Source organism: Bacteroides nordii (assembly GCF_019930665.1).
In the GTDB taxonomy this organism is placed as follows: domain Bacteria; phylum Bacteroidota; class Bacteroidia; order Bacteroidales; family Bacteroidaceae; genus Bacteroides; species Bacteroides nordii.
Genome location: NZ_CP082886.1, coordinates 3690975 through 3748645, shown reverse-complemented (window position 1 = coordinate 3748645; position 57671 = coordinate 3690975). Strand labels below are relative to the sequence as shown.

Genomic DNA, 57671 nt, shown 5'->3' with positions numbered 1-57671 from the left:
TTCGTGCAGAAGCGTGTGGGCCGTGGGGGTAAACTGTTCTCTTGTCATAAGTTCCGTACGATGACCATTAATCATAATGGTTCGACAGTATCGGTTGCTGGTGATTCGCGCATTACTTCGTTTGGTGCTACTCTTCGCCACTATAAGCTGGACGAGTTACCTGAGTTGTGGGATGTACTGATTGGCAATATGTCGTTTGTCGGTCCCCGTCCCGATGTTCCAGGATATGCCGACAAACTTCAAGGAGATGATCGTGATGTATTAAAACTGCGTCCAGGCATTACGGGACCAGCTACATTGAAGTATCGTTTGGAAGATGAAATGATTTTGGAATATGTAGTAAAGAAACAGACAAATGGAGATACACGTTCCATACAAGAAATAGCGATAGAATACAATGACAAGGTAATCTATCCAGATAAGGTACGTTTGAATTGCTATTACTATCGTCACTACTCGTTTTGGAAAGATATTGAAATAATATTTGCGACGATATTAGGATTCAAGGTGAAGTTTGTAGGGGAGGAAGTATAGTTATATCATACACTTTGGGAAATGTTCATAGATATTCAAATATGTGGAAAATACCAAAACAGGTTGTTACTCCGGATTTAGAAAATGATATAGAACGGCTTTTGTCTTCTGAAATATTACGGCTTTACAAGCAAAGCGATGATGGAGAGAAAAAGGCACGAATCCAAAGAATTACGGAAATGTTGGATTTCTTAGATCATTTGTTGAACTTCAAAGAATTTTTGGTTAGTATAAACAAACCGAGAAAGAGGGTCAAAGACGATAAGATATTTATTGATGATGATATTCGATTTAAAGGACATGATTATTCAGGTTGTGAATTTGACATTGAAGCATTGATATATTATATGTATGTATCAATCATAGATACAAGTATGGCTAAGAAAAATGCTTGTAAGACGCCAAAGGATTTTATGAATGCCAACATAAGCACAGAAAATACTACAAAGTCAGAGGTTCTTGCTTTATGTGACAAACATATTGAACAATATGGGCTTTCAAAGAATTTTAAGGAAGTCTTTGAGTCCAGAATATCTCTTGCATTAAAGCAGAAATTCGTGGATGCAATACTTATTTTGTCAGAAAACCGTAAGACGGATTATAAAAAAACTGATATTGATGTCAGATGGGAAAAATGGCAGAAGGAAGATTTGAATGTAAAGATGAAGAAAATTGCTTTATTCCTATATAACATTCGTTCCTCATATACCCATTCTAATATTAGGAGTTTCATTCCGTCGAAAGAATGGAGTGGAGATATTTTAAAATCGAATGTAAAATATCTGCTTAGAGAAGATGTAGATTTGTTAGAACTGTTGAAGTCTGTTATATTGGAGTTGTGTGAAGATATGCTCTCTGTTGGACAAGAAACATGAAATAGAATACGTCTCTTAATAGAAAAGCAAACAGACTGTTTTTATAAAAGGTGTAAAATGTATATAGAAAGCTTCCGAGATATTCGGCATTAGAAAGTACCATTGTCCATACCAAGATGAAATACGATTTGGTTGGATATTAAAGAATATTTAAACACATAATAAACTATGCCAGAAGAAAGAAAAACAATTTATCTATGTCTTGCCCACATGAGTGAGGCTGGTTTGGAACAGAAATACGTGAAGGAGGCATTTGATACCAACTGGGTAGTGCCGATGGGGCCTAATGTAAACGCATTTGAGATGGACTTGGAGTCATATGTCAACAGTAAAAGTGACGGAACAGAACCTCTTGACAGAAAGGTGGTTTGTCTCTCGGCAGGTACGGCAGCCGTACACTTGGCATTGATAGGGTGTGATGTGAAGGCTGGTGATGAGGTGCTGGTACAGAGTTTCACATTCTGCGCTTCAAGCCACCCTACCACCTATTTGGATGCAAAGCCTGTGTTTATTGGTTCGGAGAGTGAGACATGGAACATCGATCCGGCTTTGTTGGAGAAGGCCATCCTCGACCGCAAGGAAAAAACTGGAAAATATCCGAAGGCAATTGTACCAGTAGCTCTTTATGGTATGCCTTATCGTATCGATGAGATTATGGTGATTGCCGACAAATATGGTATTCCTGTGGTAGAGGATGCTGCTGAAGGAATGGGCTCACGCTTCGACGGGCAGGTACTCGGCACATTCGGCAAGTATGGCGTGTTCTCGTTTAACGGCAATAAGATGATTACCACTTCTGGTGGTGGTGCACTTATCTGTCGCAATGCAGAGGATGCCAACGAAGTGATGTGGTATGCTACTCAGGCGCGTGATGCTTATCCTTATTATCAGCATACGGCAATCGGCTACAATTATCGTATGAGTAATGTGTGTGCAGGTATTGGTCGCGGTCAGATGACTGTTCTTGATGATCATATTGTTCACCACAAGCATGTACAGGCGTTGTACGAGAAACTGCTTGCGGATGTGCCGGGCGTACACATCCACAAGCAGCCAACAGATCTTCGCTATGATGCCAACTTTTGGCTTTGTGCTGCCACCTTGGATGCTGATGTGAAGATACAAGGTCAAGAAAATGCTTACAAGGAAGTTATTAAGGCAGCAGTAGGTGGTGCTGCTGGTGTTATCCATGCTGTGGATTCCGCCATAACGGATTGCCAACCGAATGAGAACGTGGAGGCGTTGCGTGTATTTATGCTCAGCAGGAAAATTGAATGTCGTCCTGTATGGAAACCAATGCACAAGCAGCCAGTATATGCAGATGCTCCTGTATATACCAATGGTATAGAGGAAGAACTCTTTAAGGTAGGTTTCTGTCTGCCAGCAGGTCCGTATGTGACAGACGATGATGTGAGGTACATCGTGGAGAGTATCAAGGAGGCGATTGTACGATAATAAAGATAGTGATGGGTGATTGATGATGATTAATGTAAAACATCCACCATCATTAAAAGATACACTTCGAAGAAATGGAACTGTTGTTTCTCGCCAAAAAGACAAATGTCATTAAATTATCAAATGGTAACAATATATACAAATTTTCAAAGATGATCTTTTTAAGGTTTTAATCCTGCCGATGGGTATAAAAATAAGCTTTTAATGAGGACTTTTTTTGAATTTGTTAAAGCGACTTGTATGAGCAATGGCGTTCACATCCAGCAACGCAATTTGAGCCACGCAGGTTTGATACAGCTCGTGGAGAAGTTGGAGGACAGATTACCTGAGGATGCTACGATAATAAAAGTGCTGCACAGATGTTCCTATAAACAGATCAGCAGCATCGTGGAGCACGAATACGAGTTTATCCGTTACAAGATACTTGCTTTCAACAAGTATGTGCTTGACACTCCTCTTTATTGTGAACTGGTAGGTATGATGGATGAACGGATGCGGGGCAGCCGTATGACGCTGACCAACTGGCTTGAGAAAGGCTCCAGGTTGATAAAGATACTGAAAGATAACTTTCTTGAGAAAGATTCAATAGTAAACTGTGATGAAATCTGGTACCGGGTAAAGGTGGAAGACAACTATAAAAAGTATATCTGGTGTCTGGTGAACAAGGTTGCCAAGGTGGTCATCTACTGTTATGAGGAGGGCTCAAGAGATAGGGATGTTTTACGTCATATCTTTGGAGAAAGCCAACTCAAGGCACTGTAGTTTGATGGGTACAATGTCTATATGTATTTGGATGACAAACTGATAGATACCGAACATTTTACTGTCTGACTCATGCTTGGGCAAAATTCAAGTATACTTCAGAGCAGGGGGGGGATAAAGGTGCTGATTTCTTTCTGGATGCTTTTGGAGAACCTTACCGGTTGGGAGCCGAATATGAAAAAGGCAAGTTAAGCTCCGAACAGATTAAGGCTTGCCATCAGAATTTTCTTCCAATGACTATCGGATTGAGTAATAATAAACTTTACAAACCAACTCCTTTTTTGAATTTATTTAATGGACAGCTGACTTCTGGCAGCTTTCCTTATGGGATACGTCAAAATTGGACGCTAACATAAAAAAAATATTGTGAAAAGTATTATTTCTAAGATTTTTGATAATCTGTCTGTAAAGAAGAGATTTGTAAATTATCGGGCTGTTTTGTTTACCGATACCGTGTTATCTGTTGCAGGTACATGTATCACTCTGCTTTTTGTTAATAGTTTTATCACTAATATTGAAAAAGACGTTATCATAACCATCTCGGTTTGTTCGGGTATCATCAGTTTTCTTATTTTTCATTTTCTGAGAGTCAGCAGAAACATTATACGTCATGCATCGATAAAGAGTGTTGGTAAAATTGAGACAGCCATCCTGCTGAAAGAATTATCGTTGTTGATTGTTGCCATTCTGACCGGTTCATGGTTACCGGAGAAGTATCTGTATGTATGCTGTTTTATCGATTTGTTGACAACTACAGGGATCTTAGTGGGTGCCCGCGTAGTGCTTATCTTGATCTATGATATTGCTGTGTTGCAGTTTACTTCCAGAAAAGCAAGAGTGTTGGTATATGGTACCGGTGATAAAAGCGTTGCGCTCAAGAAACGGATGTACACGAGTAAGCATTTTCATGTAGTCGGTTTTGTGAATCCGGATAAAAATCTCAAATCCTACTCTTTGTCAGAGTCACCGGTCTATTATTTTGCAGATGAATCCAACTTTGTATGCTTTGTAGAAAAGTACAATATTAATGGCATTATTTTTCCCTCGTATGAAGAGGCTCAGAAGGAACAGGGGCATTTGGTGAAATTCTGTCAGGATAATAATGTGAAAAACTACGTTTCTCCGCCTATCGATGTTTTGGGGGATGGTTTGAAGAAAACTGTCATCAGAGAAATTCGGATAGAGGATTTATTGGGGCGTGATGAGATCGAGATCAACATGCTGGAAATTATTAAGAATTTTACGGGTAAAACCATTCTGGTGACAGGAGCTGCCGGTAGTATCGGTAGTGAATTATGCCGCCAGTTGGCTACCTTCGGAATTAAGCAATTGGTTCTTTTTGATAATGCAGAGACTCCCATGCACGAACTCCGTCTGGAATTAGAACGCTTTTTCCCCGAATTGACATTTGTTCCTTTCATTGGTGATGTCCGTCAGAAAGAACGTCTTCAGATGGCTTTTGAGAGGTTCCGTCCACAAGTCGTATTTCATGCGGCTGCCTACAAACATGTCCCTTTGATGGAAGAGAATCCTTGTGAAGCGGTCCGGGTCAATGTGGTTGGTTCCCGCCTGGTTGCCGACTTCTGTGTACAATATTGCGTTGAGAAGATGGTGATGATTTCCACCGATAAGGCCGTCAATCCAACCAATGTGATGGGAGCTTCCAAACGTCTGGCTGAGATTTATGTACAAAGTTTAGGGCTTGCTATGGAACATGGCCAGGTGAAAGGAAAAACGAAGTTTGTAACTACCCGTTTTGGGAATGTACTTGGCAGTAATGGCAGTGTGATTCCATATTTTAGAAAACAGATACAGGAAGGCGGACCTGTGACCGTCACCGATCCCGGGATTACCCGTTTCTTTATGACTATTCCCGAGGCTTGCCGTTTGGTAATGGAGGCAGCCACAATGAGTACCGGCAATCAGATATTTGTTTTCGATATGGGCGAGCCGGTGAAGATTGTAGACTTGGCAGAGAAAATGATCCGTCTTGCAGGATACATTCCGGGTGAAGATATTAAAATAAAGTTTACCGGTTTGCGTCCCGGTGAGAAGCTTTATGAAGAGGTTTTGAGTAATGAGGAGAATACGGTTCCGACGGATCATTACAAAATACGTATAGCCAAAGTGAGGGAATACAAATGGGATGAGGTACTTGCCTCTTATGATAAACTGGCTGAGTTGGCACTTGCGGTGAAGATTGAAGATACGGTAAGATTGATGAAACAGGTGGTGCCTGAGTTTAAGTCGAATAATTCTGTGTATGAGAAATTGGATAGAGAGAATGCGGAGGTTTATCTGAATTGATTTGTAGGTGTTCAATTAATATGTGTCGTATGGCTCATATGAGGGGTCGCTTTCAAAAAGTCTTATTGCAGGGCAAGGATGAAAGGCTCGGTCTTTTATGGAATGGGTCATTCAGTTGTATGCTTTAGTAATGATCATCTTCCCCCTGATGAAATCAAACAACGAAGGCGCAGAAGACTGATAGAACATGAAATTCTTAATCGTTATTTTTCGAATTAAGAGTATGGGACAGATAAATATTTGTTAGATATCCTTATAAAAAAAATAAGCTTTTGATGAGGACTTTTTTGAACTTGTTAAAGGGACTTTTCTTGTTCTTTTGTATTCCCTATTTTGTCTGGAAACAGAAGACGATTGTATAACCCCAAACATTGGATTCGTCCAATGCTTTCTTCCTTACTCTAAAGATTAAGATAGAGTAAGGAGTGCCGGATTATTCTGATGTGAATCATGATAATCCTGCTTAATATTATTGTTTGTTTGTGTAGCCCTCCTTTTAAATCAGGCGTGGTTTATTTATAAGGAGGGCTTTTATTTAGAATTCAATGCGTCCTTTTTGAATATGATGCTACATTCTTTTCATCTCAAATGTAGCTATCAATAGCCAGATTTCTCTGTTTTACGGAGGAGTTTGGCTATCTTTATTTTGTGATATTGAAACTTACACTAAATATAAAAAAGGCCGGAGTTGTAAATGTGCGATTCTGACTTTTTGGGGGATTCTGGTTTTTAATGTAGTTTTAGGTTATGCTTACTTGCCGGGAAATAGAAATAACTCTTTTATTACCTTCCCTTTCTCTCTTTCTTGTCCTGTAATTGTCTCTTTTTATATATTAAATCGTATTAAGAGGATGCTGTAACCTGTCTTTTTGTCTCTGATGTGAATGTCGCATCTTTGCAATGTTAACGTTAGCGAAGTAATAACATTAGTATTTATTTAAAAAAAAGATTATGGCAATTAGATTTAAAAGAATTTTACGGTTTAGTGATCCGACAGATAAAAGTTCAGTTAAAAGAACGTATCCTATTATTTCTTATAAGTATGACACCTCGGCAACACTAAAGGAGGTGGCGCAGGAAATCAGTGGAAACTCGGGTGTGAGTGAAGGTGAGACGATCAGTGTACTGAAAGATTTTCGGACACTACTGCGTAAGACTCTTCTGACTGGACGTTCAGTTAATATCGACGGGATAGGTTATTTTTACCTGTCGGCGCAAAGTAAAGGAACCGATAAGCCGGAGGATTTTTCGGCAAGTGACATTACAGGATTGCGTATCTGTTTTCGTGCGAATAGGGATATACGTATTAATGCAGGAGCATCCTCTACCCGCACCGATGGATTGGCGTTTAAAGATTTGGATAGAATCAATGATGACGGCTCCGGTACTCCTTCCGGAGGAGAAGGGGAAGGAGAGGACCCTTCTGTATAACTAAGTTAGGTGTCATTGACAACAATTATGGCCTTCATCACTGCCATTGGCGGGCTGGAGGCCATTAAATGGCTCGTGCGATTGGTTACTTACCGAAAAATGGATGCCCGGAAGGAGGAGGCATCAGTGAGTTGTATAGAGGAGGAGAATCGCAGAAAGAAGGTGGATTGGCTTGAAGAGCGCCTGGAACAGCGCGATGGGAAGATTGACGGACTTTATGCTGAACTACGGAAGGAGCAGGAAGATAAAATGGGGTGGATGATCCGTTGCCATGAAGTAGAATTGGCACAGAAGGAGTCGGAAATAAAGAAATGTGAGATAAGAGGGTGTGGAAAACGTATTCCTCCGTCGGATTATTAATCTTAAAAAATAAGTATTATGAGGAAAATCGATTCGATTATAATTCATTGTTCGGCTACGCAGGCGGGAATGGATTTCAGCGCTAAAGATATAGATTGTTGGCATCGTGCCCGGGGGATGAACGAAATAGGATATCACTATGTGGTACGGTTGGATGGAAGTGTGGAACCCGGGAGAGAGGTTGCACGGATGGGGGCTCATTGTATCGGATGGAATGAGCGAAGTATTGGTATCTGCTATATTGGTGGGTTGGACGCCGGGAGACATCCGGCTGATACACGAACCAGGGCGCAGAAAGAAACGTTGAAACGGCTTATCGAAGAACTGAAACAACGTTATGGGATAGTGACGGTGATGGGGCATCGGGATACTTCGCCGGACCTGAATGGAGATGGGAGGATAGAACCGGATGAGTTTATAAAGGCATGCCCCTGCTTTGATGTTAAGAAATGGTTGTTGATAGGGGTGATTTTGCTTTTCTTGTCGGCATGTGGCAGTTCTCATTTCCGGATGGAACGGAATGTGGAAATAGACTCTGTTACTGCAAAAGGGCATTATGAAAAAGTGGATAACGTACGAAAAACGGAATGGGAAAATAACAGGCAGGCCGATGAGCATATAGAAGAAACTGTCTTCATCTGGAAAGCAGATACTATAGGAGTAGGCCATGAGAATGGAAGAGCAGTGCAAAGAAAGTCTTTTTCTGTTACTAAAAAGGTGGTTGATAGAGGAAGGATGCAACTGCAGAAAGGATGTGCGGAACATTCTTTTGTGAAAGCCGATTCTTCTTTTGCGGTTGGTAAATCGTTGATAAAAGTGGATGAACGGGAGAAAAAACAGAGGAGGCAGATAGGAGGGGTATGGGCGTTTGTAGTGATAGCCGGATTTCTGGTGATATGTATCTTATTTTTTAGAAAGTTTTTTGTTGTTGATAATCAGTGACTTCGTTTCTTTTGAAATAAAAAAGTGAAAAAATAATTATCGAAAGTTTTGGTATTCTCAAAATAAACTGTACCTTTGCATCGCTTTTGAAACGGAAGTGTACGGGCGCTTAGCTCAGCTGGTTCAGAGCATCTGGTTTACACCCAGAGGGTCGGGGGTTCGAATCCCTCAGCGCCCACATTTAAAAACGAAACACTTCCGCTTGATAAAAGGGCGCTTAGCTCAGCTGGTTCAGAGCATCTGGTTTACACCCAGAGGGTCGGGGGTTCGAATCCCTCAGCGCCCACAGAATTAGGAAATTAAAAATGCTTCGTGAAGTTCGCGAAGCATTTTTTGTTTTCTTACCTCTTTTATATAAACTTTCTACCCCCTTTATGCATTATAAATCAGGAAAAAGAGTTAATTTTGCAACCTGATAATTATCCGAACGACATATGAAACTTGATTTATTAACGGCCATTTCTCCTATTGACGGCCGATACAGAGGTAAAGCTGAAGCTTTAGCTACCTATTTTTCTGAATTTGCACTGATAAAATACCGCGTGCAGGTAGAGGTGGAATACTTCATTACTCTATGCGAACTACCATTACCGCAACTTAAAGGAATCGACAAAAGTGTATTTGAAGCCTTACGTGCTATCTATCGTAACTTCTCTGAAGCAGATGCTCAGCGTATCAAAGATATAGAGAGTGTTACTAATCACGATGTGAAAGCAGTAGAATATTTTTTGAAAGAAGAATTTGATAAATTGGGCGGATTGGATGACTACAAGGAGTTTATTCATTTCGGCCTGACTTCACAAGATATTAATAACACCTCTATCCCTCTTTCGATAAAAGAGGCATTGGAGCAGGTGTATTACCCGCAGATCGAAGAACTGATAGCTCAGTTGAAAACGTATGCTACAGAATGGGACGCTATTCCGATGCTTGCCAAGACACATGGACAACCTGCATCTCCAACCCGTTTGGGTAAAGAGGTGATGGTATTTGTGTATCGTTTGGAACGTCAGTTGGCGGCGTTGAAAGCAGCTCCCGTAACTGCAAAGTTTGGTGGAGCAACCGGTAACTATAATGCGCACCGCGTAGCTTATCCGGAGTATGACTGGAAGGCGTTTGGTAATCGTTTTGTTGCAGAAAAATTAGGCCTGGAGCGTGAAGAGTATACTACCCAGATATCAAATTATGATAATTTGTCGGCTATCTTTGACGCAATGAAGCGTATTAATACGGTAATGATTGATATGAACCGCGACTTCTGGCAGTATATCTCTATGGAGTACTTTAAGCAGAAGATAAAAGCTGGTGAAGTAGGTTCAAGTGCGATGCCGCATAAAGTGAATCCAATAGATTTTGAAAATGCTGAAGGTAATCTTGGAATAGCAAATGCCATTCTTGAGCACTTGGCAGTGAAATTGCCGGTATCCCGTTTGCAGCGTGACCTGACAGATTCTACTGTGTTGCGTAATGTGGGTGTGCCGTTCGGGCATATTATTATCGCTATTCAAAGTTCTCTGAAGGGATTGCGTAAATTGTTGCTGAACGAGCCGGCTATTTACCGCGATCTGGATAATTGCTGGAGTGTGGTTGCTGAGGCTATTCAGACAATATTGCGCCGTGAAGCTTATCCGCACCCGTATGAGGCACTGAAAGCGCTGACAAGAACTAATCAGGCAATAACGGAAAGCTCTATTAAAGAGTTTATCGAAGGGCTGAATGTTAGTGAAGATATAAAGAAAGAATTAAGAGTGATAACTCCGCATACATATACGGGACTCTAAAAAAAACTCTGAAATACCGGCCGTGAGGCCTATGTTTAATTTTTATTCGAATAAAGTAATGAGTACAGAAAACGAAGAATGGCGTGACAACTCTAATGAAGAGAACACAGGCGCCGGCCGTGATGGTAACAGATCTTACAACAGAGAAGGTGGATATAATCGCCCTTCTTACAACAATCGTGAAGGTGGCGATCGTCCGTATCGTCCAAGATTCAATTCTAATGGTGAAGGCAGCGACCGCCCGCAACGTTCTTATGGTGACCGTCCGCAACGTCCTTCTTATAATCGTGAAGGCGGTGATCGCCCGTATCGTCCGCGTTTTAACAATAACAACGAGGGTGGTGACCGTCCGCAGCGCTCCTATGGTGATCGTCCTGCTTATGGTGACCGTCCGCAACGCCCTTCATATAATAACAATCGCGATGGCGGTGACCGTCCGTATCGTCCGCGTTTTAACAATAACAACGAAGGTGGCGACCGTCCACAGCGTTCTTATGGCGACCGTCCGCAGCGTCCTTCTTATAATCGTGAAGGTGGTGACCGTCCGTATCGTCCGCGTTTTAACAATAACAACGAGGGTGGCGACCGTCCACAGCGTTCTTATGGCGACCGTCCGCAACGTCCTTCTTATAATCGCGAAGGTGGTGACCGTCCGTATCGTCCGCGCTTTAATAATGGAGGCGAAGGCCGTCCGCAAGGATTTGCCCGTCCGCAGCGTCGTACAGGTGACTATGATCCCAATGCGAAATATAGTAAGAAGAAACAGATAGAGTATAAGGAACAGTTTGTTGATCCGAATGAACCGATTCGTTTGAATAAATTCCTGGCTAATGCAGGTGTTTGTTCACGTCGTGAAGCCGATGAATTTATCACAGCCGGCGTTGTTTCGGTGAATGGTGAAGTGGTAACGGAATTGGGTACTAAGATCAAACGTGCTGATGTCGTGAAGTTCCATGATGAAACGGTAAGCATTGAACGTAAGGTGTATGTGCTGCTGAATAAGCCGAAAGATTGTGTGACTACTTCTGATGATCCTCAGGCGCGTCTTACTGTAATGGATCTTGTGAAAGGAGCTTGTAGCGAACGTATCTATCCGGTAGGACGTCTGGACCGTAATACCACTGGTGTGTTGTTGCTGACGAATGATGGCGATCTGGCTTCTAAGCTGACGCATCCTAAGTTCTTGAAGAAGAAAATCTACCATGTTTATCTGGATAAGAATCTGACAAAAGCGGATATGGATCAAATTGCTGCCGGTGTTGAACTGGAAGATGGTGAAATCCATGCAGACGCAATCAGTTATGCCGACGATATTAAACGTGATCAGGTGGGTATTGAAATCCATTCCGGAAAGAACCGTATTGTTCGTCGTATTTTTGAATCACTGGGCTATAAAGTGGTAAAACTGGATCGCGTATTCTTTGCCGGTCTTACTAAAAAAGGGTTGCGTCGTGGTGAATGGCGTTATCTGACAGAACAGGAAGTAAATTTCCTGCGCATGGGATCTTTTGAATAATATAATAATGTATATACAATAGTTATGGAAAAGATTAGTAGAACAAAAATTGTCGACCTGATGAAGCGCGAAGACTTTGGCGCTATGGTCAATGTGAAAGGATGGGTTCGTACCCGTAGAGGTAGCAAACAAGTAAACTTTATCGCACTGAATGACGGTTCTACAATAAATAACGTACAGGTAGTAGTTGACCTGGCTAACTTTGATGAGGAAATGCTGAAACTGATCACTACAGGCGCTTGTGTAAGTGTAAATGGGGTGATGGTTGAGTCGGTAGGCTCGGGGCAGAAAGTTGAGGTGCAAGCTCGTGAAATAGAGGTGCTGGGTACTTGTGATAATACATATCCGTTGCAGAAGAAGGGACATTCAATGGAGTTCCTTCGTGAAATAGCACATTTGCGCCCCCGCACTAACACGTTTGGTGCAGTGTTCCGCATTCGTCATAACATGGCGATAGCTATTCATCAGTTTTTCCATGAGAGAGGATTTTTCTATTTCCATACGCCGATTATTACGGCTTCGGATTGTGAAGGAGCAGGCCAAATGTTTCAGGTTACTACCAAGAACTTATATGATCTGAAGAAGGATGAAACCGGTTCTATCATTTATGATGACGATTTCTTTGGAAAACAAGCGAGCCTGACTGTCTCGGGACAGTTGGAAGGTGAGTTAGCTGCAACTGCTTTGGGGGCTATTTATACATTTGGACCGACATTTCGCGCAGAAAACTCGAATACGCCTCGTCATCTTGCTGAGTTCTGGATGATTGAACCGGAAGTGGCGTTCAATGATATCACAGATAACATGAATCTGGCCGAAGAGTTTATAAAATACTGCGTGCAATGGGCTTTGGACAATTGCGCCGATGATGTGAAGTTCTTGAACGACATGTTTGATAAGGGCTTGATAGAGCGTTTGCAAGGCGTGTTGAAAGAAGATTTTGTACGTTTGCCTTATACAGACGGTATTAAGATTCTGGAAGATGCCGTAGCTAAAGGGCATAAGTTTGAATTCCCTGTTTATTGGGGAGTTGATTTGGCCTCTGAGCACGAACGTTATTTGGTGGAAGAACATTTCAAACGTCCCGTAATTCTGACTGATTATCCGAAGGAAATCAAAGCTTTCTATATGAAGCAGAATGAAGATGGAAAGACAGTACGTGCTATGGATGTGTTGTTCCCGAAGATTGGTGAAATTATCGGAGGGTCAGAGCGTGAGTCTGATTATGATAAGTTAGTTACCCGTATCGAGGAACTTCATATCCCGATGAAAGATATGTGGTGGTATCTGGATACGCGTAAATTTGGTACTTGTCCTCATTCAGGTTTCGGACTTGGCTTTGAGCGCCTGTTGCTCTTTGTGACAGGTATGGCTAATATACGTGATGTTATTCCGTTCCCGCGTACACCGCGTAACGCTGAATTCTAATAAAACAGTTTCTCAATAGAGGGGCTTGTATCTTTTTAAGGTACAAGCCTTTTTTATTGCTTTACATTTGTTTGATTCTCAAAAGATTTTTTTATATTTGTAAGCGACAGGCCTTGAAAGTATTAACTAAAAATAATACGGCGATGAAAAAACTCTATTTCTTTACCATATTGATGGCGATGCTGTTGATGGTAACAGGTGTTATGGCTCAGAAAAAAGCGAAGTTTCAACCTGCTAATCTGAAAGGAATCTGGCAACTGTGTCATTATGTGTCAGAGCTTCCGGATGTTCCGGGAGTGTTAAAGCCCAGTAATACATTCAAGGTTTTAAGCGATGACGGACGGATTGTGAATTTTACCATAATTCCCGGACAGGATGCCATCATTACCGGATATGGTACTTATAAGCAAGTGACGGAGCATTCTTATAAGGAAAGTATAGAGAAAAACATTCATCTTCCTATGCTTGATAATAAGGATAATATTCTCGAATTTGAGATAGAAGACAATGATCTGCTCCATTTAAAGTATTTTATAGCAAAAGACCTGAACGGTAATGAACTGAATTCCTGGTTTCATGAAACATGGAAGAGGGTGGAGATGCCGGCTGTATTTCCGGAAGATATCGTAAGGTAAGAAAATGAATGGATGACATAGAAAGAAGAAAAGAGATCAGTTTTTTTGATTTTGATAAGAATTTGTACAAAATCTAAATATCTTAGGATAAAAATAATATTCAAGTATTCGATTACTGCTTACTTTTGTTGTCGTGCTATGATGGCAGGCGGCAAAACTGAATACATCTATTATTTTTATATATGAAACATCATTTCTTTTCTTTGTTAACGGCATTGTTCTTTTCGGGAAGTCTTTTAGGACAGGAGCAAAGTTCTTATATTCACTACCTGACTTCAAAAGATCATCCGGTGACTATCCATTTGTCAGACGCTATGTTGATGCATGAAATGCGGGAAACTCCCTCTCCACTGGATAATGCGGTGGTTGGTGAGCGGGCTGTTTCTTTGATGTGGCCTTTGGCTGGAGATAATCAGATACATGGGAGTGGACTCGATGGTATGGAGACACCTAAAGTAAGTAAATCATCTCAAATGTACCGGGTTCGTCTTTCACAAGACCGTAATTTTAAAGATAATGTAATAGAAGCAGTTTGTTCATGGCCTTTTTACAATCCCGAAATTCCTCTTGTAGATGGTGTCTGGTACTGGCAATACGGATATGTGGAAGGAGGAAACACTTCCTGGTCGGAGGTTTTGAAATTTACGCAAGAACCGCATCAGGATCGTTTTTCTCCTCCCTCATTCAAAACGTTTATAAGTAAACTACCATCGAGGCATCCACGTGTGTTGGTTGCTTCGGACGAGTGGGATACCTTTATTTCTCAAAGCGAGGATGCTCCTGAGCGAGCCTGGTATATTGCACGTGCAGAAAAGACATTGAAAGTTCCGATGAAACATATTGATGACACGGATACAAGTAAAATGGCTGATTTGGATAATGAGGTAAAACGTAATGCACTTCTTACCCGGGAAAGCCGGCGTATTGTAGATAAAGAAGAGGTCAATGCTGAGGTGTTTGTACGTGCTTATCTGTTGACTAAGGACGATCGTTATTATAAAGAAGCAATGAAGCGCATCCTCGAAATGATAAAGTGGGAGGAGAGTCCGAATTTTGTAGGTGACTTTAATGAATCGGCATTGCTTTCTCTTTGTTCTATGGCTTATGATGCTTTTTATGATAAGTTGGATGCTTCGCAAAAAAGATTATTGTTGAAAGAGGTACAAAAGAATGGAACGAAGTTTTTTAATCGTTTTAACAATCATCTGGAGAACCATATTGCCGATAATCATGTGTGGCAAATGGCTTTTCGTATCTTTACGATGGCAACTTTCAGTGTGTATGGTGATCTGCCGGAAGCCGAAGTGTGGGCTGATTATTGTTATAATTTGTGGGTGGCTCGTTTTCCCGGATTAAACCAGGATGGTGCATGGCACAATGGTGATTCTTATTTTCATGTCAATATTCGTACACTAATAGAGGTGCCTTATTTTTATAGTCGCATCAGTGGGTATGATTTTTTCTCTGATCCATGGTATGAGGGTTCGGCTATGTACGTTATCTATCAACAACCGCCTTTCTCGAAATCAGCGGGTAATGGAAGCTCTCATCAAAATGTGTTGCAACCTAATGGGGTTCGTGTGGGATATGCCGATGCATTGGCCCGGTTAATAAATAATACTTATAGTGCCGATTATGTACGGTGTATTTTGCAAAAGGAACCGGATTTGTTGCGCAAAGCTTTTATGGCTAAGACGGGAGATCTTTCCTGGTTTCGTCTTCAGAATCATACCCCTTTGCCGGAAGGTAGGAAAATGAAAGATCTTCCTCTTGCTTATGTGTTCCCACAAACGGGGGTAGCGACACTGATGTCTGATTGGGAGAATTTCAGCCGGAATGCAATGCTTACTTTTCGTAGTAGTCCGTATGGGTCGACCTCGCATGCTATTGCCAATCAAAATGCTTTCAATACATTCTTTGACGGGAAACCTCTCTTTTACAGTAGCGGACATCATATAAGTTTCACGGATGAGCATAGTGTATATTGTCATAGAAGTACACGGGCGCATAATAGTATTCTTGTCAATGGCATGGGGCAGAGAATAGGTACCGAAGGATATGGATGGATACCAAGATACTACACTGGTAAACGAATATCTTATTTTGTAGGAGACGCTTCCAATGCTTATGGTGAGGTGATTTCTCCTCTTTGGCTGGCTCGAGGGCGGGACTCTGGTCTTGAGTATTCACCTGCTAATGGTTGGGATAAGAATCGGTTGAAAACTTTTCGGCGACATATTGTTGAATTGGGAAATGCGGGACTTATTTTCATTTATGATGAATTGGAGGCCGACACAGCTGTCACCTGGAGTTATCTTTTGCACACAATAGAACATCCGATGATTATAAAAAATGATAAGGGGGTGACGCACATTACTGCAACGAATGCAGGAGGGGTGTCGGATGCTTATCTTTTTGCAAATGATAAACTGGAAACAAAGCAGACAGATCAGTTTTTCTACCCGGCTGTCAATTGGTTACGTGCAGATGACAAAGGATATTTTGCTCCCTACAAAAATCACTGGCATTTCACCGCGACATCTCCGCATAGTCCGGTATACCGCTTTGCTACTGTTGTGAGTACGCATGGGCAGGGGAGTGCCGGTGTTGTTCCTGAAAAAATATCGAAAGATACCTTAAAAGCCGGTGGATGGATAATAAAGATGAATATATCTCCTAAAGGAAAAGCTACTTTCACAATAGAGAATAAAGCGGAAAACATAGTTCTGGAATATGATGGAAGTACAAAGATAACAGAAGAGGGGCGAACTGTGATTTTGAAAGATCAGGTTCCGGAGCTGGAAATTTAAATATACTGATACAGTGTCCCTTTTTAACTATCCCTTACACAACTCTACAAGATTTTGTTCATAAGAGTGACAGGGGGTAAGGGAGAATCCATGTAAAAAGAACTTCGAATATAGGTAACATGGATTGGAGAGGTCTGAATGGGGGATATTTCCGGATGGGGATTATGTTTTTCTTACCCTTGTCTTTCAATCTGATAAATCCAAAAAAAGATAGAAATACTTTGCCAATTCAAAGAAAAGCCGTACTTTTGCAAGCCGATTATTATCACAAAAGGATAAGAGATTAATTCATAGCAAGTTAATCTTCCTTTGTCCGGGGAAGATTAATAAGTGGTGAGCAAATTTTTAGTAGTAACATTTAAAAAACAAATTAAGAGTGGATACTTTAAGTTACAAGACCATTTCTGCAAACAAGGCAACTGTAACCAAAGAATGGGTTATTGTTGATGCTACAGACCAAACTTTAGGTCGTCTGGGCGCAAAAGTTGCGAAACTGTTGAGAGGAAAGTATAAACCAAACTTTACTCCTCATGTAGACTGCGGTGATAACGTTATTATCATTAATGCAGACAAAGTTAAATTAACTGGTAACAAATGGAATGACAGAGTTTATTTGTCATATACAGGTTATCCTGGTGGTCAGAGAGAAATGACTCCTGCCCGTTTGATCGCTAAACCTAACGGCGAAGACAGATTACTGAGAAAGGTAGTAAAGGGTATGCTTCCTAAAAATAGACTGGGAGCTAAATTGCTGAGCAATATGTATGTATACGCTGGTAGCGAACACAAACACGATGCACAGAACCCGAAATCAATTGATATAAACTTACTTAAATAAGATATAATGGAAGTAGTAAATGCATTAGGCAGACGTAAACGTGCTATTGCACGTGTATTCGTAAGCGAAGGTACAGGAAAGATTACTATTAACAAGAGAGACCTTGCAGAGTACTTTCCATCAACTATTCTTCAGTATGTAGTAAAACAACCGTTGAACAAGTTAGGTGTTGCTGAGAAGTATGACATCAAAGTAAACTTGTGTGGTGGTGGTTTCACTGGTCAGTCTCAGGCACTGCGTTTAGCTATTGCCCGTGCACTGGTTAAGATGAATGCTGAAGATAAAGCTGCTCTTCGTGCTGAAGGATTCATGACACGTGATCCCCGTTCTGTTGAACGTAAGAAACCGGGTCAGCCAAAAGCTCGTAGAAGATTCCAGTTCAGTAAGCGTTAATGTGCTGCCTGACGGAATATGTTTAGTATCTAAACTACCGGGACTCTTTTATCAGGCTACCCGGCGGTTGGTTTAGAAAAACAAAAAAGAAAGTAAACGATTTAAAGAAAAAACAAGATGTCAAGAACAAATTTTGATACATTACTGGAAGCCGGTTGCCACTTCGGACACCTTAAAAGAAAGTGGAACCCTGCAATGGCTCCTTATATTTTCATGGAACGCAATGGTATTCACATCATTGACCTCCACAAAACTGTTGCAAAAGTAGATGAAGCTGCTGAAGCTTTGAAACAAATTGCAAAATCAGGCAAGAAAGTCCTTTTTGTTGCTACTAAAAAACAAGCTAAACAAGTTGTAGCTGATAAAGCTGCATCTGTAAATATGCCTTATGTTATCGAACGTTGGCCGGGTGGTATGTTGACTAACTTCCCTACTATCCGTAAGGCTGTGAAAAAGATGGCTACTATCGATAAGTTGACTAACGATGGTACTTACTCTAATCTTTCTAAAAGAGAAATTCTTCAGATCTCTCGTCAGCGTGCTAAGCTGGACAAGACATTGGGTTCTATCGCTGACCTGACTCGTTTGCCGTCTGCTTTGTTCGTTATCGACGTAATGAAAGAAAACATCGCTGTTCGCGAAGCTAACCGTTTGGGAATTCCTGTATTTGGTATCGTTGATACTAATTCAGATCCTTCAAACGTAGATTTCGTAATTCCGGCAAATGATGACGCTACTAAATCAATCGAAGTAATTCTTGAAGCTTGCTGCGCTGCTATGCAGGAAGGTTTGGAAGAAAGAAAAGCTGAGAAGATTGATATGGAAGCAGCTGGTGAAGCTCCTGCTAATAAAGGTAAGAAAAAATCAACTAAGGCCAGACTCGATAAGTCCGACGAAGAAGCAATCAATGCAGCTAAAGCTGCTGCCTTCATTAAGGAAGACGAAGAGGCTTAATATATTGTAAGTAGTCAGTAGTAAGTAGTTAAGTAGTAAGTAGCAGTACTTCTACTTTATGTAGCCAACATTCTACTTGACTACTTAACTACTTAATACTTGACTACTTTTTTTATAAACGAACTTAAAATAGGAAAATATTATGGCTGTAACAATGGCTGATATAACCAAGCTGCGCAAAATGACCGGAGCTGGTATGATGGATTGCAAAAATGCGTTGACAGAAGCTAATGGTGACTTTGATGGCGCTATGAAAATTATCCGTGAAAAAGGACAGGCAGTTGCTGCAAAACGTTCTGACCGTGAAGCTTCAGAAGGTTGTGTACTCGTGAAAGTTGCTGATGGCTTTGGCGCTATCATTGCTTTGAAATGCGAAACTGACTTCGTTGCTAAAAATGAAGATTTCATCAAATTGACTCAGAATATTCTGGATGCTGCTGTAGCTAACAAGTGCAAGACTCTGGAAGAAGTACAGGCTTTGCCAATGGGTGACGTTACTATTGCTCAGGCTGTAACAGACAGAAGTGGTATCACCGGAGAAAAAATGGAACTGGATGGTTACATGACTTTGGAAGGTCCTGCTATTGCTACTTACAATCATCAGGGTAAGAACTTCCTTTGTACAATGGTTGCTTTGAGCAAAGAAGTAGATCCGAAAGTTGGCCATGAGGTTGCTATGCAGGTTGCTGCTATGAACCCGATTGCAGTGGACGAAGCTGGTGTACCTGCTGATGTATTGGAAAAAGAAAAAGAAATTGCAGCTGACAAAGCTCGTCAGGAAGGTAAACCTGAGAACATGATTGAAAAGATCGCTATGGGTCGTATCGGTAAGTTCTATAAAGAGGTTTGCTTGTTGAAGCAAGAATACATTCAGGATGGTAAAATGACTGTTGCTGAATATCTGAAGTCAGTAGATAAAGATCTGACTGTTACTGCATTCAAACGCTTTACTTTAAGAGCTGAATAATTCAGTAGTAAAAAATATAAAAACGGCCGCTCGGAAATAGTTCTATAGCGGCCGTTTTCTTTTTTTTATAATATATTATTCATCGCCTGTCGCACCTCCCCGTGCGGGAAGCACCACTAACCTATGGGTTTGGTTCTTGTATAACCTTCTTTTTTTAGGAGTTCAAGTATTTTTTGTTTGAAATCGCCTTGTATCATGATTTCTCCATCTTTTGCTGCTCCTCCTACGCCGCATTTGGTTTTTAGTTGCTTTCCCAATTCTTTCAGATCATTGTCGGTACCGACAAAACCGGTGATGAGTGTTACTACCTTTCCGCCCCGGTTTTTACGATCCAGTTGTACACGTAAGTTTTGTTGGGCGGGGGCAAGTGTTACCTGTTCCTCATCGTCATCCATTTCATAATTGAAATCCGGGTTTGTGGAATAAACCACATTCAATCGTTCTTTCCAGTCATTATTCTTCATATCATTCATTCTTTTATATAGGTTCAAAGATAATGCAAACCGAGAGTAGAATAAAATGAACTCATTCATTTTTTATGTCGGTGTGCAGCTTATCTTCGCTTTTGGGCAAAAGTAATATTTTGTATTGACCCTTGCAATCTTTTGTGCTTTTTGTCGTCTAATACATATATTATGATAAATAGTAACTATGACAGCTTTTTATTGAAACGCAAATGATCGCAGATTAAATGGTTGCGCTATACTTGAGCGATGATATTCTTTGCGTAAATCTGCGTTTCAATAATAGTATCATATAATTTAGAATGATTACTTAGAAAAAACTGGAATGAAAAGATATTTATGGTTTATAATATTCAGTTTCTTGACTTTATCTTCTATAGCACAAGTGTTTAAAGGGAAAATTGTAAATGAGAAAGGAGAACCGGTACCTTATGCATCCCTTTATTTGAAGGAATTGAGATGGGGATTTACTACTGATGATAATGGGTGCTTTCAAACAGAGCTTAAACCAGGACATTATACTTGTGAGATTTCTTCACTGGGATACACAGGACAGAGTCTTTCTATACAGATGCCTGCCGGAGGATTAGAAAAGAATGTTGTACTTGCTGAACGTATCTATTCTCTGAATGAAGTAAGTGTGGTAAAAGGAGCGGAAGACCCTGCGTATGCCGTTATGCGAAGAGCGATAGCCAATGCACCTTATTATCGGACTCAGGTAACTGGTTTTACTGCTGAAACCTATTTGAAGGGTACGGGGAAAGTGAAAAGTATTCCTGCAGTGTTAAAACTGTCCAAAGAGGTAAGAACGGAATCGAAAAAAATGTTAGGGAAACTGTTCTTGCTGGAAGAACAGCGGAAGGTTACATTCAAAGCTCCCAATATCTGGAAAGATACGGTAAAAGCTTACAGTAATACTTTTCCGGAAGAGATTCAGATAAACATGGGACTGGCAACTGTCAATCTCTATAATCCTACCATTTTTGATAAGATATCTCCATTGAGTAAAGGTGCTTTTTCTTATTATCGTTTTAAGATGGAAGGCTTCTATGCCGAAGGTGGGCATATGATAAATAAAATTAAGGTGATTCCTAAAAAAGATAATCCGCAATTGGTGGCGGGTGATCTGTATATTGTTGAAGATCTTTGGTGCGTTTCTGCAACCAGTCTTTCGGTTCGTATGGGCGGATTAAAAGCCATGGTAAAAGTGACTTGCAAAGAAGTGCAGCCCTCGGCTTTTTGGGCTACTTCTACCAGTATGGAATGCACTATCGATATGATGGGGTTCAAAGCGGAGGCATCTTATTTAGCTTCGGTACATTATGAATGCGTAGAAACGGTTGGTGGATTTAGGATGCAGGAACAAAAGGCATCTAAGGCTACGGTAATTCATGCAAAAATCACGAAGAAACAGGAAAAGGTACAGAAGCAGATAAAAGAACTCTCTGCAAAAGAAGATTTGACAATGAATGAGGCTTATAAGTTATCCAAGCTGATGGAGAAATCAATAACAGCGTCCGATACGCTAAAATCTGAGCATAAGTATGAGCGGAGATCACTTGCCGAACGTTGGAATGTAGCAACTGACTCATTGGCAGATAAAAAAGATTCTCTCTACTGGGCAGCAATTCGTAGTGTCCCTTTAAAGCCGGAAGAGGTACAGAGCTATATTAATAAAGAGAAATTAATGGCTCCGAAAGATTCACTTCGGAAAGACAGTATAAAAAGACATCCTGTCGCAAGAAAGGTCTTGCAGGCTTTCTTTGTAGGAGATACATACCGGACTAAGAACAAGAAGGCCTGGTTAAGTTTGTACGGACTACCTTCATATATTCCTGAATATAATTTTGTGGATGGATTCTGGTTAGGAGCGCGCTTGGAAGGGGGAATTAAATTATCGGAGACTACAACTCTTCGGCTATCTCCATCTATCTATTATACTACTGCCCGTAAATCGCTGGTAGGAGAAGGGAAAGTAACATTGAATTATGCTCCGCGGCGTAATGGACAACTTTTGTTGTCGGGTGGTGTGCTTTCTGCCGATTATAATGGAGAAAACGGAGAATCCAGATTTATAAATTCTATTGCTTCCTCTTTCTTTGGGCGTAATGATGTGAAGTTGTATGATAAACGTTTCTTGCTTATTGGGCATGAGATAGAGTTGACCAATGGATTGCTTTTTTCTGCCTCACTTACCTGGCAGCAGCGTAAAATGCTGGAGAATCATATATCGAGGAGTTGGTTTAAGCGAAAAGCAGAACCTAACATTCCCGCCAACAGTTCTTTTGTACTGATGCCAGAGAATGAATTATTAAAAGCTTCGTTTGCGTTGGAATATACACCGGCGCATTATTACCGAATGATACGTGGGAGAAAGGTTTATGAAGAATCACTCTTTCCCACCTTTACACTCCGTTATGATCGTGCATTTCCTTTGGATGGAGCGAAGCTATCCCCTTCTTATCATCTGACTGAGTTTTCAGCTCGGCAAATGGTTGGATTCGGCATGTTTAATCGTTTTAATTGGTATGTGAATGCAGGTGCTTTTTGGGATATTGACAAGATGCAATTTCCCGATTTTAAACATTTTGCAACAACAAGTCTGCCGTTTACGGAACGAACGTTTGATACGGGTTTCGCTTTGCTTGATAATTATGCTTATTCCAATAACACCCGTTGGGCACAAGCCAATCTTTCCTGGTATACTCCTTATCTGTTATTGAAGCAACTTCCTTTTCTGAGAAAAAAGAGGTTTGATGAAGCGTTACATCTCCGTTCGGTAGTTGTATATGGCCGGAAACCTTATACGGAAATAGGCTATTCTGTGGGAGTTTCTGAAATACTACGGGCGGGAGTTTTTGTAGGTTTTGATTGCCTGAAATTTCATTCGGTTGGAGTATCTGTAAGTATTCCTTTGTCAATGTTCAGGGAGTATTAAGTTGCTATGTAGAAATAATGTTAAGCTTCTGTGACATCTCTGTTGTATTTCAGAAAAAATAATGTAAATTTGCCAATCTCTAATCTTAAAGCATGAAAGAAGTGACAATGGATCGTCAGATACAGCATAAAGATAATATGAGGGTACCGGAACCTACTTTGCGCAGATTACCGTGGTACTTGTCTAATGTTAAATTGCTGAAGCAAAGAGGGGAGCGCTACGTCTCTTCTACACAGATATCCAAGGAAATCAATGTAGATGCTTCACAGATCGCGAAAGACTTGTCTTACGTTAATATTTCCGGGCGTACGCGTGTGGGCTATGAAGTAGATACCTTAATTGCTGTTCTGGAACACTTTCTTGGCTTTACAGATATTCATAAAGCTTTTCTTTTTGGTGTTGGTAGTTTGGGTGGAGCATTGTTGCAGGACTCAGGCTTGAAACACTTTGGTCTGGAAATAGTGGCTGCTTTCGATGTGAATCCTGCTTTGGTAGGTACCAGTCTGAATGGTATTCCTATTTTTCATTCGGATGAATTTGCAAAGAAGATGCAGGAATATGACGTACATATTGGTGTGCTTACTGTTCCTATTGAGATAGCGCAATGTATTACTGATGTAATGGTAGCGGGAGGCATTAAAGCTGTTTGGAACTTTACACCGTTCCGTATCCGTGTTCCTGAAAATATCGTAGTACAGAATACTTCCCTTTATGCCCATTTGGCTGTTATGTTTAACCGATTGAATTTTAACGAAATCAAATAATGAAGATTATCGCTGTAGGAATGAACTATACTCAGCACAATAAAGAGCTGGGACATACGTTAATAAATCAAGAGCCGGTTATCTTCATGAAGCCCGATTCGGCGATACTGAAAGACGGTAAGCCATTCTTTATCCCCGACTTTTCGGACGAGGTGCATTATGAAACAGAATTGGTAGTACGCATTAACCGCTTAGGTAAGAATATCGCCCCACGTTTTGCGCATCGTTACTATGATGCAGTGACCGTTGGAATTGATTTTACTGCTCGTGATCTGCAACGTCGTTTTCGTGAATTCGGCGGACCTTGGGAACTCTGTAAGGGATTCGATAGCTCGGCAGCTATTGGTACATTTGTCCCGGTTGAACGCTTTGCTGATATTCAGCAGTTACATTTTAACCTGACAATTGACGGACAAGAGGTTCAGAGCGGATGTACAGCAGACATGTTATTTCATGTGGATGATATTATTGCGTATGTGAGCCGTTTTGTGACATTGAAAATTGGCGACCTGTTATTTACGGGTACTCCCGCAGGAGTAGGCCCTGTTAGTGTAGGTCAGCACCTGCAAGGATACCTTGAAGGAGATAAGCTACTCGATTTTTATATAAGGTAATATGCCTGTTTGCCAATAGAATGTTGGCTGCGTGATAACATTTGCATGGTAACCGGCACATTAGCAAATTAATCTATGCTTATTATGTACAGGGTACTTTACATTCTTATATTGTTTATCGTATTTCCGGTTTCAGCTCAGGATCGTTTTATTACGCTGGATTGGCAGAAGTTACCTGCTGTCCAAACTCTTCCGGAAATTTCTGAAAGCATTCCTTTGTCTGACGATTTCTATTTAAATAACTATGATGTAAAGATTGAGTTTCCGGAGTTTGTAGATCTGACTCCCGAAGCTGTCGTTGAACTAATAGCGAAAGGGGTAACTTTACCCGATTATCCTCAGGCTGAGGTTTCTGTTGCCACATCTGCTGATAAGGCTTCTTTGAACGTACGGTTCGTTCCGGTAGTTTACCGCAAGGGGATTTATCAACGCATTAATTCTTTTAAGCTTTCTGTTATTAGTACACCGATTTCTGCCACTACCCTTGCAGCAACAAGAGCAGCCACATTAGCAACTACTGAAAATTCTGTTCTTTCTTCCGGACGATTTGTGAAAATACGTGTTTCAGATACCGGAGTTTATCGTATTACGCAGGCTGAATTAAGGAAAATGGGATTCTCTAATCCGGATAAGGTGCGGATCTATGGTTATGGGGGGTATCTGCTTTCGGAGAAATTCTCAGAACACCCCGCTGATGATCTTCCCGAGGTGCCTTTATATCGTGGAGGCGATGGAGTCTTGTTTTATGCCCGTGGTACCCTTCATTGGAAGAAAACTGGTGATACTTTTGTCCGTATAAAGAATTTCTATTCGGATGATGCTTATTACTTCCTAACAGAGAGTGATGAAAAACCGGCCGAGTTTCCTGTGGAAGATGGTACTGGTAGTAGTTCCAATATTATTGAGACTTTCAATGCATATGCTTTACATGAGACAGATGCCTATTCATGGGCGGCTTCGGGGCGGGAGTTATATGATTCTTATGACTATGTGGTAGGTAATTCACAAAGTTATTCTTTTACTCTTCCCAATATCACCGATGAAAGTGGCCGTATCCGGGTTGTTTTTACGGCAAAGTCTTTGGGGGCAGGCTCTTCCGGTAACACTACAATGACAGTTGCTATTGATGGACAAAATATTGGTACACAAGTTATTCCTGGAATTAATTCGAATAGCGTTAATGCTCATTATATAAAGGCGGGTGAAGGTACATTAGATCAACTCTGGACAGGTGATAAGTCGGAATCTGTTACTGTAAAGCTTACTCATAATCGTGCTTCCGGTATTTCAGGACGATTGAATTATATTATCTTGAATTATAAACAACGGCTACAGATGAATGGAGGGGCTCTTGCGTTTCGTGCTTTACAATCTCAGGGACAAGCAAGTACATTTGTTATTTCCGGTGCAAATTCTTCTACTGTTGTATGGGATGTTACTTCGCCTTCAGAATATAAACAGATCAAAGGAACTTTGAGTGGAGACACTTATACCTTTACTATTCCAGCTAGTAATATCCTGCGTGAATTTGTGGCAGTTAATACTTCGGCTTCTTTTGGTGGAGTAGAGAGTATGGGAGATGTTTCTAATCAGAACCTTCATGCATTGAAGGGTATTGACATGGTGATTATTGTGCCGGACAGAACTGCTTTTGTTCAGCAAGCCGAACGTTTGGCAGAGGCACATCGTGACAAGGATGGGCTTACTGTAGAGGTAGTGAAAGCTTCACAGGTATACAATGAATTTTCATCCGGAACTCCGGATGCTACGGCTTATCGTCGTTTTATGAAGATGCTGTATGATAAAGCGACTTCTGCCGAAGATCGAATTAAGTATCTATTACTTTTTGGAGATTGTAGTTATGATAATCGCATGATTACAGCAAGTTGGAGGAATTATAAACCTTCTGATTTCCTGCTTTCTTTCCAGTTTCCAAACTCGGTGGATGAGACACAGTCTTATATGACTGACGATTATTTTGGTTTTGTAAAAGGTGAAGTGAGTTCGCTGACCAGTGGTATTCCTGATATTGGTGTAGGTCGTTTTCCTGTTCGTGTGGTTGATGAAGCCAAAGCTGTGGTTGATAAGACAATTGATTATATATATAATAAGAATGCAGGTCCTTGGAAGCGGATGACTTGCTTTGTTGGAGATGATGCGGCAGGGAATGATGATGATATAGGCTTTATGGAACAGGCCAGTGATCTTGCCGATAGAGTAAATAATACCCTTTCTGGTATGCGCGGAGAACGTATCCTTGCAGATGCTTATAAGAGAGAATCTTCGGCTACAGGTTATAGTTATCCTCAGGCAAATAAACGATTATTGCAATTATTAGATCAGGGTTTGATGCTCGTTAATTATACAGGGCATAGTGGTACAACTTCCTGGTCATCAGAAAATTTATTGACTTCTGCTGATGTTGTAAATCTGTCATCTCCTCGTTTATCTATATGGTTTACCGCATCATGTGAGTTTTCTCGTTTTGATGCAGAGGCTACTTCGGCTGGTGAGTTAGCATTGCTGAATGCAAAGGGGGGGGCTATTGCGATGGTTGCAGCCGCACGGGTGGTATATGATGGTCCAAACAAGACTTTGAATAATAACTTTGTGGATAAGTTATTTAATTTGCAGGATGGCAAACGGTTACGGTTGGGAGATGTGCTTCGATTAGCTAAATTGACAGTTAGTGGTGATGGAGGAAATAGATTGAATTTTAATTTGATGGGGGATCCTGCCATAATGCCTACTTATCCTGATTATAAAGTGGTAGTGGATGAGTTCGATGGTCCTCCGTCTGATGAATTGCCTTTTATGAGAGCTGGTGCTAAAGTGACGGTAAAAGGACATATTCTTACTCCCAATGGTAAGCCTGCTGATGATTTTACAGGAACGGTTCATCCCTTGGTTTATGATAGCAAGGAGACTATTAGTACCCTTAATACGTTAGACAAGGGAGCTGTGACTTATACTGATCATAACAAGATTCTTTTTTCCGGAATGGATTCTGTACGTAATGGCCGCTTTGAACTGACTTTCCCTGTGCCGTTAGATATTAATTATTCCAATGAGCAGGGGTTGTTGAATCTCTATGCTTGTGATGCCGATAAGCGAGAGGCCGGTGGTGTTTTTGATCGTTTTCTCGTAGGAGGAACAGCCGATGATATTCCTACCTCCGGTGAAGGGCCTGATATAATGGTATATCTGAATACTCCTGATTTTCCATGGGGAGGCTTGGTGAATGAAACACCTTATTTTGTAGCGGAATTGGAGGATGAAGATGGAATCAATACTGTAGGAAACGGTATTGGACATGATCTTTCTCTTTGTATTGATGGTAAACTTACTTATTCTTTGAATGATTATTATACTCCGGTTGCAGGTAGTTATACCAAGGGTACAGTTGCATTTTCAATTCCGGCCCTTTCAGAGGGTAAGCATACTCTTACTTTCCGTGCCTGGGATATTATGAATAATTCTTCTGTGAAATCTTTGGAATTTGAAGTTGCGAAAGGATTGCGCCCCGGATTGTTCTCTATAACTTGCAGCAAGAGTCCGGCTCGTGAAAGTACTACATTTATTCTTTCGCATGACCGCCCTGGTTCAGAGCTGAATGTACGTATAGCTGTATGTGACTTTGCAGGTCGGGAGTTATGGGTACACAATGAACAGGGAATATCTTCCGGTGGTTATTATTATGTAGACTGGGATCTATGTAGTAACGCCGGTCAGCGTCTGTCACCGGGTATTTATCTTTACCGTGCTTCTATTACTTCCGGTGATAGCAAGGAGAGTACGAAAACCGAGAAAATAGTCATTCTGGCACAATAAATCAGTGAAAATCCGGTTTATATGTACACATCCATAAGATTGGTTATGAAGAAAATATTTATATCATTTCTATTGTTTTTTGCTTTCTCTGTCAGCTCATGGGCACAGAAAGATCTGTTCAATCCTATCAATACAGGTGTCAATTCACTTAACATTGCTCCCGACTCACGTGGTGGTGGTATGGGAGATGTAGGTGCTGCTACCGACCCGGATAACAACTCACAATACTGGAATCCGGCGAAGTATCCGTTTACGATTGGACGCGCAGGTGTATCTATCTCCTATACTCCCTGGTTGCGTAAACTGGTTAATGATATTGACTTGGCTTATCTGGCCGGATATTATCGTATCGGTGATTACCAGGCTATCAGTGGTTCGTTACGCTATTTCTCTTTGGGTGAAGTGCCTATGGGAGGAGATGCTACAACAGGTCCGACCTATAATATCAGTCCTTATGAAATGGCAGTAGATGTGGCTTATTCGCGTATGCTATCCGAGCGTTTTTCTGCTGCTGTTGCTTTGCGTTACATCTACTCTGATTTGGCTTATAAACAGGATGAAGAGGTTTCTCCCGGTTCTGCATTTGCAGCTGATATTGCTTTCTATTATACAAATTATATCATGCTTGCACAGCGTGAGTGTATGTTGTCTTTCGGGTTAAACCTTTCTAATATTGGTACGAAAATCTCTTATGATGGAGGAAATTCCAGCCAATTCCTGCCTACTAATTTTCGTTTAGGTGGTTCGTTGTTGGCTCCGATAGACGATTTTAATACAATAGCTTTCAGTCTTGATATAAACAAGCTGATGGTTCCTACGCGTCCTACAGAAGAACAATATCGGGCGGCAACCGGTGCTGAAGAAGGGGACACGGATGGATATAGAAACTGGTTGGATTCGGAGGGTTATAATGATATCTCTCCAATCAAAGGTATTTTTAAATCCTTCAGTGATGCTCCCGGTGGTTTCAAGGAAGAGCTGCAAGAGATTCAATGGTCTTTAGGAGTAGAATATACTTATCATAATCAATTCTCCGTTCGTGGTGGTTATCACTATGAACATGAGAACAAGGGTAATCGTAAGTACTTCTCTTTTGGTGCCGGATTTAAGATGAGTGTATTCTCTCTTGATGCTGCTTACCTGGTGTCTACTGCGCAAAGCAATCCGCTTGACCAGACACTGCGTTTCACATTAGGTTTTGATCTTGACGGTATCAGAGATTTATTTGGTCGTCGGAGATAACTTCGGAATAATACAAATAGAACAAGAGGATGTGTCAAAGATTTTACTGACACGTCCTCTTCTTTTTTAGTAGCTTTTCTTACTTCTGCTACGTGAATAATCCTAAAAAAGCCATCCAACTTAGATGTAATCCGGAGAAAAATGGATAGCTTCGGGCTGAAATTAATTTTTTACTGATTTTAAAGAAAAAGATATAAAGATGAAGATACGTGTAGGCTTTGGGTTTGACGTTCATCAGTTGGTAGAAGGACGTGAATTATGGTTAGGAGGTATTCTCCTGGAACATGAAAAAGGATTATTAGGGCACTCTGATGCAGACGTTCTGATACATGCAATTTGTGACGCTTTACTGGGAGCTGCCAATATGCGTGATATTGGTTATCACTTTCCCGATACAGCCGGAGAGTTTAAGAATGTTGACAGTAAGATATTATTAAAGAGAACTGTTGAATTGATTGCAACCAAGGGGTATAGAGTAGGAAATATCGATGCTACTATCTGTGCAGAACGTCCGAAACTGAAAGCACATATTCCTGTTATGCAGACGAAACTCGCAGAAGTGATGGATATAGATGTGGATGACGTTTCTATTAAAGCTACAACAACAGAGAAGTTGGGCTTTACAGGTCGCGAAGAAGGTATATCGGCCTATGCCACTGTATTGATTGAAAAAACGGATTGTAAATAAACTACCCAAACACATATTCTAACCTTTAAATTATTAGTATCATGATTAAATTAAAAGTACTGTTTGTGCTGCTTTTCTCCCTTTGGGGTGCTACATCTGGCTTTGCCCAAAACACAAAACTTAAGTTTAACAAGGATGGTAAGTTTAAGATCGTACAATTTACCGATGTACACTTTAAATATGGTAATCCGGCTTCAGATGTTGCTCTCGAACGCATCAATGAAGTGTTGGATACCGAGCATCCCGATCTGGTTGTATTTACCGGCGATGTTATTTATGCTGCTCCTGCAGACAGTGGCATGCATAAAGTATTAGAACAGGTTTCCAACCGTAAGATTCCTTTTGTGGTGACTTTTGGTAACCACGATGATGAGCAAAAGATGACCCGTGAACAACTTTATGATTTAATTCGTGAGGTTCCCTACAATCTTCTTCCCGACCGTGGTAATGTTTCATCACCGGATTATGTGTTAACCGTAAAGTCATCTTCTGATGCAAAGGAAGCTGCTTTGCTTTATTGCATGGATTCTCATTCTTATTCTCCGATGAAGGATGTTGATGGTTACAATTGGTTTACGTTTGATCAGATAGCCTGGTACCGCAATCAGAGTGCTGCCTATACAGCGGCCAATAATGGTCAACCGTTGCCTGCCGTTGCTTTCTTTCACATCCCCTTGCCCGAATACAACGAAGCTGCCGAGGATGAAAATGCGATATTGCGTGGTACACGTATGGAAAGGGCCTGCGCACCGAAAATAAATTCGGGTATGTTTACTGCGATGAAAGAATCGGGTGATGTTATGGCTACTTTCGTTGGACACGATCATGACAATGATTATGCGGTAATGTGGAAAGGCATCCTTTTGGCCTACGGGCGTTATACCGGAGGAAACACCGTATACAATCACTTACCTAACGGAGCGCGGGTGATCGAACTGAATGAAGGTACCCGTACTTTCACCTCCTGGATTCGTTTGAAAGGAGAGGTTATAGATAAAGTATCCTATCCGGCCAGCTTTGTTAAAGACGACTGGCGTAAGCGCTAACTTCCTGTAATTTTACGTGGCTCAGGCGGGTATACTTCGAGCCACGTATTTTGTAGATACGTGCCACGCGCGCTGAACTTATGTGTATTATTTCATCTGTTTGATATGCATGTTCCGTGGCGGGTATCCGGCAGGATTCTCCACTTGGGCTTTTAGCCGTGAACCGGATAACTACCAGATTTCCGGAAGTATCGGTTAGTGTTACAATCTGCCGTATATAAAACTGTACGGTTGTACCGTTTATCCGGGTTTTATATGGGTCATCCTCTATTTTTACCTTTATGACTTTTAAGGTCAGATCTGCTACCTTATCACCTATGTTACCCAGAAAACGCCCTGTTTCCTGATTTTGTTTTGCTTTCCGTAGCATGAGGTCCAGGTGTATGGAGTGGTACACTTTGGCAATTTCCACAAAGCGTTCTTGTTTAGGGATTCTTGGGGTATATTTATAAGCTATCCAGCTCATATATACGGGATCTATTTTAAGTATTTCGTGTAAATAGTGGCCACGGTATTTTCCGAAAGAGATAATATCATCTCCATTACTCAACATTCTTTTCTTATTATATTCCACAATGAGCAGGCAGCGTCTTGAGAAGTAAAACATGGTACTGGCCATTCGTAATGCTTCATAGATATCTGTCGAAAGATCGTGTATGAATAAGATGGATTGTCTTTGGGGTTCCGGTGAGTAAATCCACAGCGAATAACTATTATATCCCGGATGTGGTAGCACTATGAGATAAGCACCTGCTTCTTTGAAAGATGTTCTTCCCCGATTGTACTCATTTAGTTTGGCGTACAAGAGGATTTCTTCAGTTTCGGGTATTCCCGGCAGTCTTGGATTAGCCATATTTATGAGATTTCTTATTTTCAAATATAGTGTTTTTTCCCGAATAATCAAATTATGCCGGGATTATTTTGTAATACTTCAGAGAAATGGATAGATTTGTAGTCAAAATATAGAATACAAAATAACGATGCAGGACAGACATACCAATCGCAAACGCTACTTTGATGAACTGGCTGTTAGTAGCCGAAAGTATTTTCTTCCCTACCTGGAAGAGTTTTTTCCTATCACTTCATCTACCCGTATTCTTGAGATAGGCTGTGGCGACGGGGGGAATCTTTTGCCCTTTGCCGAGCGACAGTGTTCTGTAACAGGCATTGACCTGGCTGAAACACGTATTCTGCAAGCCCGTGAGTTTTTTGCTGAATCGGGTTGTGCTGCACAATTCAAGGCTGTGAATGTTTTTGATATGACTCCTGAAAAAGAGAAGTATGACGTTATCCTGATTCATGATGTAATTGAGCATATTGGTGATAAAAAATCAATGTTGCAGCATATCCGGCAGTTTCTGGCTCCCGGCGGAGTTGTATTTATTGGTTTTCCTGCCTGGCAAATGCCTTTCGGAGGGCATCAACAGATCTGTCATAGTAAAGTAGCTTCTCACTGGCCATTTCTGCATTTATTACCGCGTCCTCTTTATCGCAGTGTGTTGAAAATCTGTGGGGAGAGTGAAGTCTGCATTGCTGAGTTGCTTGACATTAAATCCTGTCGTACCACCATTGAAATGTTCGAGCGTCTGGCTCGTAAAACAGGCTATTCCATTCGCCAACGTAAGTTCTGGTTTATTAATCCACATTATGAAGTGAAATTTCGGTTACGCCCTTGTGTGCTTTCTCCTTTTATTGCAAACATCCCCTATGTAAGGAACTATTTTACAACATCCTGCTTTTATATACTTGATGCCTCTGCGTGATATTCACCGGATATCTGGTTTATATAGCAGTTGTTTCACTTTTTTTCTGCTCCGTATGGCTATCTGAGCGGAATACTGTACATTTGCATGCATACAATAATCAGACTTTGCATGAAAGAACCAAATAAGCGGGTATTAGTAGGTATGAGTGGCGGTATAGACAGCACAGCCACCTGCCTGATGCTACAAGAACAAGGATACGAAATAGTAGGTGTAACCATGCGTGTGTGGGGAGATGAACCGCAGGATGCCAGAGAACTGGCTGCGCGAATGGGCATTGAACACTATGTAGCCGACGAACGGATACCTTTCAAAGATACAATCGTAAAGAATTTCATTGATGAATATCGTCAGGGGCGAACCCCTAATCCCTGCGTGATGTGCAATCCGTTGTTTAAGTTTCGTGTATTGACGGAGTGGGCGGATCGCCTGAATTGTAATTGGATTGCTACCGGACATTACTCCCGGTTGGAAGAACGTAATGGGAATATATATATCGTAGCGGGAGATGATGATAAAAAAGACCAGTCCTATTTCCTTTGGCGTCTGGGTCAGGATGTATTGAGGCGTTGCATTTTCCCTTTGGGAAACTATACCAAGCTGAAAGTACGGGATTATCTGCGTGAAAAAGGGTATGAAGCCAAATCAAAAGAAGGCGAGAGTATGGAAGTCTGCTTTATCAGAGGAGATTATCGTGATTTTCTGCGTGAGCAATATCCCGAACTGGATACGGAGATTGGTCCGGGATGGTTTGTCAATTCGGAAGGAGTGAAGTTGGGACAGCATAAAGGGTTTCCTTATTATACAATCGGGCAGCGGAAAGGACTTGAGATTGCTTTGGGTAAACCCGCATACGTGCTGAAAATCAATCCACAGAAGAACACTGTAATGCTGGGGGATGTTGAACAGTTACATGTCGGATATATGCTCGCCGATCAGGATCACCTGATTGATGAGCAGGAAGTATTATCATGCCAGAATCTGGCGGTACGTATTCGTTATCGCAGCCGCCCGATACCCTGCCGGGTGAAGCGATTGGAAGATGGACGGCTGTTCGTGAAGTTCCTTGCAGAGGCCTCGGCTATTACTCCCGGGCAGTCGGCAGTGTTTTATGATGGCCGTCGGGTGATAGGTGGTGCATTTATAGCTTCACAGCGGGGGATTGGCCTTGTGATTGAAGAAAACAAAGATTTTTAATAGAAACCGAATATAAAGTATGAGAAAATTAATTTTGGGCGCTCTGCTTCTTGCTACTACCGGAGTATCGGCGCAACAGGACACATTGAAGTATCGCATCAGTCTCAGAGATAAGGCTGTCACCACTTATTCATTAGATCGTCCGGAAGAGTTTCTTTCAAAGAAAGCTATTGAACGTCGTCAGAAACAGCGGTTGGCAATAGACTCTACCGACTTACCGGTGTGCCGTAAGTACGTGGATGCTATTCGTAAGAAAGGTGTGAATATTGTCACTATGGGAAAATGGGACAACTTTGTTACTGTGTCCTGCAACGATACGACATTGATAGATAAGATAGCCAAACTTCCTTTTGTCCGTGCTACCGAAAAGGTATGGATTGCGCCCGATCCAAAGAATCCTACGATGGCTACCGAACGCGATTCATTGGTAAATACCCCTTTGTGGATAAAAGAAGCCTATGGACCGGCACTCCGCCAGATCCGGATAAGCAATGGCGACAAGCTGCATAAAGCAGGATTTAAAGGACAAGGGATGACGATTGCTGTGATTGATGCAGGTTTTCATAATGCTGACAGTATAGATGCGATGAAGAATATCAACATTCTGGGTACAAAAGATTTTGTAAATCCCCAAGCTGACATTTATGCCGAGAGCAGTCATGGCATGTGTGTACTTTCATGCATTGGTATGAATCAGCCTCATGTGATGATTGGTACGGCTCCTGAGGCTTCTTTCTGGCTCTTACGTAGCGAGGATGAATATTCCGAACATTTAGTGGAACAGGATTACTGGGCGGCTGCCATTGAATTTGCCGATAGTGTGGGAGTAGATGTGGTAAATACTTCATTGGGATATTATGCTTTTGATGATAAATCAAAAGATTATCGTTATCGTGATCTGGACGGTCACTTCGCTTTGATGTCCCGCCAGGCTGCAAAGGCAGCAGATAAGGGTATGATTGTAGTGTGCAGTGCCGGGAATGCCGGTTCGGGACCTTGGAAAAAAACGACTCCTCCGGGAGATGCAGACAATGTACTTACGGTAGGTGCTATTAGTAAAAAAGGTGAACTGGCTCCCTTCTCTTCTATCGGAAATACAGCCGATGGCCGTGTAAAACCTGATGTAATGGCAGTAGGTTTAGGTTCGGACGTAATGGGGACGGATGGTGTATTGAGAAGAGCCAACGGTACTTCGTTCTCTTCACCTATCATGTGTGGTATGGTGACTTGCTTGTGGCAGGCACTTCCCAATCTGACGGCAAAGGAGATCATTGAACTGGTTCGCCGTTCGGGAGATCGTGCCAAATATCCCGACAATATTTATGGATACGGGATTCCTGATATGTGGAAAGCTTATCAGTCTGCAAAATGAAACAGGAAGCGCTGACTCTCTTTGATCTCAATGCGTTGGTGCGACGGAGCCTGGAACAATGCTTGCCCGATGAATACTGGATACAGGCGGAGCTGAGTGATGTGCGGTCCAACAGTACGGGACATTGTTATCTGGAGTTTATACAGAAAGATCCTCGTAGCAATAATCTTATTGCCAAAGCGCGGGGGATGATCTGGAGCAATATATTTCGGTTGCTGAAACCTTATTTTGAAGAAGCAACCGGACAGATGTTCGGTTCCGGTATCAAAGTATTGGTGAAGGTGACTGTTCAGTTTCATGAGCTATATGGCTATAGCCTGACTGTGCTGGATATTGACCCAACTTACACGCTGGGCGATATGGCACGCCGCCGTCGCGAGATATTGCAGCAGCTGGAAGAAGAGGGAGTACTGACCTTAAATAAAGAACTTGAAATGCCTCTGTTGCCGCAGCGTATAGCTGTTATCTCTTCGGCTACTGCTGCCGGTTACGGAGATTTTTGCCATCAGTTGCAGCACAATTCCCGTGGCTTTTTCTTTTATACGGAATTGTTTCCAGCTATGATGCAGGGTAATCAGGTAGAAGAATCCGTTCTGTCTGCACTCGACCGTGTGAATGCCCGGCTAGGCGACTTTGATGTTGTTGTTATCATTCGTGGCGGAGGAGCGACGTCCGATTTATCCGGTTTTGATACTTATCTGCTGGCAGCTGCCTGTGCACAATTTCCATTACCCATAATTACCGGTATTGGGCACGAACGTGATGACACGGTGCTTGATTCTGTGGCGCATACCCGGGTGAAGACACCGACTGCCGCTGCCGAATTACTAATAAACCGTATGGATGAAGCTACGGACCAACTGGAATATCTGTCTACCCGTCTTCGCGAAGGTGCTTCTGCTTTTCTTGAACGTGAATCCGGAAGACTCTTGTCTTGCCAGGCGCGTATTCCCGCATTAGTGGTTCATCGGTTGTCAGATGCACGTTTTCGCCTGTTGACAGCAAGCAAAGATTTAATGCAAGTCTCTGCTGCTTTACTGGCTCGTCAGCGCCATCGCCTGGAACTGTTTCAGCAGCGTATCACTGATGCCTCTCCCGATAAACTCCTTGCCCGTGGCTATAGTATCACTCTGAAAGAAGGTAAACCCGTCACCGATGCTTCCCAGGTATCTCTCGGTGACGAAATCATCACTCGCTTGCATCACGGAGAACTAACTTCAATCGTAAATTCAGAGTTACTTCAATCATCTAATTGTAAATCGTCTAATCGTAAATAAAATTATGTCTGTAAAAAAAGAAACCTATTCTCAGGCTATGGAGCGCCTGGAAAAGATTGTTCGTCAGATTGACAATAATGAACTTGAAATAGATGTGTTGGCAGAAAAAATAAAGGAGGCCAATGAAATAATTGCATTTTGTACGGAGAAACTGACAAAAGCTGATCGGGAAGTCGAAAAATTGTTGCATGAAAAGCTACAATCTAAAGAATAAAAGTTATTTTTGTTGTCTGATAGCAGAATTTAACTAATATACATACTAATATGAAAGAAATAGATTGGTCTAATCTGTCATTCGGCTATATGAAGACAGATTACAACGTGAGAATTAATTATCGCGATGGTGCATGGGGCGAATTGGAAATAAGCAGTAGCGAAATCCTTAACCTGCACATGGCTGCCACTTGTCTGCACTATGGTCAGGAGGCATTTGAGGGCTTGAAAGCTTTCCGTGGTAAAGATGGTAAAGTTCGTATTTTCCGTCTTGAAGAGAACGCGGCACGTTTGCAATCTACTTGTAGAGGAATCCTTATGCCGGAACTTCCGACCGACCGTTTCAAAGAGGCTGTTCTGAAAGCTGTAAAACTGAACGAACGTTTTATTCCGCCTTATGAAACAGGAGCTTCTCTTTATATCCGCCCGCTACTCATTGGTACCGGTGCGCAGGTAGGTGTACGTCCTGCTAACGAATATCTCTTTGTAATCTTCGTAACGCCGGTAGGTCCTTACTTCAAGGGTGGGTTTGCAACTACTCCTTACGTAATCACACGCAAATATGACCGTGCAGCTCCGCTGGGAACAGGTACTTATAAAGTAGGTGGTAATTATGCTGCCAGTCTGCGTGCAAGTATGGAAGCTCACGAAGCTGGATATTCGGCTGAGTTCTATCTCGATGCAAAAGAGAAGAAGTATATGGACGAGTGTGGTGCAGCCAATTTCTTTGGTATTAAAAATAATACTTATATTACCCCATTATCAACATCTATTCTTCCTTCCATCACCAACAAGAGTCTTATGCAGCTGGCAGAAGACATGGGATTGAAAGTAGAGCGCCGTCCGGTGCCCGAAGAAGAACTGGCAACTCTTGAAGAGGCCGGTGCTTGTGGTACTGCTGCCGTGATCAGCCCGATACAGCGTATTGATGATCCGGAAAATGATCATTCATATATTATCTCTAAGGATGGTAAACCAGGCCCGATCTGTACAAAATTGTACCATAAACTACGTGCTATCCAATATGGCGACGAACCGGATACACACGGATGGGTAACTATTGTAGAATGACATTTATTTAATTAAATCTTATATATTATGTTGAAACAAAATTCAGAATTGCGTGCAGAAGCACGTGTTGCTCTTACTGACAAATGGGTGATGGGAGCAGTAACTACTCTCGTATTTGGTGCTGTATCGGGTGCTGCTTCTTACATTCCGGTTGTTGGAACTATATTGGTTGCATTGCCTATGATGTATGGATACTCTATTGTGATGCTGAGCGTAATGAGAGGTGGTGAAATGAACATCGGAGGTCTGTTTGATGGATTCAATGATTTCGGCCGTATTGTTGGTACTAAATTGCTTCAGGCTATTTATACATTTTTATGGACGCTGTTGCTCGTCATTCCTGGTATTATTAAGAACTATTCGTATGCAATGACGGACTTTATTCTGAAAGATCAACCGGAGTTGGCTAATAATGCTGCTATCGAAAAAAGTATGGCTATGATGGATGGTAACAAGATGAAATTGTTCTTGCTTGATCTTAGCTTTATCGGTTGGGCTATTTTGTGTCTTTTTACTTTTGGTATCGGATTCCTTTTCCTACAACCTTATGTACAATCTGCTCATGCTGCTTTCTATGAAGATTTGAAAGCGCAGACAGTTGTAGAAGAAGAGGTTATTATTGAAGCTTAAGATAAAACTCTTATATAATATGGATAAATGGAGTGCGGAGAAATCTGTACTCCATTTATTTTTGCGATAATCTGCGTTTTTTTATGCCTCTCTTCATAGATTCATTAAAAATAGTATGATAGTCATTCTGTTTCATAATATCAGAATAAGATATCAGATTATTTTCCAAACCAGTTTGCTGGATTTTTCTATTGTTGGTACATCCTGTACAAATCAATATAATTAAAATTAGCCATATTACTTTCATACTTATCTATCTTTTAGGGACTATAAAATGAAGTCTCTTATTATTAATGCGAATCAGTAGTTGAAAACCGGACTCAGCTTAATTGCATATATTTGTTCAAAACAAGGCGATATGAACTACCTTTTATCAGGAAAAAAACTACTATTCTCTCTTTTATAATCTATAACCAAAACTTCTGATTCTATAACCGGAACTTTTGGTTATAAAACTTAAAGTTTTAATCTTACAACTGAAACTTTTGATTATAGTTTACCTTTAATTGTCCGTAACTTTACTTCCTATGAAAAGGTATTAATTTAAGAAAGAAGCAGATTTTATATATAAATGTCTTGAATGACTATTTGACATCTATGAAATATTCTTCCTACCTGATTGCCGTTTCCGTCGAAAGTAAGTAACTTTGCAGACAAACCAGATTGATTATATGGGAAAAGGAAAATTAGAGAAGTTTGCCGATATGGCAAGTTATCCGCATGTGTTTGAGTATCCTTACTCTGTGGCGGACAATGTGCCTTTTGAAATGAAGGGCAAGTGGAATGAAACATTTTTTGGTAATGATCATCCGATAGTGCTCGAACTGGGTTGTGGTAGGGGAGAGTATACCGTAGGACTGGGACAGATGTTTCCGGATAAGAATTTTATTGGTGTAGATATCAAAGGATCACGTATGTGGACCGGAGCTACCGAAGCCTTGAAAATAGGTATGAAGAATGTGGCTTTCCTACGTACGAATATTGAAATAATAGACCGCTTTTTTGGCTCGGGTGAAGTGAGTGAAATATGGCTTACCTTTTCTGATCCGCAAATGAAGAAGGCTACCAAGCGATTGACTTCTACTCATTTTATGGAGCGTTATCGCCGCTTTCTCAAACCAGATGGAATCATTCATTTGAAGACGGATAGTAACTTCATGTTCACCTATACCCGATATATGATCGAAGAGAATAAGTTTCCGGTAGAGTTTATCACCGAAGATCTTTATCATTCCGGTCTTGTAGATGATATTTTGGGAATCAAGACTTATTATGAACAACAATGGCTTGATCGTGGTTTGAATATTAAGTATATAAAATTTCGGCTTCCGCAGCAAGGTGAATTGCAAGAGCCGGATGTTGAAATAGAACTCGACTCGTATCGTAGCTATAACCGTAGTAAGAGGAGCGGGTTACAAACAAGTAAATAATCAGATTTACGATTAGACGATTGACGATTTACGATTGAAGAATCTTTCTTCCTGTAGTCATAGGTAATCCCAATCGTCTTATGGTAAATCTAAGTAATTTCAATCGTCAAATTGTAAATCGTCAAATCGTAAATAAAATGACTCTTTATCCAAAGTTAATACTCGATGCGCTGGCAACAGTGCGTTATCCCGGTACCGGTAAGAATCTTGTTGAAGCCGGTATGGTGGAGGATGATATCCGCATTGAAGGGATGAAAGTTTCTTTTTCCCTTCTTTTTGAAAAGCCTACCGATCCTTTTATGAAGTCGGTGGTTAAAGCTGCCGAAGCAGCTATTCTTACTCACGTAAGTAAAGAGGTGGAAATTGTAGGCAATATTAGTGTAAGAACCATTCAGGCCGCACGTCCGGAAGTAGGAAAACTATTGCCGCAAGTGAAAAATATTATTGGTGTTTCTTCCGGAAAGGGAGGGGTCGGTAAGTCTACCGTAGCGGCAAACCTTGCTGTGGCGCTTGCCAAACTTGGCTATAAAGTTGGATTGCTTGATGCTGATATCTTTGGGCCCTCTATGCCAAAAATGTTTCAGGTAGAAGATGCCCGTCCTTATGCCGAAAAAATTGGAGGGCGTGATATGATTATTCCCGTTGAGAAATATGGGGTGAAACTTCTTTCCATTGGTTTCTTTGTCGATCCCGATCAAGCTACTTTATGGCGTGGTGGTATGGCAAGTAATGCACTGAAACAGCTTATTGGTGATGCCGATTGGGGCGAACTGGACTATTTCCTGATTGACTTGCCCCCCGGAACCAGTGACATCCATCTGACTGTAGTACAAACATTGGCCTTGACTGGTGCAGTTGTAGTGAGCACCCCACAGGCTGTGGCATTGGCAGATGCTCGTAAGGGTATTAATATGTTCACCAATGAGAAAGTGAATGTACCTATCTTGGGGTTGGTCGAAAATATGGCTTGGTTTACTCCTGCCGAATTGCCCGAAAACAAATATTACATCTTTGGGCGTGAAGGTGCCAAGAAACTGGCAGAAGAGATGAATGTGCCTTTGCTGGGACAGATTCCTATAGTTCAAAGTATTTGTGAAAGCGGTGATAAGGGAACTCCTGCTGCATTGGATGAGAATACAATTACCGGTCGTGCTTTCTTATCATTGGCTGCTGCTGTGGTCCGCCAGGTAGATCGGCGGAATGTAGAACAGGCACCTACACAGATTGTAGAAATGCATAAGTAATGCGAATCAGTAGTTGAAATCTGTTTTACCACAGAGTACCACAGAGTTTTAAATCTTTATTGAAACGCAGATGAACGCAGATTTTCGCAAAGGGAAACCATATAAGATAAAGAATTACAGTCTTTTAAATCTACGTTCATTTGTGTTAATCTGCGTTTCATCAGATAATTAGTACTCTGTGAGACTCTGTGGTGAGTTGTATTTATTCTTATTTATTGAGTACTTTCAGTAGTTCACTCTTCATTTTATCTACTCCGGGAAATCCGGTTGTTTTATAAGTGATGTTTCCTTCACGGTCAACGAGCAGATAGGTAGGCACTCCTCTGATCTGGAATGAATTCATCAGATAACTCCATTGATCCGCTGTTACCCGGAAGTGTTCTCCATGAATGTCGGGTATCATGTTCTCCCATGTACCTTTTGGAGAAGTTTCTCCGGTCAGATAAATATAAACGATATCCCTGTCTTTTAACTCTTCCTTCATGGGGATCATAGCTTTGTTTGCCATGCGGCATGGTCCGCACCAGGTTGCCCAGAAATCCACTAATAAGGTATGCCCGCGATACTTGGAAATAATAGAAGCGAACAAATCTTCGTTACTTACCTCACCGGCCTCATTTATGGTAAATCCGGTTTTCTTTTTGTTCTCTTCTATTTTTGCCAGTAATTCATCGTTTTTCTCTTTCACAGCTTCCAGATAGACGGGAGTTGATAAAGCGGATATTTTTGCCAACTGTTCTTCTGTGACAGGTGTAAAGTCGTTAATTCCGTTCAGTACATCGGCTACTGTAGAAAGTTCAAAATAAATCCCTTTGTCTGTTCCTAATGCTTTGCTGAATGCCGTCCTGAACATGGGGCTTCCGGTGAGACGCATATAGAGCGGAACATACATGGCCCGTGTGGTATTAAGAGAGGGAAAATCCCGTAATACATTCAGAAAATCATCCGGAAGACTGACAGGATTATTCTTTATATATTCATTTACTTGCTCGTCCTTCAGCTTATAGTTAGTGATATGTACACGTTGCATGATTCCGGGAACGAACGTGAGAAGTGATGCAGCCGATGCGTCTACAGCACAACAAAGCATCTCTTTGCAGGCTTTTGTTGCTTTAAGAGCATCAATCTGCCGGAGTTTCTCTTTATGTTTATTCAGGATATACGCTTTTACTTCTTCTGCATTTTTGTCTTTCAGGTCTTTGATGAACTGAGGATAGTCATCATCTATATTGGTTTTAAAATTCAGTTTAGCAATTTCTCCGGAGGGTCCGGCAAGATATCCTCCGTAGTAGACGTTTGCTTCATTGGATTTTTTGTCTTTATGCAGCTTGGATTGCCGACGGCAAATCTCACGTTGGTTGATGAAGAGATTTGTCTTTTCTCCGGGTACTAATAAAAAATCAATTGCTTCTATTCCGGCATAAAGAGTAGCGGGTGTTGTTGTAATGACTGGTATTTCGCTGGAGAATTGTCCATTATCATTTACTTTTATGTCTACTTTTTGTTCCAGGTTAACAGCGCCTCTAAGGTAGATAGTGAAGTTTGAAGACATTCCCGGTTCAAAATCAAGTATTTGCCCTTCTAAGAGAGCTTTGCCTTTTTCTATTTTGGGTGTAGGTAGGGTAGTGAGCTTCTTGGTTCGTTCTGTTGCTTCAGCTGGTAGTTTTAGCTTAGGCAATTTACCATCCAATTGTATTCCCCAGATTTTGAAAGCGCCTTCTGTATCTCCTTCGGAGAAGTCGATAGAGGTAATATCTTTTGGCAGGGGTGGAAAGACAAGTTTAAATTCGGCTTGTCCGGATTCCGGCATCCAAAACTCTTGATCGGGAGTGATGCCGATACCGTGGCGCAGAGGATATAATTCGCCGTCACTTCCTTTCAGAAAGCTCCCGGAAGCAATTCTTATCCAGTTTTTAGGACGATAAAAAGCTTTGATATGTAGTACGGTTGCTGTGTCACTCAATGCTACTTTATCTATTTCAATGCTTGTAGAACTCCAGGCGGTGAAGGGAGGTTGTTCTATGATTCTTTCCTGAGCTTGTGTAAATGTTGTCAGACTTAGCAGAAAACAAGTGATAAGTACGAATGGTTTCATGGTGTTGTTATTTATGGTTATCTACAAAAGTAAGAATAATATAGTTATTATTTACTACTTTTTTGGTAAAAAAGAAAGAGGTAACCACTATGATAAAAGGCGATTACTTCTTTCTTTTCAATGAATGTATTAAAAGAGAGTTATTGTTGAAGTTTGAAGGTGATAGGAAGTGTATATTGCACAGCTACCGTTTGGCCATCGTTTTTACCGGGTTCCCAACGTGGCATACCCATTACTACACGTATAGCTTCGGCATCCAGTGAAGGAGAGACACTTTGTATTACTTTCGGACTGATAACATGACCGTCTTTGTTGACTATCATCTGGATAACAACACGTCCCTGCGTTTTGCTCTGTTGGGCATCAAATGGATATTTGATATTTCTTGCCAGATAACTCATTAGTCCACTGGCTCCACCCGGATATTTGGGCATTATTTCTGCACTTTCAAGAACAACTTCCGGGGTTATGATGTCATCTTTGGGAGCATATCCTACAACTACCACTTCCATCAGTTTACTGTCTTTTATTTCTTCTACTTCCGGTCCGCTCAGTCTGAAAGCGATGGGAACTGTATATTTTACACGTACCTCTTTTCCTCTTTGTTTACCCGGAGTCCATTTAGGCATTGTTGACAATACACGTATGGCTTCTGCGTCTAGTTCGGAACTAGCAGAGCGTCGTGCTACTGCCAGATTGCTAACCGATCCGTCTTTTTCTACAATGAAACGTGCTATGACACGTCCTTGTATACCTTCTTTTTGAGCCTTTACAGGATAGCGCAAATTTTTAGCAATAAACTCCATCAGACCTGTTTGTCCGCCAGGAAAAACGGGCATCTCTTCTACAACATCAAAAATATCATCATCATCTCCGGTATTCACTTTTTGCATGATGGCAGAAGGATCTTTGTCGGTTATGTCTATATCGGCAGGAATTTCTTTCGGGATAGTAACTTCTTCTACTGTGGCCTGTTCTGGTATTTGTCCGGTAGCCTTTGTTACTTGTTCTGTTGACTTTTCAACAGTTTGTATTACTTCCCGTGCAAAATTTTTCGTGGTTCGGGCTACTGCTTCGATATTACTGATTATTAGTAGCAAGGCAGCCAATGGAAGAAATAGCAAATATTTAGTTCTTCCTATTTCTTTTGTTCTTTTCTTGTTCATCATTTTAATTCGGTTTTTGAGTGGTAAAACATTGAAACTATTATAGAGAGTTGCTGCAGCCTTGTTATGAGCCAGTCCCAACAGATGGTACTGGTATACTTTATAGTCGTATCCGGTTTGCAGGACGCGTTGATCGGCCATGTATTCCAGATTATTTCGTATTTCGCGCTTCATGAGCCAGATAAAAGGATTAAACCAGCAGGCGATACATATCAGTTCACTGAACATTATATCTGCCGAATGTAACTGGTGGGCATGGGTCTGCTCATGAGTAAGAATTTCGGCAAGTTCTTCCTGAGTATGAGATTCAGGATGGACAAATATCCAATGGAAAAAGGAAAAGGGGCCACTTGCTTTGTTTAATATCTGTACACGTACACCTTGTATCTCTGTTACTTTGCACTGAATTCGTAAGAGGATAATACTGGTCAGTTGCATTATAAAACGGATAAATAGTAATATCACTCCGCAAAAATAGATGATACTTAGGGAATTGGTGGCAAATTCCTGCCAGTTTGTATGAGTTGGGGTTATTGTTTCTTCAAATACCACTTCAGGGAGTAGTGTTGTTGCATATAAATCGGCTATTACCACCATTGGCTCATGTGCCTTTACCCATTCCTGAAGGTTGAGCATTGGATAAAACAGAGAGACTCCCAAAAAACAAAGCAATGCTGTCCGGCGCCAATGAAAAAATGTATCTTTATAAAAGAATAACCGGTAAAATATATAGAATACTATAATTCCTACGTTTATCTTTAGAAAATAGGCAAGTTCCGGAGTCATGATTTTACTGTTTATTCGTTATTCTTCTTTACCTTTTTCAATCATGTCGATGATCTCTTTCAAGTCGCTGGTCGAGATTTTCTGGTCTTTGGCAAAAAAGGAAACCATCTCTTTGTAAGAGTTTTCGAAGTAATTACGTACTACTCCGCTCATGAAACTGCGTTTATACTCACTTTCCCGTATGGCAGGAGTGTATTGATAGGTGTTACCTACCCGGCGGGGCGTGACGTATCCTTTTCGTTCAAGATTCTTTACTATGGATGCTACGGTCGTATAAGGGGGAACCGGTGCTTCAAACTTGGCTACTATCTCTTTCACAAAACAGTTTTCCAATTCCCAGATGTAGATCATCACTTCTTCTTCTTGTATAGTCAGCTTTTCCATGGAGTATGTTTAATTACGATTATATTGCAAATCTACGAAATATTCGTAATTAAACAATAGTCAGTGGGTTAAATAATGTAAACTCAGTAAAGAAGCCATTGAGAAGCATGCCGGGCGGTGTTCATTATTGTACGGTATTTCACCACAGAGGTCGCAGAGGACACAGAGTTTAAATCTTTATTGAAACGCAGATGAACGCAAATTCTCGCAAAGGGAAATAACGATAAAATAAAGAACTACAGTTTTTTAATCTGCGTTCATCCGCGTTTCATCAGAGAAAATAATATCTCTGCGCCCTCCGTGTCCTCTGTGGTGAACTTATTCATTTCTGAACAGATTTGAACCAACTATCCAACTACAGATTCGCATAAATTACTTCTTTAATCAGACAGAGAGGTATCTCTTTGTTTGTTTACTTCTCTGTATTCTCTGGGTGTCTGATTGTAGCGTTTAGCAAATTCTTTGTAAAAATGAGAACGGTTCGTGAATGCAGTCTTGTACATGACTTCCTGTATTGTAAGGGTAGTAGTCAGTAGTAACTTGGCTGCATAAGTCATTCGTTGCTCTTTTATAAAGTCTTTTGGAGACGGTTGATTCAGGTTTTTGAATTTGCGATATAGGTTGCGGCTACTCGTTTGCATGGCGGCTGCCAATTCTTCGGGGCCGAATAGTGTATTATCCATATTCTTATTTATCAGTTCTCTTGCTGTTTGCAGATATTCTTTGTCTTCTTTCTGCAATAACTGTCCGCCTCCAAAGTCAAAGGCACTGGCCGAAGAGTTATAATATTGTTCTAACTCTCTTTGTTTTTTGATAAGCTGCCTGATCACTGTTACCAGATATTGGGTGTTGAAGGGCTTTGGTATATAGGCATCAGCCCCTGATTCAATACCTTCTATTTTCTCATCTGTTGTGTTCTTAGCCGACAGAATAACCAGAGGAATATGCACTGTGTGCTTATTACTCTTTATTTGTTTAGTCAGGGTGATTCCGTCAACTTTAGGCATCATAATATCTGTAATGATCAGGTCAGGAGTTTCTTGTTTTAGCAGAGCTAATCCTTCTTCTCCGTTTTCTGCTGTAAGAATGGCGTATTCATCAGATAATATATCTTTCAACATCCACAACAATTCTTTGTTATCATCAATAATCAGAATAGTTGCTTCCGGTTGTGCACATTTATCTCCGGCAGTTGCGTTTTCGAGCTCTTGCCTGTTCATACTATTTTTTTGAATTAGTTTCGGAACATCTTCCTGCTTCTGGGAAGAATTCTCTGTAATTTCCAGCTGAGGTAATGTTACGGTGAACTGGGCATACTGATTTACCTCACTTTCTACTTTTATTATACCTTGAAGCAATTCTACCATACTATGGCAGATAGCAAGTCCTAATCCGTTTCTGGAAGATAATCCCTTGATACTATTTTCTTTGATATTATCCAATACACTGTAACGGTTGAATATTAGAGGGATATTTTCTTTACTGATACCTTTGCCTGTATTGTATACTTTAACTTCCAGTTTTGCGTCTATTACTTTTACGGATATTAAAATAGTTCCTTTTTCCGGAGTGTATTTAAACGCATTGGAAATGAGGTTATTCAGTATTTTCGTAAAACAACTGTTATCACTTCTCCATATAATATTGGGGCTAACATCAGTTTGGAGAAGGATATTATTTTGCTCAGCCAATTCGCTGAATGATTCGATAATTTCCTGTGATAATTCGCTGATATTTAATTCCTGTATATGGCATGTCTGATTTCCTGTTTCCATACGGCGGAAATCTATCACTTCCTGAATCAGACTGTTGAGTCGTTCTGTATTTGATTTAATAATTTGAGCGTACTTTTTGATGAATACATCACTGTTTTCATGATGTAAGATACGTTCACACGGTCCGTAAATAAGAGTTAACGGAGTACAGAATTCATGTGTGATGTTGGTGAAGAAACGCAATTTACCCTCATACTGGAAAATCCAGTGTAAGATGCCCCCTAAAACCAAGCGATTCTATCCCCTTGTGCCCAAATAATCCTGCCCATTGATTCCAATATAAAAATGCCCCTGTCAGACAATGTCCGTCAGGGGATTTTTTTCGTAGATTTGATACCCGTCTTGACCGGTGGGATAAAATCATTTCTACTATGACAACAAAGATAGCAAACATTCTCCAGTGTTATGCATTGGGGATGGGGATAAAGCAGATAAGCAGGAGCTTTGAGCTGTCCCGCAACACGGTGCGCAGATATGTGCGCCTGTTTCAAGAGTGTGGCATACCGATAAAGGAACTGGCAGCCATGCCTTCCGCCCGCATCCAGGAGATGTTCTCCGAGGGTGTTGGCCGCAACAGGGTTCCGTCACAACGCCAACTTGAGCTTGAGGCACTTCTTCCTGAGTATGCCGCCCGACTTAGCCGCCGGGGTGTAACAGTGAAAAGCCTGTACGAAGAGTACCGCGAAACACATCCTAACGGATACAGACATGCCAGTTTCGGCAACTATCTCATGCGCTACCGCATGGTAACGCATGTTGTAGGGCATGTCGAGCATTATGCCGGAGACCAGATGTACATCGACTTTGCTGGCGATAAACTAGAGGTAGTTGACAGTGAAAACGGCGAATGCCGCAGCGTTGAAGTGTTCGTGGCCATACTTCCATGCAGCCACTATACCTACTGCGAGGCGGTCTGGTCTCAGTCAAGGCAGGACCTGATCAGGGCGTGTGAGAACGCTCTTCATTTTTACGGCGGGGTTCCGATGGCGATAGTACCTGACAACCTCAAGGCCGCCGTGACCCGTAGCGACCGCAACGAGCCTGTAATCAACGAGGAGTTTACAGCATTTGCCGAACACTATGGATGTACCGTATATCCCGCACGGGTACGTCATCCAAAAGACAAGGCCTTGGTGGAAAATGCCGTGAAACTGCTTTACCGCTCTGTCTATGCTGATATCGAGGGGCTTGTATTCAACTCGCTGGAATCTCTGAATGCGGCCATCTCCGAATCGCTCTCGGCCTTCAACGGGCGCAGGATGAGTGGACGTCCCCTGTCCAGACGGGAACAGTTTGAACAGATTGAATCCGACTGCCTCCGCCCACTTCCCGTCATACGTCATCAGATGAAAGAACGACGCTCCGCAACGGTAATGCGGAACAGCTACGTCACCTTCCGGCTTCACCATTACAGTGTACCAAAAGAGTATATAGGCAAACGTGTCGAGATTGTATATGATGCCGACACGCTGGATATATATCATGGCCTGCGTCTGGTGACCACACATCAGCGTGATGACACGCCCTATGCCTATACGACTAAGGATGCCCACGGATTGCCTGGACGCCATGGAAGTTACGAAAAGGACCTGGAACAGATTTACGAACGAGCCGGTCAGACGGATAACGTCCTGTTGCTGTATCTGCGCAAGGTGGCGGAACTCAAGAAGTATCCTCCCGCGGCATTCCGTTCATGCAAAGGAATCATGGCACTGGAGAAGACCTTCGGACTGGAACGGTTGGTGGCAGCAAGCGCATGCGCCACGCAACTGCGCCAATACGGATATCAGGAAATAAGGCAAATCCTTGAGCGTGGGGATGATGCAGACTTCCTGTCAAAAGAAGACATTGATGATGAAGTCCCAGTAACATCTACCCACAAAAACATCCGCGGAGCAGCCTACTTCGCAAAATCAAAACATTTAAATAAGAACAACAATGGAAACAAATAATCTTACCCCCCCAATAGCAGTCGAAAAAGACCGCAATACGTTGACAATCGAGCTGATGAACCGTATGAAGTTACATGGCATGGCAGCCGCCTTCACTGAAAGCCTGGCCTCCACCATGGCCGAAACAATGACAATCGACTCTTTCCTACACATGTTACTTGCCAGGGAATGGGACTACCGCGCCAATGCGGCCATCCAACGTCTTATACGCGGAGCTTCGTTCCGCTACAAGGCCTGCCTCGAACAGATAGACTATACAATCCCGCGTGGCCTTGACCGTAACCAAATGGAGCGGCTTGCTTCGCTGGAGTTCATTCGCCAGGGACAGAACCTCTTCATCACCGGTTCATCCGGTACCGGAAAGAGCTTCCTTGCCACAGCCATGGGGTATGAAGCCTGCAAGAAGGGTATACGGACATATTATGCGAATGCCCCGAAACTTATGGGTACGCTTAAAGTGGCAAAATTAAAAGGCACATTGGAAGCGGAACTCAAGAGAATCGAACGGAGCACACTGCTCATATTGGATGATCTATTCCTTGTGAACCTTGACGCCAAGGAACGTCCCATCCTGCTTGATATAATAGAGGACCGGCATGGACGCAAGTCTATCATCATTACCTCGCAACTGCCGACGGATAATTGGTATGACGCAATCGGGGATCCTACCGTGGCAGATGCCATAATGGATCGTATTATACATACGGCTCACCGAATTGAGTTAAACGGAGAAAGTGTCCGGAAGATGGCGGCATACAGAGGGAAATAAACTAAAATAATAATAACCCCATCGGTCAAGACTTTTTGAGGGGGCATTATTGAATATTTTCAGGGGATAGAATCGCTTGGTTTTAGGGGGCATCTTACACTGGATTTTCCAAACGGTACTTTCTTTGAAGATTGGGAATGCAGAGGGTCTGCTTTGCACAGCTCTTATCTGTATATTGGTACTTGGTTTATTGAGGCATTGGGTGGTATTCAGCGTCCGGAAGCAGGATTCAAGGAGTTCATCATAGCCCCTTGGATCAATGAAAAGGGACCGAAACAGGTACGCTCACACTACAACTCTATGTATGGTACCATCGTTTCCAACTGGGAAGTGCGGGATGGTAAACTGGATATCGAAGTGGTGATACCTGCCAATACCACGGCTCTTTTGAAGTTACCGAATGTCCGTCTGGCTTCTGTAAAAGAAGGAGGTATCGGATGGAAAGAGGCAAAGGGAGTACGTTTAGAGTCTCAACAAAAGGATACGGTTACTTTCGCATTGGAGGCAGGAACCTATCACTTTTCAGCAATGATGTGCTTCCTGCAGCACGGGGAGGTGCGTCAGGCGATGATTGAGTGAATGTAGTATAATATTACTATCTGTGTGCGTTTCGGAATGCTAAATGATGTGTTTGTAATGTGCTGATAATCAGCAATTGTATAGCTCGTTTTCCTCCCCGGAGCCGAGCAGCTTCCTCCCCGGAGCCGAAGGATCTTCTCCTCGGAGCCGAGGTACCCTCTCCCTGGAGCCGGGCATGACGTGCGGCTTCGGGGAAATGTTTTGTGTAAAATAATAATCAAACGCTTTGCCTTTTCCCAACCTCTCTCTTTACTTAATGAATTTTATTTCTTACCTTTGGGGAGTCTTAATTTCAGTAACATATGAAAAATTACATCCTTGCAGTAGCTTTGCTATTTTGTACGTTGGCGTTAAGAAGCCAGCTTGTGTACCATGATGCTTCCGCCTTTCCATTGTTGGGTAAGGCAACACAAAATTCAGCAACCCGCTATGAGAGGCTGCCCGATTCTCTAAGGAATATCTCTCGCAAGCCTGTATGGGCATTGGGCCAAAACAGTGCCGGGCTGGCACTGCGCTTCCGCTCCAATTCCACCACTATTGCCGCGAAGTGGGAAGTACTTCTCAACCGGAACATGAACCACATGACCCCGACGGGTATCAAAGGGCTCGATCTTTATTGCCTTCAGGATGGCAAGTGGGTATTTGTCAACAGCGGACGTCCGTCCGGTAAGGTAAACGAGGCGAAAATCATCTCCCATATGAAACCGGTGGAACGGGAATATATGCTGTATCTTCCACTTTACGATGGTGTGACTTCACTTTCCATTGGAGTTGATTCGCTGGCAGAGATCTCCCAACCGGAAATTAATCTTCCGATACGTGAGAAACCGGTAGTGTTTTATGGTACCAGCATCTTGCAGGGAGGCTGTGCAAGTCGTCCGGGAATGGCGCATACCAATATTATTTCCCGTTGGCTGAACCGTGAATGTATAAATTTAGGATTTAGCGGAAATGCTTTGCTCGATCTGGAAATAGCGGAGGTAATGGCTGGCGTAGATGCTTCCGTGTATGTGCTCGATTTTGTGCCCAATGCCAATGTGCAACAAATGAAGGAACGTGCCGATAAGTTTTATACAATCATCCGCAGTAGGCATCCCGATACTCCGGTTATCTTTCTGGAAGATCCGATCTTTACCCATACCCGTTTCGATCAGCGTATTGCCGAGGAAGTGGCACGGAAGAACGAAACGGTGAATGCCGTTTTTCAGTCGCTCAAAAAGCGGGGAGAGAAGAATATCTATATGATCTCATCAAAAGATATGTTAGGGCATGATGGAGAGGCTACCGTAGATGGCGTTCATTTTACCGACTTGGGGATGATGCGTTATGCCGAACTGGTCTGCCCCATCATCAAAAAGCATATCCGATAGCACCATTGCTTTTGAAGAAGGTGTGTTGAAAGCCGGATAAAGCTTCAATATGCAACTTTTAGAAACGCAGATGATCGCTGATTGACGCAGATTTAATTGAATCTTTGCGTCAATCAGCGATCATCTGTGTTTGGTTGATAACGAGTTTTACTTTTGATACCCTCTCTATTGATGGCGAACTCTTTCCTTACTTCTCCCTTCTCAATTCTCCCTTCTCCCTTTCTTTCAGCTCTTTATACCGCTCGATCGCGTGTTTGCGGCTCATCAAAATCTGCCAGCGATATACGAGGCAAGTGGTAAGGAAATAGAATCCGGTTTGCAGCCACAAGGCTTTGTATTCAAATGCTACTTCGCTAAGCGTACCTCCCATATTGTTGATGCGTACAAACCCATTAATGCCGAACGTCGACGGGAAAATATAGGAGAAGTACTTCCAGAACGGAGGGATGGCGGCTCCCGGCCAGGATATTCCCGAAATGAACAGCAGGGGAACGGAGGTGAATACGAAAACCAACATACACGTCTCCCGGTTGCGGATAGCTATGGAAGCGGTCATGGCAAAGAAGATACAGGCCGCCAGATAGGGCAGCATGAACAGTGCCAGGGTACCGGGTTGCCCGATTTGATTCAGACTGAATATGCGCGGAACTACGCAGAGTACATATACCGATACCAACGAATAAACCATGTAGTAACTCAATCCCTTTCCCATAACGATACGCAATGTTCCGTTGTAGTGCCGGTTGATGGGTACAAGATCTTTGAAACGGTTGTTCTCCCGGGCAGTTCCTGCCGAGAGACCGATACCAAGCAATAATGTCTGTTGTATCAGCAGAATCAATACGGCCGGGATCAGGAAAGCGGCAAAACCATTGGTGGGATTGAACAAGGCAACATCTTCGTACTCTATCGGATAACCGGTGATTTCGTCCTGCCGGGCAGTGGTGTTGCCCGCGCGTTCTATCTTGATGTCCCGGTTCATATCCAGAGACACGGCTGTATTGGCAAGCAGCATACTCTTGTAATAGAGCAATCCGCTCATGTCACAATAGATGCTGACTTGTGTTTGTTTGCCCCGTGCAATATCCTGGCTGAATTCCGAAGGGATATAGATGATACCATAAGCCAACCGGTCTTTCAACATCTGTTGAGCCTCTTCCATATCGGCACAGTAGGCCACAATATTGATATCCGGAGTAGCGTCTACTTTCCGCAGATACTCACGGCTTAGTGAGCTTCGCGAAGCATCCACGACAACGGCGGGAACTTCGCGTACCACTTCGTTCGTATAAATGAATCCGTAGATGAGCGGGTATACCAGTGGTACGAGTACAAAGAAGATAAGTACCCCCTGGTCACGGAAAGTAGTACGGAACTCTCGCAGCCAAATGTAAAACAGGTCGTTGATGCCTTGTTTCACTTTCTCTTTGAATGTAATATCTTTCATTAGGGTACGTATTTATAGTATATCAATGCTTCTTTCAGGCGGTGAACCACCAGGAAGGGAAGCATCATGAATATCAGTAATGCCATATAGTTGGGCCATGAATAGGCCATACTGTAACCGTTGAGTGCCTGGTCTACATAGATCAGGAAATAGTGGCGCAGTGGAAACAGGTTACTCAATGCCTGAAGAATCGGGTGCATTGCCATTACCGGGAATGAGAAGCCGGAAATGGAGAACGAGATAACTCCCCATAAGGAAGCAAAACTCAATCCGAGACGCAGCGTAGGAAGTGTACCTATCATCACCACCCCACAACATTGGGAAGCAAGCACTAGACAAAGGGTAGCCAGTATCATGGGCAGGATGCCACTATTGCACGGGAAATGCAGAAAACCATACAGGTACACATTATAGAAGATACCCATAATGAAGAATACCACCGTGTGGGGCAGTAACTTACCCGCCAATGCAATGTATATGGAGTTGTTACTCATACGCAGCCATTCACGGGCGGTGCGGTCTTTTATTTCCGTACCGATGGAGTAGACAGTGATCATGAAAATCATCAGCATGAGTACGCCGGGCACCAATGTGTTGCACAGATAGACGGAGTAGTTCAACCAGGGATTGTTCAGCGGATGTGTATCAATCACAATGGGTTGCAACAGAGCCATTGCCTGGTCTTCGGTAGCTCCTTTGGCATAAAGTACCGAACGGCCGGCAGCTCCGGCCGCCAGTTCGCTCATCATCTTCATATCTTTGAAGAGTAATGAACCGGCTATGAGGTAGGAATTGTTGGTATAGAATGAAATCTTGGGCTGACGCTGGCTTTGCGCATCTGCCGATAGTCCTTTGGGGATATAGAAGAAGCCATAAATCTTTCCTTCCTGCACGGCAATACGGGCATCGGCCACGCTTCCGTAATGTGCTACTACTGCCGTCTGTCCGAAAGCATCCAGATTACGGATCAGATTTCGGGAGGTGGCTGACTGGTCCATATCTACCGCACCTACAGGCAGGTTGGTAGGCAGCCCCGAATCCATAAGTGTAGTAAAGAATATGTAGCAGAACAGCGGTGCAATAACCATGCAAAAGAGATAAAGCGGACGTGACACGAGGCGGCGACATTCGCGCTTCATGACCAGCCACAAGGCTATGTATTTCTTTTCTCTTTCTTTCATATGAATAGTGTTCTAATTAATAATGTGTCAATTAAATAATATGCCAATATGCCAATTAAATAATATAAGTAATCGTTCATCATTATATGATACTATTATTGAAACGCAGAAACTCGCAGATTCACGCAAAACATATCATCGCTCAAGTATAGCGCAGCTATTTAATCTGCGAAAATCTGCGATTATTTGCGTTTCAATAAAACGCTGTCATAGTACGAACTAAATTTGAAGTACTACTTACCAATATATTACGCGACAGCAGTACACCTTCCTTGCCTTATTGCACAGCATCATAGCGCAGCCAATTGGCATATTGGCACATTATCCAATTGGCACATTATTCAATTATTTCTTAATAATCACCGACATGCCCGGGCGCAACCCTTCTACAATTTCCATGGGGCGGGCACGTACTTCAAAGGTCTTCAAGTCAAACTGACCGGTTGTCTTAGTTGCTTTCCAGGCTGCATAAGTACCCAGGTCTTTCATATAATCTACCTTTAGTTTGATGGCTTTGTTGTCCAGTGCAGGAACAATGGCCTCAAATTCTGCTCCCATAGTGAGGTTCTTCAACAGGTCTTCGCGTACGTTGAAGGTTACCCACATATCTTTCAGAATGGCAATGTTCATGATGGGCGCTCCGGTACCGACTAACTCACCTACTTTAGGGAATATTTCGGAAACCTCTCCAGCCGCTTGTGCAATGAGGAAAGTCTCTTTAACGTAAGACTCTACTTCTGCCACAGCTCCTTTAGCACGTTCTACAAGAGCGGCAGCAGCCATTTTATCTTCACGTTCGGCACCGTTCTTCGCCATTGTGTATTGGGCTTTTGCTGCTTTCTCTGTAGCAATAGCCGCATTACGTTGTGCAGTCACTTCATCTAATTTCTGTGCTGGCATAACTCCTTGTTCAAACAGGTTTTTAACCCGTTTGTATGATTTCTCGGCAATATCAACACCTGCCTGAGCCTTCTGCCACATTTCGTATGCAGCCTGTATTTGTTCCTGGCGTGCTCCTTTGATTGCTTTTTCATTTTGTGCCTGTGCAGCAGCTTCTGCGGCACGTGCCTGCTCCATTTTTGCAGCAATGTCCGGTGCTTCAAGAATAGCGAGGGTATCTCCCGCTTGTACGGTTTGTCCTTCCTTTACACGAAATTCAAGGATACGTCCCGGGACTTTACTCGATACACGATATTCATCTACCTCTGCCTGCCCTTGGATAATCTCCGGTCCTTTGCGGAGCACGAAGAAACCAACGACTGCAACCAATGCAATAACTCCCAACAGAGTAAGAAATGCAAGCAGCATATTGCTGTTCTGTGATTTTTGTGATGCCATTGTTATTTAGTTATTTAATTGACAATTGACAGTTGACAATTGACAGTTGCTATGCAGGTGTGCAAAACAACTCGTTTTCAACTATTGTTATTTACTTATTTAATTTACAGTTTACAGTTATTTAATTTACAGTTTACAATTGACAATCGTAAATTGATAGTTGACAGCGCAGCTAACTGTCAATTGTCAACTGTCCACTATTTAAGTGTTCCTAATGACTTCTGTAGATATATCTCCGTCAGTTTTACATCTATCTGAGCGTCTATTTTCTCTGATTGGGCAGATAGCCAGGCGGTCTGAGCTTCGAGTACATTACTGGTAGCTATAACACCCTCTTGAAATCCCAAACGGGCATAGCGCAGATTTTCGTCTGCCTTCTCCTGATTCTTTTCAGCCATTACCAGTTTCTTGGTGGCCTCGTTTACTTTAAAGGCAGCTTGGTTAACCTGTAACTCTATTTTTTCTTTCGCATCCTCCAACTGATATTGTGCGATGCGGGATTCTGCTTTTGCTGCTTTTACTTTATACATTCCCTCTCCCCAGTGCCAGATAGGTAATTGTACCATAACACCTACATTCCACATTCCTTTGAATTTATTTTCAAAACCGTTGAAGACAGAAGGGTTAGTAACCATGTAGTTTCCCATTAATGCTACCGAGGGCAGATGTTCGGCACGGGTTACGTTTATTTTCTGCTTATATATTTGAGTTGCAAGTTCCAGGCTACGTATCTCCGGACGATTGGCATAAGCAGTGGTCATGTCAAATTGTACGTTTGATTTTAGCAGCGGCAAATCTCCTATATTTTCATCAGCGAGCACGATGGGAGTAGTTAAATCAAGGCCACATAGTTGACAAAGCAACATTCTTGAAAGACTGAGTCCGTCCTCTACTTTAGTCAGTGTCATTTCGGCTTCGTTTACTTTCACACGTACAGATAATCCATCGGCTTTAGTTGCTACCCCTTCGGCAATCATCTTCTCTACATCGCTATCTAATTTCTGAAGAAGCTCCAGATATCCTTCTGCCAATTTCTTCTTATTTACCAGTGAAACCA

The 57671-nt window shown here is 42.0% G+C and carries 46 protein-coding genes, 2 tRNA genes and 1 pseudogene (2 of these 49 cut by a window edge); 39 read left to right on the top strand and 10 right to left on the bottom strand.

Annotated elements, in window-relative coordinates; genetic code table 11:
• The 19 genes from K8P02_RS14885 to tsf form a co-directional block, all read left to right on the top strand.
• A protein-coding gene (locus tag K8P02_RS14885) for a sugar transferase (RefSeq protein WP_025868306.1) crosses the window boundary here: on the top strand, positions 1-534 show its 3' portion. Its footprint begins 120 nt before the window's first position; the window shows 534 of its 654 coding nt (coding positions 121-654); its start codon lies beyond the left edge, outside the window; its stop codon occupies positions 532-534.
• A 41-nt stretch (positions 535-575) separates the two neighbouring features.
• A complete protein-coding gene (locus tag K8P02_RS14880) occupies positions 576-1409 on the top strand; it encodes a type 2 periplasmic-binding domain-containing protein (protein WP_025868307.1) in 834 nt (277 codons plus the stop codon).
• 168 nt (positions 1410-1577) lie between these two features.
• Positions 1578-2864, top strand: a complete 1287-nt coding sequence (locus tag K8P02_RS14875) for a DegT/DnrJ/EryC1/StrS family aminotransferase (RefSeq protein WP_025868308.1) — start codon at positions 1578-1580, stop codon at positions 2862-2864.
• Positions 2865-3068: 204 nt separating this feature from the next.
• Positions 3069-3626 carry an IS66 family transposase gene (locus K8P02_RS14870; protein ID WP_223381473.1) on the top strand — a complete coding sequence of 186 codons (558 nt, stop codon included), beginning with the start codon at positions 3069-3071 and terminating at the stop codon, positions 3624-3626.
• A gap of 366 nt (positions 3627-3992) precedes the next feature.
• A complete protein-coding gene (locus tag K8P02_RS14865) occupies positions 3993-5933 on the top strand; it encodes a polysaccharide biosynthesis protein (protein WP_007484446.1) in 1941 nt (646 codons plus the stop codon).
• A gap of 951 nt (positions 5934-6884) precedes the next feature.
• A complete protein-coding gene (locus K8P02_RS14860) occupies positions 6885-7364 on the top strand; it encodes an HU family DNA-binding protein (RefSeq protein WP_002562292.1) in 480 nt (159 codons plus the stop codon).
• A 9-nt stretch (positions 7365-7373) separates the two neighbouring features.
• Positions 7374-7724, top strand: coding sequence for a hypothetical protein (locus K8P02_RS14855; RefSeq protein WP_025868321.1), 351 nt, complete (start codon positions 7374-7376; stop codon positions 7722-7724).
• 18 nt (positions 7725-7742) lie between these two features.
• Positions 7743-8666 (top strand): N-acetylmuramoyl-L-alanine amidase, encoded by a 924-nt coding sequence (locus tag K8P02_RS14850; protein WP_223381457.1) that lies wholly within the window; start codon positions 7743-7745, stop codon positions 8664-8666.
• 103 nt (positions 8667-8769) lie between these two features.
• A tRNA-Val gene (locus K8P02_RS14845) sits at positions 8770-8844 on the top strand.
• Positions 8845-8877: 33 nt separating this feature from the next.
• Positions 8878-8952, top strand: a tRNA-Val gene (locus K8P02_RS14840).
• 148 nt (positions 8953-9100) lie between these two features.
• Entirely contained in the window at positions 9101-10447 is a 1347-nt protein-coding gene (gene purB, locus K8P02_RS14835) for an adenylosuccinate lyase (RefSeq protein WP_223381455.1), read from the top strand.
• Between the two features lie 58 nt (positions 10448-10505).
• Entirely contained in the window at positions 10506-11963 is a 1458-nt protein-coding gene (locus K8P02_RS14830; RefSeq protein ID WP_122202270.1) for a pseudouridine synthase, read from the top strand.
• Positions 11964-11987: 24 nt separating this feature from the next.
• Positions 11988-13391 carry an asparagine--tRNA ligase gene (asnS, locus tag K8P02_RS14825; RefSeq protein WP_044095542.1) on the top strand — a complete coding sequence of 468 codons (1404 nt, stop codon included), beginning with the start codon at positions 11988-11990 and terminating at the stop codon, positions 13389-13391.
• A 143-nt stretch (positions 13392-13534) separates the two neighbouring features.
• Complete coding sequence (locus K8P02_RS14820; protein WP_002562285.1) at positions 13535-14026, top strand: DUF4488 domain-containing protein; 492 nt, start codon at positions 13535-13537, stop codon at positions 14024-14026.
• A gap of 182 nt (positions 14027-14208) precedes the next feature.
• The gene (locus K8P02_RS14815; protein WP_025867466.1) at positions 14209-16836 is read left to right on the top strand and encodes a DUF4962 domain-containing protein; all 2628 of its coding nucleotides are present in this window, start codon (positions 14209-14211) and stop codon (positions 16834-16836) included.
• A 376-nt stretch (positions 16837-17212) separates the two neighbouring features.
• Positions 17213-17674: a 50S ribosomal protein L13 gene (gene rplM / locus K8P02_RS14810; protein ID WP_025867467.1), complete on the top strand. Its 462-nt coding sequence runs from the start codon at positions 17213-17215 to the stop codon at positions 17672-17674.
• Positions 17675-17680: 6 nt separating this feature from the next.
• On the top strand, positions 17681-18067 hold the full coding sequence (gene rpsI / locus K8P02_RS14805) for a 30S ribosomal protein S9 (RefSeq protein WP_002562282.1): 387 nt from the start codon (positions 17681-17683) through the stop codon (positions 18065-18067).
• 117 nt (positions 18068-18184) lie between these two features.
• Positions 18185-19021, top strand: coding sequence for a 30S ribosomal protein S2 (rpsB, locus tag K8P02_RS14800; protein ID WP_002562281.1), 837 nt, complete (start codon positions 18185-18187; stop codon positions 19019-19021).
• 142 nt (positions 19022-19163) lie between these two features.
• Positions 19164-19988 (top strand): translation elongation factor Ts, encoded by an 825-nt coding sequence (gene tsf / locus K8P02_RS14795; protein ID WP_002562280.1) that lies wholly within the window; start codon positions 19164-19166, stop codon positions 19986-19988.
• 116 nt (positions 19989-20104) lie between these two features.
• Here the strand turns inward: tsf and K8P02_RS14790 are convergent, their stop codons facing one another.
• Positions 20105-20452: a translation initiation factor gene (locus tag K8P02_RS14790; protein ID WP_002562279.1), complete on the bottom strand. Its 348-nt coding sequence runs from the start codon at positions 20450-20452 to the stop codon at positions 20105-20107.
• Positions 20453-20777: 325 nt separating this feature from the next.
• On the opposite strand from K8P02_RS14790, the gene K8P02_RS14785 reads away from it, so the two are divergent.
• The 7 genes from K8P02_RS14785 (at position 20778) to K8P02_RS14755 (ending at position 31575) form a co-directional block, all read left to right on the top strand.
• Complete coding sequence (locus tag K8P02_RS14785; RefSeq protein WP_007487236.1) at positions 20778-23390, top strand: DUF5686 and carboxypeptidase regulatory-like domain-containing protein; 2613 nt, start codon at positions 20778-20780, stop codon at positions 23388-23390.
• Positions 23391-23491: 101 nt separating this feature from the next.
• Positions 23492-24154 (top strand): redox-sensing transcriptional repressor Rex, encoded by a 663-nt coding sequence (locus K8P02_RS14780; RefSeq protein WP_025867468.1) that lies wholly within the window; start codon positions 23492-23494, stop codon positions 24152-24154.
• A complete protein-coding gene (locus K8P02_RS14775; RefSeq protein WP_002562276.1) occupies positions 24154-24768 on the top strand; it encodes a fumarylacetoacetate hydrolase family protein in 615 nt (204 codons plus the stop codon). Before K8P02_RS14780 ends, K8P02_RS14775 begins: the two co-directional genes overlap by 1 nt.
• An 84-nt stretch (positions 24769-24852) precedes the next feature.
• On the top strand, positions 24853-28599 hold the full coding sequence (porU, locus tag K8P02_RS14770) for a type IX secretion system sortase PorU (RefSeq protein WP_007487238.1): 3747 nt from the start codon (positions 24853-24855) through the stop codon (positions 28597-28599).
• Between the two features lie 45 nt (positions 28600-28644).
• A complete protein-coding gene (gene porV, locus K8P02_RS14765; protein WP_007487239.1) occupies positions 28645-29841 on the top strand; it encodes a type IX secretion system outer membrane channel protein PorV in 1197 nt (398 codons plus the stop codon).
• Between the two features lie 199 nt (positions 29842-30040).
• Entirely contained in the window at positions 30041-30529 is a 489-nt protein-coding gene (ispF, locus tag K8P02_RS14760; RefSeq protein ID WP_007487240.1) for a 2-C-methyl-D-erythritol 2,4-cyclodiphosphate synthase, read from the top strand.
• A 41-nt stretch (positions 30530-30570) separates the two neighbouring features.
• Positions 30571-31575: a metallophosphoesterase family protein gene (locus K8P02_RS14755; RefSeq protein ID WP_007487241.1), complete on the top strand. Its 1005-nt coding sequence runs from the start codon at positions 30571-30573 to the stop codon at positions 31573-31575.
• On the opposite strand, the gene K8P02_RS14750 is transcribed toward K8P02_RS14755, so the two are convergent.
• Positions 31550-32428, bottom strand: a complete 879-nt coding sequence (locus tag K8P02_RS14750) for an exodeoxyribonuclease X C-terminal domain-containing protein (protein WP_007487243.1) — start codon at positions 32426-32428, stop codon at positions 31550-31552. The two genes, K8P02_RS14755 and K8P02_RS14750, sit on opposite strands and share 26 nt — an antisense overlap.
• 127 nt (positions 32429-32555) lie before the next feature.
• Between K8P02_RS14750 and K8P02_RS14745 the strand changes: the two genes are divergently transcribed.
• The 9 genes from K8P02_RS14745 to K8P02_RS14705 all read left to right on the top strand — a co-directional run bounded on the left by K8P02_RS14745 (position 32556) and on the right by K8P02_RS14705 (position 41772).
• Positions 32556-33338: a class I SAM-dependent methyltransferase gene (locus tag K8P02_RS14745; protein WP_007487244.1), complete on the top strand. Its 783-nt coding sequence runs from the start codon at positions 32556-32558 to the stop codon at positions 33336-33338.
• Positions 33339-33449: 111 nt separating this feature from the next.
• Positions 33450-34535 carry a tRNA 2-thiouridine(34) synthase MnmA gene (gene mnmA, locus K8P02_RS14740; protein WP_007487246.1) on the top strand — a complete coding sequence of 362 codons (1086 nt, stop codon included), beginning with the start codon at positions 33450-33452 and terminating at the stop codon, positions 34533-34535.
• A 19-nt stretch (positions 34536-34554) separates the two neighbouring features.
• Positions 34555-35907: a S8 family peptidase gene (locus K8P02_RS14735; RefSeq protein ID WP_002562268.1), complete on the top strand. Its 1353-nt coding sequence runs from the start codon at positions 34555-34557 to the stop codon at positions 35905-35907.
• The gene (gene xseA / locus K8P02_RS14730; protein ID WP_223381453.1) at positions 35904-37184 is read left to right on the top strand and encodes an exodeoxyribonuclease VII large subunit; all 1281 of its coding nucleotides are present in this window, start codon (positions 35904-35906) and stop codon (positions 37182-37184) included. Before K8P02_RS14735 ends, xseA begins: the two co-directional genes overlap by 4 nt.
• Before the next feature lie 4 nt (positions 37185-37188).
• Positions 37189-37398 (top strand): exodeoxyribonuclease VII small subunit, encoded by a 210-nt coding sequence (gene xseB / locus K8P02_RS14725; protein WP_002562266.1) that lies wholly within the window; start codon positions 37189-37191, stop codon positions 37396-37398.
• A 50-nt stretch (positions 37399-37448) separates the two neighbouring features.
• Complete coding sequence (locus K8P02_RS14720) at positions 37449-38468, top strand: branched-chain amino acid aminotransferase (RefSeq protein ID WP_007487249.1); 1020 nt, start codon at positions 37449-37451, stop codon at positions 38466-38468.
• A gap of 27 nt (positions 38469-38495) precedes the next feature.
• On the top strand, positions 38496-39098 hold the full coding sequence (locus K8P02_RS14715; protein ID WP_002562264.1) for a DUF975 family protein: 603 nt from the start codon (positions 38496-38498) through the stop codon (positions 39096-39098).
• A gap of 671 nt (positions 39099-39769) precedes the next feature.
• Complete coding sequence (gene trmB, locus K8P02_RS14710) at positions 39770-40528, top strand: tRNA (guanosine(46)-N7)-methyltransferase TrmB (RefSeq protein WP_007487253.1); 759 nt, start codon at positions 39770-39772, stop codon at positions 40526-40528.
• Between the two features lie 137 nt (positions 40529-40665).
• Entirely contained in the window at positions 40666-41772 is a 1107-nt protein-coding gene (locus tag K8P02_RS14705; RefSeq protein ID WP_025867469.1) for an Mrp/NBP35 family ATP-binding protein, read from the top strand.
• Positions 41773-41980: 208 nt separating this feature from the next.
• Here the strand turns inward: K8P02_RS14705 and K8P02_RS14700 are convergent, their stop codons facing one another.
• The 4 genes and pseudogenes from K8P02_RS14700 to K8P02_RS14685 form a co-directional block, all read right to left on the bottom strand.
• Complete coding sequence (locus tag K8P02_RS14700; RefSeq protein WP_025867470.1) at positions 41981-43867, bottom strand: TlpA family protein disulfide reductase; 1887 nt, start codon at positions 43865-43867, stop codon at positions 41981-41983.
• Between the two features lie 140 nt (positions 43868-44007).
• Positions 44008-45819: a M56 family metallopeptidase gene (locus K8P02_RS14695; RefSeq protein WP_025867471.1), complete on the bottom strand. Its 1812-nt coding sequence runs from the start codon at positions 45817-45819 to the stop codon at positions 44008-44010.
• 18 nt (positions 45820-45837) lie between these two features.
• Positions 45838-46203: a BlaI/MecI/CopY family transcriptional regulator gene (locus K8P02_RS14690; protein WP_122202257.1), complete on the bottom strand. Its 366-nt coding sequence runs from the start codon at positions 46201-46203 to the stop codon at positions 45838-45840.
• Positions 46204-46583: 380 nt separating this feature from the next.
• Positions 46584-48173, bottom strand: a pseudogene (locus K8P02_RS14685) (hybrid sensor histidine kinase/response regulator transcription factor); the annotation flags it as partial.
• Positions 48174-48349: 176 nt separating this feature from the next.
• Here K8P02_RS14685 and istA point away from each other — a divergent pair.
• The 4 genes from istA to K8P02_RS14665 all read left to right on the top strand — a co-directional run bounded on the left by istA (position 48350) and on the right by K8P02_RS14665 (position 52648).
• Complete coding sequence (istA, locus tag K8P02_RS14680; protein ID WP_002558140.1) at positions 48350-49930, top strand: IS21 family transposase; 1581 nt, start codon at positions 48350-48352, stop codon at positions 49928-49930.
• Positions 49917-50699, top strand: coding sequence for an IS21-like element helper ATPase IstB (gene istB / locus K8P02_RS14675; protein ID WP_195351251.1), 783 nt, complete (start codon positions 49917-49919; stop codon positions 50697-50699). Before istA ends, istB begins: the two co-directional genes overlap by 14 nt.
• Positions 50700-50852: 153 nt before the next feature.
• On the top strand, positions 50853-51278 hold the full coding sequence (locus K8P02_RS14670; protein WP_025867474.1) for an alpha-L-rhamnosidase C-terminal domain-containing protein: 426 nt from the start codon (positions 50853-50855) through the stop codon (positions 51276-51278).
• Positions 51279-51580: 302 nt separating this feature from the next.
• On the top strand, positions 51581-52648 hold the full coding sequence (locus K8P02_RS14665; RefSeq protein ID WP_223381443.1) for an SGNH/GDSL hydrolase family protein: 1068 nt from the start codon (positions 51581-51583) through the stop codon (positions 52646-52648).
• A 187-nt stretch (positions 52649-52835) separates the two neighbouring features.
• Here the strand turns inward: K8P02_RS14665 and K8P02_RS14660 are convergent, their stop codons facing one another.
• The 4 genes from K8P02_RS14660 to K8P02_RS14645 all read right to left on the bottom strand — a co-directional run.
• A complete protein-coding gene (locus K8P02_RS14660) occupies positions 52836-54095 on the bottom strand; it encodes an ABC transporter permease (protein ID WP_002562225.1) in 1260 nt (419 codons plus the stop codon).
• Positions 54095-55276, bottom strand: a complete 1182-nt coding sequence (locus tag K8P02_RS14655) for an ABC transporter permease (protein ID WP_025867475.1) — start codon at positions 55274-55276, stop codon at positions 54095-54097. Before K8P02_RS14655 ends, K8P02_RS14660 begins: the two co-directional genes overlap by 1 nt.
• 345 nt (positions 55277-55621) lie before the next feature.
• Positions 55622-56614, bottom strand: coding sequence for an HlyD family secretion protein (locus K8P02_RS14650; RefSeq protein WP_025867476.1), 993 nt, complete (start codon positions 56612-56614; stop codon positions 55622-55624).
• A 197-nt stretch (positions 56615-56811) separates the two neighbouring features.
• On the bottom strand, positions 56812-57671 hold the 3' portion of the coding sequence (locus tag K8P02_RS14645; protein WP_025867477.1) for a TolC family protein. It continues 610 nt past the right edge of the window; only the last 860 of its 1470 coding nucleotides appear in the window; its start codon lies off the right edge, out of view — the gene reads right to left on this strand; it ends in the stop codon at positions 56812-56814.

Excerpts from the sequence above, each read along its gene's own strand:
- K8P02_RS14695 (WP_025867471.1), bottom strand. The coding sequence starts at position 45,819 with ATGACTCCGGAACTTGCCTATTTTCTAAAGATAAACGTAGGAATTATA.
- K8P02_RS14870 (WP_223381473.1), top strand. The coding sequence starts at position 3,069 with ATGAGGACTTTTTTTGAATTTGTTAAAGCGACTTGTATGAGCAATGGC.
- K8P02_RS14705 (WP_025867469.1), top strand. The coding sequence starts at position 40,666 with ATGACTCTTTATCCAAAGTTAATACTCGATGCGCTGGCAACAGTGCGT.
- K8P02_RS14715 (WP_002562264.1), top strand. The coding sequence starts at position 38,496 with ATGTTGAAACAAAATTCAGAATTGCGTGCAGAAGCACGTGTTGCTCTT.
- K8P02_RS14775 (WP_002562276.1), top strand. The coding sequence starts at position 24,154 with ATGAAGATTATCGCTGTAGGAATGAACTATACTCAGCACAATAAAGAG.
- K8P02_RS14755 (WP_007487241.1), top strand. The coding sequence starts at position 30,571 with ATGATTAAATTAAAAGTACTGTTTGTGCTGCTTTTCTCCCTTTGGGGT.
- K8P02_RS14735 (WP_002562268.1), top strand. The coding sequence starts at position 34,555 with ATGAGAAAATTAATTTTGGGCGCTCTGCTTCTTGCTACTACCGGAGTA.
- trmB (WP_007487253.1), top strand. The coding sequence starts at position 39,770 with ATGGGAAAAGGAAAATTAGAGAAGTTTGCCGATATGGCAAGTTATCCG.
- tsf (WP_002562280.1), top strand. The coding sequence starts at position 19,164 with ATGGCTGTAACAATGGCTGATATAACCAAGCTGCGCAAAATGACCGGA.
- K8P02_RS14700 (WP_025867470.1), bottom strand. The coding sequence starts at position 43,867 with ATGAAACCATTCGTACTTATCACTTGTTTTCTGCTAAGTCTGACAACA.
- istB (WP_195351251.1), top strand. The coding sequence starts at position 49,917 with ATGGAAACAAATAATCTTACCCCCCCAATAGCAGTCGAAAAAGACCGC.
- K8P02_RS14820 (WP_002562285.1), top strand. The coding sequence starts at position 13,535 with ATGAAAAAACTCTATTTCTTTACCATATTGATGGCGATGCTGTTGATG.
- K8P02_RS14850 (WP_223381457.1), top strand. The coding sequence starts at position 7,743 with ATGAGGAAAATCGATTCGATTATAATTCATTGTTCGGCTACGCAGGCG.
- K8P02_RS14665 (WP_223381443.1), top strand. The coding sequence starts at position 51,581 with ATGAAAAATTACATCCTTGCAGTAGCTTTGCTATTTTGTACGTTGGCG.
- rpsI (WP_002562282.1), top strand. The coding sequence starts at position 17,681 with ATGGAAGTAGTAAATGCATTAGGCAGACGTAAACGTGCTATTGCACGT.
- K8P02_RS14875 (WP_025868308.1), top strand. The coding sequence starts at position 1,578 with ATGCCAGAAGAAAGAAAAACAATTTATCTATGTCTTGCCCACATGAGT.
- K8P02_RS14790 (WP_002562279.1), bottom strand. The coding sequence starts at position 20,452 with ATGAAGAATAATGACTGGAAAGAACGATTGAATGTGGTTTATTCCACA.
- K8P02_RS14720 (WP_007487249.1), top strand. The coding sequence starts at position 37,449 with ATGAAAGAAATAGATTGGTCTAATCTGTCATTCGGCTATATGAAGACA.
- K8P02_RS14690 (WP_122202257.1), bottom strand. The coding sequence starts at position 46,203 with ATGGAAAAGCTGACTATACAAGAAGAAGAAGTGATGATCTACATCTGG.
- K8P02_RS14650 (WP_025867476.1), bottom strand. The coding sequence starts at position 56,614 with ATGGCATCACAAAAATCACAGAACAGCAATATGCTGCTTGCATTTCTT.
- asnS (WP_044095542.1), top strand. The coding sequence starts at position 11,988 with ATGGAAAAGATTAGTAGAACAAAAATTGTCGACCTGATGAAGCGCGAA.
- istA (WP_002558140.1), top strand. The coding sequence starts at position 48,350 with ATGACAACAAAGATAGCAAACATTCTCCAGTGTTATGCATTGGGGATG.
- porU (WP_007487238.1), top strand. The coding sequence starts at position 24,853 with ATGTACAGGGTACTTTACATTCTTATATTGTTTATCGTATTTCCGGTT.
- xseA (WP_223381453.1), top strand. The coding sequence starts at position 35,904 with ATGAAACAGGAAGCGCTGACTCTCTTTGATCTCAATGCGTTGGTGCGA.
- K8P02_RS14860 (WP_002562292.1), top strand. The coding sequence starts at position 6,885 with ATGGCAATTAGATTTAAAAGAATTTTACGGTTTAGTGATCCGACAGAT.
- porV (WP_007487239.1), top strand. The coding sequence starts at position 28,645 with ATGAAGAAAATATTTATATCATTTCTATTGTTTTTTGCTTTCTCTGTC.
- K8P02_RS14880 (WP_025868307.1), top strand. The coding sequence starts at position 576 with ATGTGGAAAATACCAAAACAGGTTGTTACTCCGGATTTAGAAAATGAT.
- K8P02_RS14660 (WP_002562225.1), bottom strand. The coding sequence starts at position 54,095 with ATGAAAGATATTACATTCAAAGAGAAAGTGAAACAAGGCATCAACGAC.
- mnmA (WP_007487246.1), top strand. The coding sequence starts at position 33,450 with ATGAAAGAACCAAATAAGCGGGTATTAGTAGGTATGAGTGGCGGTATA.
- rpsB (WP_002562281.1), top strand. The coding sequence starts at position 18,185 with ATGTCAAGAACAAATTTTGATACATTACTGGAAGCCGGTTGCCACTTC.
- K8P02_RS14830 (WP_122202270.1), top strand. The coding sequence starts at position 10,506 with ATGAGTACAGAAAACGAAGAATGGCGTGACAACTCTAATGAAGAGAAC.
- K8P02_RS14750 (WP_007487243.1), bottom strand. The coding sequence starts at position 32,428 with ATGGCTAATCCAAGACTGCCGGGAATACCCGAAACTGAAGAAATCCTC.
- K8P02_RS14655 (WP_025867475.1), bottom strand. The coding sequence starts at position 55,276 with ATGAAAGAAAGAGAAAAGAAATACATAGCCTTGTGGCTGGTCATGAAG.
- ispF (WP_007487240.1), top strand. The coding sequence starts at position 30,041 with ATGAAGATACGTGTAGGCTTTGGGTTTGACGTTCATCAGTTGGTAGAA.
- xseB (WP_002562266.1), top strand. The coding sequence starts at position 37,189 with ATGTCTGTAAAAAAAGAAACCTATTCTCAGGCTATGGAGCGCCTGGAA.
- K8P02_RS14815 (WP_025867466.1), top strand. The coding sequence starts at position 14,209 with ATGAAACATCATTTCTTTTCTTTGTTAACGGCATTGTTCTTTTCGGGA.
- purB (WP_223381455.1), top strand. The coding sequence starts at position 9,101 with ATGAAACTTGATTTATTAACGGCCATTTCTCCTATTGACGGCCGATAC.
- K8P02_RS14745 (WP_007487244.1), top strand. The coding sequence starts at position 32,556 with ATGCAGGACAGACATACCAATCGCAAACGCTACTTTGATGAACTGGCT.
- K8P02_RS14785 (WP_007487236.1), top strand. The coding sequence starts at position 20,778 with ATGAAAAGATATTTATGGTTTATAATATTCAGTTTCTTGACTTTATCT.